General features: G+C 66.2%; 57 protein-coding genes, 1 tRNA gene and 1 pseudogene (1 of these 59 cut by a window edge). 25 read left to right on the forward strand and 34 right to left on the reverse strand.

All coding sequences use genetic code 11. The annotated features are described in order from the left end of the window. Nucleotides 1-252 (forward strand): annotated as a pseudogene (locus ASC75_RS22915) (aldehyde dehydrogenase); the annotation flags it as partial. Between the two features lie 106 nt (nt 253-358). Here the strand turns inward: ASC75_RS22915 and ASC75_RS22920 are convergent. From ASC75_RS22920 to ASC75_RS22945, 6 genes are read right to left on the reverse strand one after another with little or no spacing between them, the layout of a single operon-like run. Beyond that, nucleotides 359-787, reverse strand: a complete 429-nt coding sequence (locus tag ASC75_RS22920) for a MarR family transcriptional regulator (protein ID WP_055981062.1) — start codon at nt 785-787, stop codon at nt 359-361. Then, nucleotides 784-1365, reverse strand: coding sequence for an amino acid synthesis family protein (locus ASC75_RS22925; RefSeq protein WP_055981064.1), 582 nt, complete (start codon nt 1363-1365; stop codon nt 784-786). The genes ASC75_RS22920 and ASC75_RS22925 overlap by 4 nt, the downstream gene beginning before the upstream one ends. Beyond that, nucleotides 1358-2227, reverse strand: a complete 870-nt coding sequence (locus ASC75_RS22930; RefSeq protein WP_055981067.1) for a thiamine biosynthesis protein ApbE — start codon at nt 2225-2227, stop codon at nt 1358-1360. The genes ASC75_RS22925 and ASC75_RS22930 overlap by 8 nt, the downstream gene beginning before the upstream one ends. Beyond that, entirely contained in the window at nt 2224-3759 is a 1536-nt protein-coding gene (locus ASC75_RS22935) for a hypothetical protein (RefSeq protein ID WP_055981070.1), read from the reverse strand. The genes ASC75_RS22930 and ASC75_RS22935 overlap by 4 nt, the downstream gene beginning before the upstream one ends. Continuing rightward, entirely contained in the window at nt 3756-6515 is a 2760-nt protein-coding gene (locus tag ASC75_RS22940; protein ID WP_055981073.1) for a molybdopterin cofactor-binding domain-containing protein, read from the reverse strand. Before ASC75_RS22940 ends, ASC75_RS22935 begins: the two co-directional genes overlap by 4 nt. Then, nucleotides 6512-7369, reverse strand: coding sequence for a xanthine dehydrogenase family protein subunit M (locus ASC75_RS22945; protein WP_055981076.1), 858 nt, complete (start codon nt 7367-7369; stop codon nt 6512-6514). The genes ASC75_RS22940 and ASC75_RS22945 overlap by 4 nt, the downstream gene beginning before the upstream one ends. A gap of 210 nt (nt 7370-7579) precedes the next feature. On the opposite strand from ASC75_RS22945, the gene pncA reads away from it, so the two are divergent. Together pncA and ASC75_RS22955 are read left to right on the forward strand one after the other, a co-directional pair. Further along, the gene (gene pncA / locus ASC75_RS22950; RefSeq protein WP_055981079.1) at nt 7580-8179 is read left to right on the forward strand and encodes a bifunctional nicotinamidase/pyrazinamidase; all 600 of its coding nucleotides are present in this window, start codon (nt 7580-7582) and stop codon (nt 8177-8179) included. Between the two features lie 56 nt (nt 8180-8235). Then, nucleotides 8236-9660 (forward strand): sodium:proton antiporter, encoded by a 1425-nt coding sequence (locus ASC75_RS22955; protein WP_082496724.1) that lies wholly within the window; start codon nt 8236-8238, stop codon nt 9658-9660. A gap of 131 nt (nt 9661-9791) precedes the next feature. On the opposite strand, the gene ASC75_RS22960 is transcribed toward ASC75_RS22955, so the two are convergent. From ASC75_RS22960 to gcvA (ASC75_RS22995), 8 genes are all read right to left on the reverse strand, one after another. Further along, nucleotides 9792-10499: an ABC transporter ATP-binding protein gene (locus tag ASC75_RS22960; protein ID WP_055981085.1), complete on the reverse strand. Its 708-nt coding sequence runs from the start codon at nt 10497-10499 to the stop codon at nt 9792-9794. Then, nucleotides 10496-11233 (reverse strand): ABC transporter ATP-binding protein, encoded by a 738-nt coding sequence (locus ASC75_RS22965; protein ID WP_055981662.1) that lies wholly within the window; start codon nt 11231-11233, stop codon nt 10496-10498. Before ASC75_RS22965 ends, ASC75_RS22960 begins: the two co-directional genes overlap by 4 nt. After that, nucleotides 11230-12195, reverse strand: a complete 966-nt coding sequence (locus tag ASC75_RS22970) for a branched-chain amino acid ABC transporter permease (protein ID WP_055981088.1) — start codon at nt 12193-12195, stop codon at nt 11230-11232. Before ASC75_RS22970 ends, ASC75_RS22965 begins: the two co-directional genes overlap by 4 nt. Then, nucleotides 12192-13073 carry a branched-chain amino acid ABC transporter permease gene (locus ASC75_RS22975; protein ID WP_055981091.1) on the reverse strand — a complete coding sequence of 294 codons (882 nt, stop codon included), beginning with the start codon at nt 13071-13073 and terminating at the stop codon, nt 12192-12194. The genes ASC75_RS22970 and ASC75_RS22975 overlap by 4 nt, the downstream gene beginning before the upstream one ends. A gap of 168 nt (nt 13074-13241) precedes the next feature. After that, entirely contained in the window at nt 13242-14546 is a 1305-nt protein-coding gene (locus tag ASC75_RS22980) for an ABC transporter substrate-binding protein (protein ID WP_055981094.1), read from the reverse strand. A 165-nt stretch (nt 14547-14711) separates the two neighbouring features. Further along, nucleotides 14712-16151 carry a hypothetical protein gene (locus tag ASC75_RS22985; RefSeq protein WP_055981097.1) on the reverse strand — a complete coding sequence of 480 codons (1440 nt, stop codon included), beginning with the start codon at nt 16149-16151 and terminating at the stop codon, nt 14712-14714. 376 nt (nt 16152-16527) lie between these two features. Further along, complete coding sequence (pncB, locus tag ASC75_RS22990) at nt 16528-17832, reverse strand: nicotinate phosphoribosyltransferase (protein WP_055981101.1); 1305 nt, start codon at nt 17830-17832, stop codon at nt 16528-16530. A gap of 167 nt (nt 17833-17999) precedes the next feature. Beyond that, on the reverse strand, nt 18000-18962 hold the full coding sequence (gcvA, locus tag ASC75_RS22995) for a transcriptional regulator GcvA (protein WP_055981104.1): 963 nt from the start codon (nt 18960-18962) through the stop codon (nt 18000-18002). A gap of 208 nt (nt 18963-19170) precedes the next feature. Here gcvA (ASC75_RS22995) and speB point away from each other — a divergent pair, with 208 nt between their 5' ends. The 9 genes from speB to asnB all read left to right on the forward strand — a co-directional run bounded on the left by speB (nt 19171) and on the right by asnB (nt 28131). Next, nucleotides 19171-20232, forward strand: a complete 1062-nt coding sequence (gene speB / locus ASC75_RS23000; RefSeq protein ID WP_055981107.1) for an agmatinase — start codon at nt 19171-19173, stop codon at nt 20230-20232. Between the two features lie 92 nt (nt 20233-20324). Continuing rightward, a complete protein-coding gene (locus ASC75_RS23005) occupies nt 20325-21128 on the forward strand; it encodes a transporter substrate-binding domain-containing protein (protein WP_055981110.1) in 804 nt (267 codons plus the stop codon). A gap of 2 nt (nt 21129-21130) precedes the next feature. Further along, nucleotides 21131-21799 carry an amino acid ABC transporter permease gene (locus ASC75_RS23010; protein WP_055981113.1) on the forward strand — a complete coding sequence of 223 codons (669 nt, stop codon included), beginning with the start codon at nt 21131-21133 and terminating at the stop codon, nt 21797-21799. Continuing rightward, the gene (locus tag ASC75_RS23015; protein ID WP_055981115.1) at nt 21796-22443 is read left to right on the forward strand and encodes an amino acid ABC transporter permease; all 648 of its coding nucleotides are present in this window, start codon (nt 21796-21798) and stop codon (nt 22441-22443) included. Before ASC75_RS23010 ends, ASC75_RS23015 begins: the two co-directional genes overlap by 4 nt. Nucleotides 22444-22518: 75 nt before the next feature. Beyond that, a complete protein-coding gene (locus tag ASC75_RS23020; protein WP_156381378.1) occupies nt 22519-23598 on the forward strand; it encodes an ABC transporter substrate-binding protein in 1080 nt (359 codons plus the stop codon). 176 nt (nt 23599-23774) lie between these two features. Further along, nucleotides 23775-24812: an ABC transporter ATP-binding protein gene (locus ASC75_RS23025; protein ID WP_055981124.1), complete on the forward strand. Its 1038-nt coding sequence runs from the start codon at nt 23775-23777 to the stop codon at nt 24810-24812. Beyond that, nucleotides 24809-25663 carry an ABC transporter permease gene (locus tag ASC75_RS23030; RefSeq protein ID WP_055981127.1) on the forward strand — a complete coding sequence of 285 codons (855 nt, stop codon included), beginning with the start codon at nt 24809-24811 and terminating at the stop codon, nt 25661-25663. Before ASC75_RS23025 ends, ASC75_RS23030 begins: the two co-directional genes overlap by 4 nt. Beyond that, nucleotides 25660-26460, forward strand: a complete 801-nt coding sequence (locus tag ASC75_RS23035) for an ABC transporter permease (RefSeq protein ID WP_055981130.1) — start codon at nt 25660-25662, stop codon at nt 26458-26460. Before ASC75_RS23030 ends, ASC75_RS23035 begins: the two co-directional genes overlap by 4 nt. 150 nt (nt 26461-26610) lie before the next feature. Continuing rightward, entirely contained in the window at nt 26611-28131 is a 1521-nt protein-coding gene (asnB, locus tag ASC75_RS23040) for an asparagine synthase (glutamine-hydrolyzing) (RefSeq protein WP_082496725.1), read from the forward strand. A 35-nt stretch (nt 28132-28166) separates the two neighbouring features. Here the strand turns inward: asnB and ASC75_RS23045 are convergent, their stop codons facing one another. Next, entirely contained in the window at nt 28167-29570 is a 1404-nt protein-coding gene (locus tag ASC75_RS23045) for an MATE family efflux transporter (RefSeq protein WP_055981133.1), read from the reverse strand. A 184-nt stretch (nt 29571-29754) separates the two neighbouring features. Next, nucleotides 29755-30648 (reverse strand): transcriptional regulator GcvA, encoded by an 894-nt coding sequence (gene gcvA / locus ASC75_RS23050; protein WP_055981136.1) that lies wholly within the window; start codon nt 30646-30648, stop codon nt 29755-29757. Nucleotides 30649-30780: 132 nt separating this feature from the next. Between gcvA (ASC75_RS23050) and ASC75_RS23055 the strand changes: the two genes are divergently transcribed. Both ASC75_RS23055 and ASC75_RS23060 read left to right on the forward strand, forming a co-directional pair. After that, nucleotides 30781-30960 carry a hypothetical protein gene (locus ASC75_RS23055; protein ID WP_244487921.1) on the forward strand — a complete coding sequence of 60 codons (180 nt, stop codon included), beginning with the start codon at nt 30781-30783 and terminating at the stop codon, nt 30958-30960. Between the two features lie 99 nt (nt 30961-31059). Then, on the forward strand, nt 31060-31695 hold the full coding sequence (locus tag ASC75_RS23060) for an HAD family phosphatase (RefSeq protein WP_055981141.1): 636 nt from the start codon (nt 31060-31062) through the stop codon (nt 31693-31695). Nucleotides 31696-32034: 339 nt separating this feature from the next. Here ASC75_RS23060 and ASC75_RS23065 read toward each other — a convergent pair whose 3' ends face one another. From ASC75_RS23065 to ASC75_RS23115, 11 genes are all read right to left on the reverse strand, one after another. Continuing rightward, the gene (locus ASC75_RS23065; protein ID WP_055981144.1) at nt 32035-32793 is read right to left on the reverse strand and encodes a class II aldolase and adducin N-terminal domain-containing protein; all 759 of its coding nucleotides are present in this window, start codon (nt 32791-32793) and stop codon (nt 32035-32037) included. Nucleotides 32794-32865: 72 nt separating this feature from the next. After that, nucleotides 32866-33492 carry an urease accessory protein UreG gene (gene ureG, locus ASC75_RS23070; RefSeq protein WP_055981147.1) on the reverse strand — a complete coding sequence of 209 codons (627 nt, stop codon included), beginning with the start codon at nt 33490-33492 and terminating at the stop codon, nt 32866-32868. After that, nucleotides 33489-33929 carry a DUF3995 domain-containing protein gene (locus ASC75_RS23075; protein ID WP_055981150.1) on the reverse strand — a complete coding sequence of 147 codons (441 nt, stop codon included), beginning with the start codon at nt 33927-33929 and terminating at the stop codon, nt 33489-33491. Before ASC75_RS23075 ends, ureG begins: the two co-directional genes overlap by 4 nt. Then, a complete protein-coding gene (locus ASC75_RS23080) occupies nt 33926-34621 on the reverse strand; it encodes an urease accessory protein UreF (protein WP_184117417.1) in 696 nt (231 codons plus the stop codon). Before ASC75_RS23080 ends, ASC75_RS23075 begins: the two co-directional genes overlap by 4 nt. After that, nucleotides 34590-35156, reverse strand: coding sequence for an urease accessory protein UreE (locus tag ASC75_RS23085; protein ID WP_055981153.1), 567 nt, complete (start codon nt 35154-35156; stop codon nt 34590-34592). The genes ASC75_RS23080 and ASC75_RS23085 overlap by 32 nt, the downstream gene beginning before the upstream one ends. A 260-nt stretch (nt 35157-35416) precedes the next feature. After that, nucleotides 35417-35962 (reverse strand): peroxiredoxin, encoded by a 546-nt coding sequence (locus ASC75_RS23090; protein ID WP_055981674.1) that lies wholly within the window; start codon nt 35960-35962, stop codon nt 35417-35419. A 161-nt stretch (nt 35963-36123) separates the two neighbouring features. Further along, nucleotides 36124-37836, reverse strand: coding sequence for an urease subunit alpha (gene ureC / locus ASC75_RS23095; protein ID WP_055981156.1), 1713 nt, complete (start codon nt 37834-37836; stop codon nt 36124-36126). Continuing rightward, nucleotides 37836-38141 (reverse strand): urease subunit beta, encoded by a 306-nt coding sequence (locus ASC75_RS23100; RefSeq protein WP_055981158.1) that lies wholly within the window; start codon nt 38139-38141, stop codon nt 37836-37838. Before ASC75_RS23100 ends, ureC begins: the two co-directional genes overlap by 1 nt. Before the next feature lie 11 nt (nt 38142-38152). After that, complete coding sequence (locus ASC75_RS23105; protein ID WP_055981161.1) at nt 38153-38413, reverse strand: DUF1272 domain-containing protein; 261 nt, start codon at nt 38411-38413, stop codon at nt 38153-38155. Nucleotides 38414-38420: 7 nt separating this feature from the next. After that, a complete protein-coding gene (locus ASC75_RS23110) occupies nt 38421-38723 on the reverse strand; it encodes an urease subunit gamma (RefSeq protein ID WP_055981164.1) in 303 nt (100 codons plus the stop codon). Nucleotides 38724-38738: 15 nt separating this feature from the next. Next, entirely contained in the window at nt 38739-39593 is an 855-nt protein-coding gene (locus tag ASC75_RS23115) for an urease accessory protein UreD (protein ID WP_055981166.1), read from the reverse strand. A gap of 199 nt (nt 39594-39792) precedes the next feature. On the opposite strand from ASC75_RS23115, the gene ASC75_RS23120 reads away from it, so the two are divergent. The 3 genes from ASC75_RS23120 (at nt 39793) to ASC75_RS23130 (ending at nt 42104) form a co-directional block, all read left to right on the forward strand. Next, nucleotides 39793-40047 carry an acyl carrier protein gene (locus tag ASC75_RS23120; RefSeq protein ID WP_055981169.1) on the forward strand — a complete coding sequence of 85 codons (255 nt, stop codon included), beginning with the start codon at nt 39793-39795 and terminating at the stop codon, nt 40045-40047. A 1-nt stretch (nt 40048) separates the two neighbouring features. Continuing rightward, on the forward strand, nt 40049-41260 hold the full coding sequence (locus ASC75_RS23125; protein WP_055981172.1) for a beta-ketoacyl-[acyl-carrier-protein] synthase family protein: 1212 nt from the start codon (nt 40049-40051) through the stop codon (nt 41258-41260). A gap of 139 nt (nt 41261-41399) precedes the next feature. After that, nucleotides 41400-42104 carry a glutathione S-transferase N-terminal domain-containing protein gene (locus ASC75_RS23130; RefSeq protein ID WP_055981176.1) on the forward strand — a complete coding sequence of 235 codons (705 nt, stop codon included), beginning with the start codon at nt 41400-41402 and terminating at the stop codon, nt 42102-42104. A gap of 24 nt (nt 42105-42128) precedes the next feature. Here ASC75_RS23130 and ASC75_RS23135 read toward each other — a convergent pair whose 3' ends face one another. The 3 genes from ASC75_RS23135 to ASC75_RS23145 all read right to left on the reverse strand — a co-directional run bounded on the left by ASC75_RS23135 (nt 42129) and on the right by ASC75_RS23145 (nt 44305). Then, nucleotides 42129-42446, reverse strand: a complete 318-nt coding sequence (locus ASC75_RS23135; protein ID WP_055981677.1) for a hypothetical protein — start codon at nt 42444-42446, stop codon at nt 42129-42131. A 92-nt stretch (nt 42447-42538) separates the two neighbouring features. Continuing rightward, entirely contained in the window at nt 42539-43147 is a 609-nt protein-coding gene (locus ASC75_RS23140; RefSeq protein ID WP_055981179.1) for a nucleoside triphosphate hydrolase, read from the reverse strand. A gap of 72 nt (nt 43148-43219) precedes the next feature. Then, nucleotides 43220-44305 (reverse strand): hypothetical protein, encoded by a 1086-nt coding sequence (locus tag ASC75_RS23145; RefSeq protein WP_055981182.1) that lies wholly within the window; start codon nt 44303-44305, stop codon nt 43220-43222. A 311-nt stretch (nt 44306-44616) separates the two neighbouring features. On the opposite strand from ASC75_RS23145, the gene ASC75_RS23150 reads away from it, so the two are divergent. Beyond that, entirely contained in the window at nt 44617-45570 is a 954-nt protein-coding gene (locus tag ASC75_RS23150; RefSeq protein WP_055981185.1) for a D-alanyl-D-alanine carboxypeptidase family protein, read from the forward strand. A 46-nt stretch (nt 45571-45616) separates the two neighbouring features. Here the strand turns inward: ASC75_RS23150 and ASC75_RS23155 are convergent, their stop codons facing one another. Together ASC75_RS23155 and ASC75_RS23160 are read right to left on the reverse strand one after the other, a co-directional pair. Continuing rightward, nucleotides 45617-46018, reverse strand: a complete 402-nt coding sequence (locus ASC75_RS23155; RefSeq protein ID WP_055981190.1) for a cupin domain-containing protein — start codon at nt 46016-46018, stop codon at nt 45617-45619. 147 nt (nt 46019-46165) lie between these two features. Beyond that, on the reverse strand, nt 46166-46753 hold the full coding sequence (locus tag ASC75_RS23160; protein WP_055981193.1) for a YigZ family protein: 588 nt from the start codon (nt 46751-46753) through the stop codon (nt 46166-46168). Between the two features lie 263 nt (nt 46754-47016). Here ASC75_RS23160 and ASC75_RS23165 point away from each other — a divergent pair. Together ASC75_RS23165 and ASC75_RS23170 are read left to right on the forward strand one after the other, a co-directional pair. Continuing rightward, nucleotides 47017-47093: transfer RNA gene (locus tag ASC75_RS23165), tRNA-Arg, on the forward strand. A 409-nt stretch (nt 47094-47502) separates the two neighbouring features. After that, a complete protein-coding gene (locus ASC75_RS23170) occupies nt 47503-49188 on the forward strand; it encodes an amidohydrolase (RefSeq protein WP_055981196.1) in 1686 nt (561 codons plus the stop codon). A 98-nt stretch (nt 49189-49286) separates the two neighbouring features. Here the strand turns inward: ASC75_RS23170 and nhaA are convergent, their stop codons facing one another. Further along, entirely contained in the window at nt 49287-50462 is a 1176-nt protein-coding gene (gene nhaA / locus ASC75_RS23175) for a Na+/H+ antiporter NhaA (protein ID WP_055981198.1), read from the reverse strand. Between the two features lie 254 nt (nt 50463-50716). On the opposite strand from nhaA, the gene ASC75_RS23180 reads away from it, so the two are divergent. The 3 genes from ASC75_RS23180 to ASC75_RS23190 are packed head-to-tail and all read left to right on the forward strand — an operon-like array spanning nt 50717 to nt 53447. Beyond that, on the forward strand, nt 50717-51289 hold the full coding sequence (locus ASC75_RS23180) for a sigma-70 family RNA polymerase sigma factor (RefSeq protein ID WP_055981680.1): 573 nt from the start codon (nt 50717-50719) through the stop codon (nt 51287-51289). Next, entirely contained in the window at nt 51286-51948 is a 663-nt protein-coding gene (locus tag ASC75_RS23185; protein ID WP_156381369.1) for an anti-sigma factor, read from the forward strand. The genes ASC75_RS23180 and ASC75_RS23185 overlap by 4 nt, the downstream gene beginning before the upstream one ends. After that, on the forward strand, nt 51945-53447 hold the full coding sequence (locus ASC75_RS23190) for a S8 family serine peptidase (protein ID WP_055981201.1): 1503 nt from the start codon (nt 51945-51947) through the stop codon (nt 53445-53447). The genes ASC75_RS23185 and ASC75_RS23190 overlap by 4 nt, the downstream gene beginning before the upstream one ends. 9 nt (nt 53448-53456) lie before the next feature. On the opposite strand, the gene ASC75_RS23195 is transcribed toward ASC75_RS23190, so the two are convergent. Continuing rightward, nucleotides 53457-53708: a DUF2171 domain-containing protein gene (locus tag ASC75_RS23195; protein ID WP_184117410.1), complete on the reverse strand. Its 252-nt coding sequence runs from the start codon at nt 53706-53708 to the stop codon at nt 53457-53459. A 234-nt stretch (nt 53709-53942) separates the two neighbouring features. Between ASC75_RS23195 and ASC75_RS23200 the strand changes: the two genes are divergently transcribed. After that, entirely contained in the window at nt 53943-54815 is an 873-nt protein-coding gene (locus ASC75_RS23200; protein ID WP_055981686.1) for a metal ABC transporter substrate-binding protein, read from the forward strand. Next, nucleotides 54812-54883 carry the beginning of a manganese/iron ABC transporter ATP-binding protein gene (locus ASC75_RS23205; protein ID WP_055981207.1) on the forward strand. The gene runs 840 nt beyond the window's last position, so the window shows 72 of its 912 coding nt (coding positions 1-72); the start codon lies at nt 54812-54814; the stop codon falls past the right edge of the window. Before ASC75_RS23200 ends, ASC75_RS23205 begins: the two co-directional genes overlap by 4 nt.

A 54883-nucleotide genomic window follows, 5' to 3' on the forward strand; every position in this document is an offset into this window, starting at 1 on the left:
GGCGCGATCAACATCGTCACCGGCCACACCGCCGAACTGACCACCGTGCTCGCCAGGCACGACGACGTCGACGGCCTCTGGGTCATCGCCGAAGCCGACATCTGCGCCAGGGCGGAGGCGGAATCCACCGGCAATCTCAAGCGCGTCTGGACCGGCCACGGCCGCAGCCTCGACTGGCCAACCGCACAAGGCAACGCCTTCCTCCGCCGTGCCGTCGAAGTGAAGAACGTCTGGGTGCCGTACGGAGACTGAGGGGGAAAATGAGGGAATAGGGAATAGGGAATAGAGAATAGAGAATAGAGAACAAGGCAGTAAGTTCTCCCTACTCCCTACTCCCTACTCCCTACTCCCTACTCCCTCAGCTTATCTTCGAAAGCAGTGCCACCAGTGTCGCCGCATCCTTGGCGGACAGTGGCGACAGCGTTTCTTCGGTGATCGTGCGCGCCACCGGCACGAGCTGGTCGATCATCTGGCGGCCTTCGCCGGTCAGGCGCACCATCAGCCGCCGCTTATCGACCTCGTGCTTGGCCAGTTGCACTAGGCCGCGCGCGGCGAGCCGGTCGATCACGCCCTTGACGGTCGCCGCATCCATGGCGATCAGCCCGCCGAGCTGGTTCTGCGAGGTCTCGCCGACGTCGCGCAGCTTGGCCAGCGCCGCGAATTGCGGCGGCGTCAGGTCGACGATATGCGAGGAAAAGATCGCCAGGTGGCGCTGGTTCGCCTTGCGAAGGATGAAGCCGATCTGCCCCTGCAGATGATAGTCGTTCTCGACCGCTTCCGGGCTCATCTCAGCCCATCCCAGGCCTTGATGTCGGAGGCCTTCAATCCACCCATGCGGTCGTGGATGCGCGGACCGCAGGTCATGACCAGTGCGAAGACGATCTCGTCTGGGCGCGGGCCGTCGGGCACGCCGACTTCCATGGCGTCGAAATGGCTGCGCACATAGGCGGCGTTGATGTGCCCGACCGGCACGTCCATGCGCGCGCCGAAACCGCCGAGCTTCTTCGCCGAAGGCACGATCGCCTTGGCCTCGCCCAGCCTTTCGCGCATGGCGTAGCCGCCGGGCACATGCCACAGCGCGCCATGTTCCAGCTCGCCGGCGCTGCCGACGATGGCACCCTTGCCATAGCCGTCGATGGCCCTGGCGTCGCCGAGCGCCGAGATCAGCCGGTCGGTCAGCATCAGCCCGAGCGGCTTGAGGTCGTCCATGGCGCTCTGCAGCTCCTCGACATGGCGACCGGCAAACGGGTTCCTCACCACCGCAAGGGCCGCAGCGCGGCGGCGCGGCTGCTGGGCGGGCGGGCCGCCATCGTGGAATATCTCTTCGACGGTGACCGTGATCTTGCGGATCGGAAACTCATGCATGGCTCAGTACCCCCCTCGTGAACCGCTCAGCCGGCATGCCGCTGACACGATGTTCGCCTGCAAGGAATAATACGGCAGTCTGGATCGACCCTTGCCGCCGCATCCGGTCGGCGACCGCAAGCCCGGCGTCGAGCGCCCGGTCGATCTCCGGCAGCGTCAGCAAACCGACACCGGTGGTCACCGGCCTGTCGCCGAGATCGCTGTCGGGAGCCAGATCGCGCGCCGGCCGCCGCGCGATCGCCGGGTGACCCGGCAGGTCGACGGCATTGGCGATCAGCGTTGCCGCCGCGTCGGCCGCTGCCGCGCTCGCCGCAAGGACAGTGACCGCGTCGGCGATGCCGAGCGAAAAGCTGCGCCCGCGCCAGCCGCTGGTGGCGATGCCGCGCACGGGATCCTGCCAACGGATCGTCAGCCGGTCGGCGAGGCCATGGCCGGTGCCGGCGATGGCCGCCGACATCTGCGCGCCCGGCGCGATATGCAGCGCGACGTCGCCGCCATTGTTGACATAGGCCCGGTCGAGCCGGCGCCCGGCGACCATCGCCGCCAGCATCTCGTCGGCGACCGAGCCGGCGACGGCGGCCATCGGCGTGATGAACCGTTGCGCCAGCGGCGCGACCGCCGCTTCCATGCGCCGTGCCGTCGGGCTGGCGAAGTGCCGGGGGCTGGTCGAAGCCGGGCGGCGCAGCTCGTCCAGCTCTGCGACCAGCGCGGGCAATATGGCCGGGAAGCGCTCGACCGCCTGGCCATAGGCGGCGCGCAGCTCGTCGCTCGCGCCGAAACCCTCGACGATCAGGTCGATCGGCCCGTGGTTGAGATGCAGCCGGCGCCCGTCCGACAGCCAGTGTGCCTGCGCGCCGGTCATGGCGAACCGCCCGGCTTAGCCCGGCGCAGTTGCGCCAACGGCGGCCAGGCATTGCCTGCCCCGGCAGGTGCCACGGCCCGCTCGTTGAAGTATTCGCCCCCGCGCGCGAGCACGTCGCCGATGCTGCGGATATCGGCCTCGTAGCCGCCGAGCGCCAGGTAGTCGTCCTTGCGCAGCGTGAATTCGACCGGCGCCACCAGCGCCGGCGTCGGCACGTAGCCGAAGGCGCCATCGGGCACGCGGGTGACGTCGACCATCAGCGTGATGCCGCCTCCCGGCCAGACATAGACCGGCGCCCCGCCGACGGTGACGTAGGTTTTCAGCCCATGGACGGAGCGGGTCAGGTTGACCGGGTTTTCGGTGACCCCGGCGCGTAGCGACCCGCCTGCGCCGCCGACGAACAGAACGGTGCACAAAGCCGGCTCACAATTGTCCTCGATCAGCCCCACGGACTTGCGCAGCCGTTCGGGAAACGGCTTTTCGACTGGCTTGAGCGCCTCGTCCAGCTCGTAATAGGCAAACTGCTCGCCCGTCGTCGACACCATCAGCAGCGACAGGCCGGGCCGTGCGCCCTTCTTGGCGTTCCAGTCGCCGAGGATGGCGAGGGGATCGGAGATCGACGTGCCGCCCCAGCCGAGACCGGGCTCCGATACCTTGAAATAGCGCCCCGGCGTCGATTTCCGCCCGAGGATCCGGATCCCCGTGTCTTCCCAGCCCAGCACCTTGCCGGCCTGGTGCTCGGACACGACGCCAGTGATGTGATCGTCGACCACCACCACCTCGTCGACCAGGCCACGCCATTGCGTGGCGAACATGCCGATGGTCGCCGAGCCGCAGCCGACCCGCATGCGGTGTTCGGCCTGGCCGTCGATGACCGGGGGCTTGCCGGCTTCGACGACCACGGTCGCGCCGCCGTCGATGGTCAGCTCGACCGGCTTCTTGTTGCAGAGGTCGAGCAGGGTGTCGCAGGTCACTCGCCCCTCGGATTTCGAGCCGCCGGTCAGGTGGTGCACGCCGCCGAGCGACAGCATCTGCGAGCCGTATTCGCCCGTCGTCACATGGCCGACCGCCTCGCCTTGCGCGCGCACGGTCGCCGTCTCGGGGCCGAGATGGCGGTCGGTGTCGATCTTCACCTTGACGCCGCAATAGGAGAAGATGCCCTCGGTGACGACGGTCACCAGGTCGACGCCCTCGACCTCCTGGCTGACGATGAATGGTGCTGGCTTGTAATCGGGATAGGTCGTGCCGGAACCGATGGCGGTGACGAAACGCCGGCCGTTATTGACCAGTTCGCCGTCCCAGGGCTCGTCGCCGAACGGCACCAGCGGGGCGCCGCGCTCGACGGCATAGTCGAGCACGCGCACGGGATCGCAGCGCACGATGCGGTTGCCGAAATTGCCGTAGCGGTCGCAGGCGCCGGTGCGGCCCTCGGCGATGTAGCACATGACCGGGCAGGCATCGCAGCGCAGCTTCTCGCCTGCCTGCCTGTCGCCGGCCTCATGCGTTTCGAAGCGCTCGGACAATTCGTTCATCGCGATCGGGCCCGATTTATTGCCTCCACGATACGCGTCGGGCTTGCCGGAAGCTTGCGGACCGAAGCGCCGGTGGCGTGGCGGATGGCGTTGAGGATCGCCGGTGCCGTCGGGATCAGCACGTGCTCGCCCAAGCCCTTGGCGCCGAACGGTCCTTCCGGGTCCGGAACTTCCACCAGAACGGTCTCGATCGGCGGCACATCGCCGATCGTCGGAATCAGGTAGTCATGCAGGTTCTCGGTGCGGCCGGGGATGTATTCCTCCATCAGCGCCATGCCGATGCCCTGGGCGATGCCACCTTCGATCTGGCCTTCGGCGAGCAGCGGGTTGATCGCTTTGCCGACATCGTGCGCGGCGGTGATTTTGATCAGCTTCACCGTTCCCAGCGCCATGTCGACCTCGAGCTCGGCGATCTGCGCGCCATAGCCATAGACCGCGTAGGGCTTGCCCTGGCCTCTGGCGTCGAGCGGCGTGGTCGGCGGGTCGTAGCTCTCCTCGGCGGCGAAGACGAGGCCGTCGCCATCGGGCGCAAGCAGCGCCAGGTCGATGCGCCGCCGTTCTCCGCCCTCATGCACCAGAAGCAGCCCGCCGGACAGCAATTGCAGCGATGCATCCGCGGAGACGTTGGCGTAGCGCAGGATGCGTTCGCGCAAGGTGCGTGCGGCCTTTTCCGCTGCCTTGCCCGAGACATAGGTCTGGCGCGACGCCGAGGTCTTGCCGGCATCGGGCGTGATTGCGGTGTCGGCGCTGCGCAGCGTGAAATCGCCAAGCGGCAGGCCGAGCGCGTCGGCGGCGATCTGGGCAACCACCGTGTTCGAGCCCTGGCCGATGTCGACCGCGCCCTGGTGCAGCGCCACCTTGCCATCGGGCGTGATGCCGAGCTTGATGGTCGAGGGGTTGGGCAGTGAGGTGTTGCCGCAGCCATACCAGCACGAGGCGATGCCGACGCCGCGCCGGACGACGCTCTGCGAAGCATTGAAGATGTCCGCGTCCGTCAGTGCGCGCGTCCAGTGTGGCGCGAGAGCAGTGAGGCAGTCGGCGATGCCGACGCCGGCTTCGAGCCGCTGGCCAGTTACCGTTTCGGAGCCGTTTCGAAGGGCATTCTGCAAGCGGATTTGCAGGCGGTCGATGCCGAGGCGATAGGCAAGCGCGTCGAACAGCGTTTCCTGCATCAGCGTCGCCTGCGGCACGCCGAAACCGCGGAACGCGCCCGACACCGGGCCGTTGGTGTGGATGGCGCGGGCGACGGCGCGGTAGTTGGGCGTGGCGTAGGGGCCCGATGCATGCACCGGCACGCGGTTGGCGACCGTGGGTCCGAAACTGGCATAGGCGCCGGTGTTGAAGTCGCCGGAAAAGAGCATGCCGCGGATCCTGCCGTCGGCATCGGCGCCGATCGTCGCCTGCATGGCGGCGGGATGGCGCTTGGTGGTCGAGGCCATCGAGTCCGTGCGCGAATAGGCAAGGGCCGCCGGCCGGCCGGTCTTCAGCGCAACGAGGCCGATCAGCGGCTGCAGCGAGACATCGATCTTCGAGCCGAAGCCGCCGCCGGTCGCCGTCGGCACGACGCGGACCCTGTCCGGCTCGAGACCGAGGACGCGCGCCGTGTCGTCGCGGTCCATGTGCGGCGCCTGCGTGCAGGCGACGATGGTGAGCACGCCGTCGTCGACGAATGCATAGCCGGCTTCCGGCTCGATATAGGCGTGTTCGACATAGCAGGTTTCGATCTCGCTCGAGACGATGACAGCGGCATTGGCAAGCGCCGTCTCAGGATCGCCGCGCTCGGCCACGCCCTGCACCAGGATATTGTCCGGCCGGTGGGCATGGACCAGCGCGGCGCCCGCCGCCTGTGCCGTGGCGGGCTCCATCGCTGCCGGCAGCTCGTGCCATTGTATCGGGAATTCGGCGAGGTCGAGTTCGCGGGCGACCCAGCCTTCGCAGGCCACCAGCGCCACCGCCTCGCCGCGGAACCGGGCCTCGCTATCGGCCAGCGCCGGCTGGTCGGCGAAGGGCGGGATGACGCCGAAGCAGTTGACGCCGGGAATGTCGGCGGCGGTGAAGACGGCCGCGACACCGGCATTGCCGGCGATATAGGCGTCGAGATCGCCGAAGCTGAACGCGGCGCGGTGGTGCGGCGAGCGGACGACCAGCACCGACAGCGCATCCGCGGGGAACGAATCGCCGCCGAATTTTTCGGCACCCGTCACCTTCGCCACGCCGTCGAGCCTGACCGGCGAGGCGCCGACCGCCTGGCCTGCGGGCGGCAGGCGCAAATCCGGATCGCCGCCCGGCAGGTGCCGATGCGCATCCAGGACCGCTGCCACGATCTTGCGATAGCCGGTGCAGCGGCAGAGCACACCGCCCAGCGCATCCTGCACCTCGGCTTCGCTGGGAGACGCGTTGCGTTCGAGCAGCGCGGTCGCCGCCACGAGGATTCCCGGCGTGCAGATGCCGCATTGTGCTGCGCCATGGGCCAGCAGCGAGGCCTGGAGGGCAGACAGCCCGCCGCCGCCGAGACCTTCGACGGTTCGCACCGCAGCACCTTCCACCGAAGCCATCGGCAACAGGCAGGCGCAGACCGGCTCGCCGTCGAGCATCACCGTGCAGGCGCCGCAATCGCCGGCATCGCAGCCGACCTTGGTGCCGGTGAGCCCGAGGTCGTCGCGCAGCACCGACGACAGCCGCCGCAGCGGCGCTGTCGACACCGACGCCGGCGCGCCGTTGACGATGAAGCCGATCGGCGCGCGCTCGGTTTTCATGCCGCCGCCCGTTTGTCGCTCGCGCCTGCCGCCTGCACCAGCGCGCGCGCCACGATTTCCCGCGCCGCCGCCCGCCGGTAGCCGGCAGTGGCGCGCACGTCGTCGATCGGCGACAATTCGACGAAGGCAGCACTGCCGACGATCCGTTCGATGAGCTCCGGAGGCTGGCCGGCCAGTTCGCGCTCCAGCCCGTGCAGCCGCTGCGCCACCGCCGAGCACGAACCCACCGCGACCGCTGCCGTGGTCATGCGTCCTTCGCCGTCGAGGACGACGCGCGCTGCCGCCATGGCGATGGAGATGACGAGGTAGCGCCGCGCCCCAAGCTTGTAAAAGGCCGAATTGCCGGCAGTCGTCGCCCTGGGGACCCGCACCGCGGTCACCATCTCGTCGTCCCGCAGGATTGTCTTGCGGTTGCCGACGACGAACTGGTGCAGCGCAACGATCCGCGTGGCGTGCCGCGATCGCAGCTCAAGCTCGGCATCAAGCACCAGCAGCGCCGGAACGCCGTCCGCCGCCGGCGAGGCGTTGCAGATGTTGCCGGCGACCGACGCCACGTTCTGGATCTGGACCGAGCCGATTTCGCGCGCCGCCTGCTTCAGGGTGTCGAAGGCCGGCGGCAGCGGCGTATGCAGCAACTCCGTCCAGCTTGTGCGGGCGCCGATGACGAGATGGCTGTCGGTCCAGGCGATGCCGCGCAGCGCGGCGATGCCGTTGATGTCGATGACATCCTGTTGCAGCGGGCGGCTGCCGAGGGCGGGGTAGAAGTCGGTCGCTCCGGCCAGGATGCGCCACGACCCTTCGCTGAGCAGCGCGAGCGCTTCATCGAGCGTCTTGGGTTTCGCGTAACGGGTCACGCAATGCCTCCCGGCATGCCGCCGGACAAAACTCATTCGCATGCAAATGATAGCTCGCTGCGACCTTTTGTCAAAGCCGTTACGTCGCGTGAGGGCCGGCCCCTTGGACCGCCGCGGCCAGTTTGGCGGTTGACGCGGGCGGCCATCTGGTCGAGTTTCAGCGGCCGCCGGGACGGCGGCTCCACTCGACGCAGGTTTGATGGAGGCTCCATGGCTGGTGATGCGCTCATCGTCATCGACATACAGAACGATTTTTGCCCCGGCGGCGCGCTAGCCGTCGCTGGCGGCGACGAGATCATGCCGCTGGTCAACGATCTCATCCGCAACACCGAGCATGTGCTGTTGACCCAGGACTGGCACCCGGCCGGCCATTCCAGCTTTGCCTCCAGCCATCAAGGCAAGCAGCCCTTCGAGACCATCGACATGCCCTATGGTGCGCAGACGCTGTGGCCCGACCATTGCATCCAGGGCAGCAAGGGCGCCGATTTCCATTCCGGCCTCGCCTGGGCAAAGTCCGAGCTGGTCATCCGCAAGGGCTTTCGTGGCGGCATCGACAGCTATTCGGCCTTCTTCGAGAACGATCACCTGACGCCGACCGGCCTTGCCGGCTATCTCGACGAACGCGGCATCGATTCGATCACCCTGGTCGGCCTCGCGACCGATTTTTGCGTCGCCTATTCGGCACTCGATGCGGTCAGGCAGGGTTTCTCCACCACGGTGCGGCTCGATGCCTGCCGGGCCATCGATCTCGGCGGCTCGCTCGACATCATGATCGGCAAGATGCGCGACGCCGGCGTCAGGCTCGTTTGAGCATCCGTTCTGGGGTAAGGGTGAACCGGCGTTTCGCGCCGGCTTGAGGGGACGACATGAAATTCGTGCATATTGCGGCAGCTCCCTTGGCGCTGTCCGGGCTGCTCCTGACCGCTGGTTCGGCCTTGGCAGCGGAAGGGCTGCCCGGTGCGGCCATGTCGTTGTGGTGGACACTGCCTTTTGCCGGCCTGCTGCTCAGCATTGCCACCGGGCCGCTGCTCTATCATCACGTCTGGGAGCATCACTACGGCAAGATCACCGCCGGCTGGGCGGCACTGGCCGTCCTGCCGATGGTGTGGTTCCACGGTCTCGGCGTATCGTCGGAAGCGGTGCTGCATGCGCTGCTGCTCGAATACATGTCCTTCATCATCCTGCTGTTCGGGCTGTTCACCATCGCCGGCGGCATCCTGGTTGCCGGCAATATCCACGGCACGCCGATGGTCAATGGCGCGCTGCTGCTGATCGGTGCAGCGCTCGCCTCGGTGGTCGGCACCACCGGTGCGTCGATGATCCTGATCCGCCCGATCATCCGCGCCAATGACAACCGGCCGTTCAACGCCCATGTCATCGTCTTCTTCATCTTCCTGGTGTCGAACATCGGCGGATCGCTGACGCCGCTCGGTGACCCGCCGCTGTTCGTCGGCTTCCTCCGCGGCGTCGATTTCTTCTGGACGACGGCCAATCTGTGGCGCGAGACGCTGCTGGTCGGCGGCATCGTGCTCGGCGTCTTCCTCGCCCTCGACTGGTTCCTGCACAGCCGCGAGAAGGGCCAGCCCAAGATCAAGGACCCGACGCCGGACTCCAGGGTCCGCATCCGCGGCCGCGCCAACATCGTCCTGCTCGCCGGCGTCGTCGGCGCCATCCTGCTGTCGGCGTCGTGGAAGCCGGGCACGGCCTTCACCATCCAGGGCGTGCACGTCGAGCTGCAAAATCTCGTCCGCGACGCCATCATCGTGGTGCTTGCGCTGGTTTCGCTGCGCATCACCCGCAAGGAGTATCGCGCCGCCAACGGCTTCAACTGGGGCCCGATCCTCGAGGTGGCCAAGCTGTTTGCCGGCATCTTCATCTGCATCGTGCCGGTCATCGCCATCCTGCGGGCGGGCCTGGACGGGGCCTTCGCTCCATTGGTGGCGATGGTCACCGAGCCGACCGGCGCACCGAACGACCTCGCCTATTTCTGGCTGACCGGCGCATTGTCGTCGTTTCTCGACAATGCGCCAACCTACCTCGTGTTCTTCGAACTCGCCGGCGGCGATCCCAAGGTGCTGATGACCACGTTTGCCAGCACCCTGGCGGCGATCTCGGCGGGTGCGGTGTTCATGGGCGCCAACACCTACATCGGCAACGCGCCCAATTTCATGGTCTATGCCATCGCCCGCGAGAGCGGGATCAGGATGCCGGGCTTTTTCGGCTACATGCTCTGGTCGGGGCTTGTGCTGATCCCGACCTTCCTGATCGCGGGCTTCGTGTTCTTCGGCTGAGGGCGAGATTGCCCCTCACCCTTACCCTCTCCCCGTGAAGGACGGGGCGAGGGGGCATCACCGTTGCGGCCGGCATCCTTCTCCCCGTCATGACGGGGAGAAGGTCCGGCAGGGGATGAGGGGCAATCCGATTACCCTACGCCGACATAGCGGCGCACCAGCGCCGGGTCGTCGCGTAACTGCGCGACGTCCACTGTCTCGCGGTTGCGGCCGTTCTCGATGAAGGCGACACGGTCGGCAACCGACAGCACCGCGTCCACCCGCTGCTCGACCAGGATGGTCGAGACCCCGCGATCGCGCAGCCCGGCCACGGTCTCGCGTATCCTGGCGATCATCGACGGCATCAGCCCTTCGGTCGGCTCGTCGAGCAGCAGCACATCGGGTTCGAGACACAAAGCACGCGCCATCGCCAGCATCTGCTGTTCGCCGCCCGACAGCGTGCCGGAGCGCTGCCTGAGCCGGTCGCGCAGCAGCGGAAACAGGTCGAGGACGCTTTCCCGCACGGACTTGCCCTTGTTGCGCGTCATCAGGCCGATTTCGATGTTCTCGGCCACCGTCAGTTCGGCAAACAGGCGGCGGCCCTGCGGCACGTAGGCGACGCCCGCCTTAGGCACCTCATGCGTCGCAAGTTCGGTCAGTTCGCGCGCGGCCAGTTTGATCGAGCCGGCGCGCGCCGGCACCAGCCCCATGATCGTCTTCAGCGTCGTCGTCTTGCCGGCGCCGTTGCGGCCGAGCAGGCACAACACCTCGCCCTTACGCAACTCGAGCTCGAGGCCGTGCAGCACCTGCACCTCGCCGTAGAAGCAGTCGAGGCCGCCGATCGTCAGCGCCGCGGTCATGCGCCTGCCTCCCGCACGGTGCCGAGATAGGCCTGCTGAACGGCGCTGTTGGCGCGGATTTCCGCCGGGCTGCCCTCGGCCAGGATCCTGCCGGCGTTGAACACGGTGATGCGCCGGGCCAGTTCCATCACCACCTGCATGTTGTGCTCGATCAGGAGCACGGTGGCATCCCTGGCGATCTCGCGCACCAGGGCGATGAAGCTTTCGATCTCGCCGTCCGACAGGCCCTGCGTCGGCTCGTCGAGGATGAGCAGCCGCGGCTTGAGCGCCAGGCCCATCGCCACCTCGAGCAGGCGCTGGTGGCCGTAGGCCAGCGCACCTGCCGGCTCGTGCGCGCGGTTTGCGAGCCCCACGCGCTCCAGCGCCTCCATCGCGCCCTGCCGCACGGCGCCGCGCGACCTGCCGTCGGTCAGCGTCCGCTGCACCGGCAGGGCCACGTTCTCGTAGGCGCTGAGATTGGCAAAGACGCTGGTGATCTGGAACGTGTAGGCGATGCCGCGCCGGACCCTCATATGCGCCGGCATGTCGGTGATGTCCTCTCCGTCGAAGACGATGCTGCCGGAGGTCGGCGCGTAGCGGCCACAGACGAGGCTGACGAAGGTCGTCTTGCCGGCGCCGTTGGGGCCGATCACCGCCCGAATCTCGCCCGGCTCGAGCGAGAAATCGACGTCGTCGACGGCGCGGAGGCCGCCGAAATGGCGCGACAGCCCTGTCGTGGTCAGCAGCGCCGTCATGGCAGCCACCCGAGCCAGCGCTCGCGCAAGGTGCCGAGAATGCCCTTGCGGAACCATAACACCAGCAGGATCAGCATCGCGCCGACAACCAGCATGTAGGCCGAGGTGAAGCCGCTGGCGATGTCGATGACGTAGTACATGAACAGCGTGCCGATCAGCGGCCCGAGCGTCGTCGCAGCGCCCCCGAGCAGCACCCAGAGCAGCGGCAGGATCGAATATTGCACCGAGGCGAAGGTCGAGCCGACATAGCCGAACAAAAGCGCGTAGGCGGCACCCGCTGCGGCGCAGATGATGCCCGAAATCACCACCGCCGCCAGCTTGTTGGCGAAGGTGTCGTAGCCGAGCATCCTCGTTCGCTCCTCGTTCTCGCGGATGGCAACGAGCACACGGCCGTGGCGCGAGCGCACGATGGCGAGCGTGGCGAACAGGGCTGCCGCAAACAGCGCCACCGCCGTGAGATAGCGCGTTGCCGGATTGGTCAGGTCAAGCGTCCCGCTGCCGAGCGTGATCCGCCGCGCCTGCTGCTGCAGCACCAGCCCTTCGTCGCCGCGCGTCCATTCGCCGAAATAGAGCGTGGTGAGATAGAACACCTGGGCGAACATCATCGTCACGATCATGAAGGCGACGCCCGACGTACGAAGCGCCAGCAGCCCGACGGCCAGTGCGACGACGAAACCTGTCCCAATGCCGCCGGCAAAGGCAGGCACGACCCCCCAACCGAGGTGATAGAGCGGCAGGCCGGCGCCATAGAGCCCGGCGGCAAAGAACATCGCGTGGCCGAGGCTGAGCAGGCCGACATAACCGAACAAGAGGTTGTAGCCCATGGCGAAGACGGCGAGCACCAGCACCCGCGCCAGGACGCCATGATGATATTCGGGCAGCACGAAGTTCAGCGCGACGAGCAGGGCAATGACCGCCACATGCAACGCGCAGACCCTTGCCGTTTCTCCCTCTCCGGTCATTTCGTTGCCGTTCCGAACAGGCCCTGTGGGCGGAACACCAGCACCATGGCGACGACGAGCGTGGCAATGATCTTGGCCAGCGTCGGCGAGAAGAACATCGAGATGATGCCGTCGGACACGCCGATCAGAAGCGCCGCGATGACCGTGCCGCGCAGCGAGCTGAGCCCGCCGATGATGACGACGATGAACGAGAGCAGCAGCGGGTCGAGCCCCATCAGGTAATGCGCCTGCTGGATCGGCACGATCAGCACGGCGGCGATCGCCGCCAGCATGGCGCCGAGCGCGAACACCGCGCCATAGACGCGCCCGACCGGGATGCCGAAGGCCTGCGCCGTTTCGCGGTCATACTGCGTCGCCCGCATCACCAGCCCGATGCGGGTGCGGGTCAGCACCAGCCAGGTGGCAAGCAGCAGCAGCGCCGAGGCCGCGATGATCGACAGCTTGTAGCCGGAATAGCCGAACCAGGGCAGCTGGATGCGGACGTTGAAGGGCGGCGCCACCGGCCGCGCCTCGGGGCCATAGAAGGTCAGCGCCAGCTGCTGGATAATGTAGAGCAGGCCGATGGTGGCAACGATCGTCGCCTCCGGGTTGTATTCGACCCGCCGCAGCACGAGCCGCTCCGACACCCAGGCTATGGCGCCGACGATCAGCGGCGACAGCACCAGGGCGGCGGCGAAGCCGAGCGCCGGGTGGCCGCTCACGGCAGTGGTGATCGCCCAGGCAAGCACCGCGCCGAGCATGAAGAACTCGCCATGGGCGACGTTGACGATGCGCATCACCCCGAACACCAGCGACAGGCCGAGCGCCGTCAGCGCCAGCACCGCCGAGGTGACCAGCCCTTCGAGCGTGGCAAGCAGGAGATGCGGGAAGAAGGCCATTCAGGTGTCGATTATCCGGCAAGGACAGCGCTGCCCCTCACCCTTACCCTCTCCCCGTAAACGGGGCGAGGGGGGCGTCGGCGTTGCGGCCGTCTTCCTTCTCCCCGTTCCACGGGGAGAAGGTCCCGGCAGGGGGATGAGGGGCAGCACCGGCATTGGGCCTTCAGCTCACAGCGGCTGCGTCGTGTAGTCGCCTTCCGGCTCGTACATGCCGTCCTCGATCGAGGTCCGGTGGACGACGTTGAGCTTGCCGCCCTCGACCTTGGAGATGTTCTGGTGGCCGAAGACCTGGTGGATCTTGCCGTTGAACGTCTTGTCGCCCTGGGGATGCTCGGGGCCGTCCTTGAACTCGGTCAGCGCCTCGGTCGCCTCGACCAGCTTGGCGCGGTCCTCCGGTCCCTTGTAGCCGGAATCCTCCATCGCCTTCTTGATGACGTAGAGCGTCTCCCAGCAGCCGAACATGTGGGCGGCGGTCGAGACGTCCTTGGCGTCCGTCGTCGAAGCGCCGTTGTCGTCGATGCCGACGGCTGCGCGGTAGGCCTTCATCGCTTCGCTGTCATTGGCCTGGGCGTAGCGCGGCGAGCCTTCCCAGAAATGGCTGCCATCGAGGAATTCGAGGCCCGGGCTGTTGATGTCGACGGCTTCGAGCGAATCGATGAAGCCGAACAGCTGCGGCTTGTTCGAGCCGTAGAACTCGCCGAGTTCCTTGACGAAGGTCAAAACGCCGGGGCCGACCATGACGTGGTACAGGACCTCGGTGTCGGCGGGGATCTGCGGCAGGTACTTGGTGAACGAGCTTTCGGTCGGCGGGATCGGGATCTGCGCCACCACCTCGCCGCCCTGTGCCTTGATGGCGGGCGCGAAATAGTCGCGGTGGTCGTAGCCGAAGGCATAATCCGGATAGATCATCGTCACCTTCTTGCCCAGGTTGGCCGCGACCCAGGGCGCGACCGAGGTGACCTGCGAGCGCACGTCGGTGATGCCGGGCTGGAAGACCCAGCGGTTCAGCTTGCCCGAGGCGACGTGATAGCCCTCGCTGACCACGTAATAGGGGATCTTGAGCTCGCCGGCGGTCGGCGCCGAGCCGACGACGACATGGGAAAACAGCGTGCCGAAGACTATGTCGGTCTTGTGCTGGGACGCGAACTTGCCGACCACTTCGGCGCCGCGCTTGGGATCGGTGCCGTCGTCCTCGACGATGATCTCGACCGGGCGGCCATTGATGCCGCCGGCGTCGTTGATCAGCTTGACGGCGGCATTGGTGGTCTTTTCGTACCAGCGGCCGTAGGCGGCGCCGATGCCGGTGCGGTGGGCCTGGAAGCCGATCTTGATCGGCGCCGACGACTGCGCCTGCGAATAGCGCACGAAACCGGGTGCCGCCATCAGGCCGGCACCCGCGGCGAGGCCCTTGAGTGCGGTGCGGCGCGTCAGGCCCGATTTGCCGAGGTCGAAGAAGCGTTTGCTGTCAGTCATGCCCTATCCCCTTGCCGTGCGTTTTGACCAACGTTCGCGTGGATGTGAAATCGTTTCCCCCGGACCCTGTGCCGGGACGAAAAATTGCATGTATACAAACTAGATCACCAATCCCGGGAGGTGGCAATAGTTGCTTCCCCAAGGTCAAAACCAGCTGCATTTGCACTATCCGGCGGTGGCTGTCGAGAGCAGCCAGAGGCCGAAAACGGTGTAGCCGATCATCAGCAGGGTCAGCGGCAGCTGGCTGAGCGAGGCACGGGCGGCGGAGGGGTGCAGCCGCCAGGCGAGCAGGTGGGCGACGAGCACCGCCAGCACGTGTCCGCCGACGATGGCCGCCGCCTGCAGGTTCCACAGCATCCAGGCGGAATGCGCGCCCATGGCGATGCCGGCCTCTACCGGCATGTGCGCGGTGCCGAGCAGGTTCCAGCCGCGCGCGAACGGGTCCGACAGCGCCACCAGCGCGTATTGCCCATTGACCAAGAGCGCCGTCAGGTAATGCGAGAAATGGTAGGCCAGCGCGATCGGCACGATCGACCAGACGAACAGGCCGGCGGATTGCCGAAGCGGCTGTTTGCTGCGCACCAGCCTTTCGCCGACCAGGACGGCAAGCAGGCCGACAGCGGCGAGCAGGAAGAGCATGGCCGCGAGGCCCAGGCTGTTGGTGGCGACGAGTGCTGTGCGGCCGGGCAGTTCGAGCGGGTTGATGCCGTTGAGGCCGAGCCAGAAGAAGGTCTTGGAAAAGCCGTCGAAGGAGACCGAAGCCAATGTCGCCAGCAGAAACAGCGCGCCCGACGGGGGCAGCGCCTCGGCCTCGTTGAGCTTGGCGCCGGGCCAGCACAAGGCGAGGCGCAGCCGAGGCCCGTCCTGCTTGCCCTCGAAGATGCCGAAGCGCGAGATCATGGCGAAGAAGGCCGACAGGAACTCGCCCTGCCGGTACCAGCGCTCGAAGCCGAAGGTCAGCATGGCGGCGAATGAGAACAGCCAGTAGGTGCCGGCTGCGATGGCGAGCCGTGCCGGGTCGTCGGGCGCCGGGTCGATCAGCTCGAACCAGGCAAAGGCAAGAAACAGGGCAAAGGCTGGGAAGTAGCCGACCCATTCGGGCAGGCGCAGTGGGCTGTCTTCCTTCGCACCGAGCGCCTTCCAGGCCAGCCGATACGGCCCGTACCAGGGGTTGAGCCAGGCCCACAGATTGCCGAGCAGGCCCTGGGCCAGGGTCAGCCCGACCCAGAGCAGCGTCCAGACGGTCAGCGGCAGCGGGTTGGACAGCGGGTCGCGGCTGCCGGTGATCCCGGCGGCGACGAGCGTTGCGAAGAAGGCGAAGGACACGAGGCTGACCGGCAGCCGCAGGTCGGGGATCGAACCGAGCGGCAGACGCTTTCGCCAGAAGCTCGTCAGCCGTTCCGGTGGCAGCAGAGCCAGCACCAGGAAAGAGGCCGCCACCGCCAATGCTGCGCCGGCTATGTAGTGCCCGGTCGGCAGCAGCAGTACGTGGCCCCGGTCGGAGGCATGGGCGAGGGCAGGGGAGGTGTGCGATGCGAGCGCAGCGCAGGCAGCAAGCGCTGCGGCCGTGCGTTGGATGGTTCTCGTTGTCGTGGTTCCCCGCATCACGCTCCCGATGTGCCATATGGCGGGAGGCGCGGGAAGAGTGCCCGAGACTGTCAATGGGCCGGTGACAGCGACGCTGCCGGTGTTGCGTAGCTCTACAAAGCAAACGTTCAGCGTCGTGATCCTTCGCACCCCCCTCTGGCCTGCCGGCCATCTCCCCCGCAAGGGGGGAGATTAGTCTCGTCGCCGGCGGCGCCCATTCTACGAGTTCACAAGGATCAATGCTGCAAAGTGGTGATTGGCCGGCAGCGCAGAGGGGCGTGCGAAGGATCGCGGCTGAGGCGACCTGCGGCAGCTTGCACGGGGTGGTTGTCGTTCAGAAAAGCGCGAACCCATGGATGCGCCTCCCGAACTTGCTGGGCACAGGGCTACCACCCTAAACCTTCACCAACTGCTCCACCCGGTCCTTCTCACCAAAGATGCGCAAGTAACGCGCGATTTCCTTTTTGTCGCCGGTGGCCTTGGCCGGGTTGTCCGACAGCTTGACCGCCGGGCGGCCATTGGTTTCGGTGACCTTGCAGACCAGCGAAATGGCGTTGAGCCTGTCGGTTTCCTTCGGCGCGCAGCCTTCGAAGTCGTTGGTCAGGTTGGTGCCCCAGCCGAACGACATGCGCACCTTGCCCTCGAAATGGCGGTAGGTCTCGATGATGGTGTCGACATCGAGGCCGTCGGAGAAAATCAAGAGCTTCGAGCGCGGGTCCTGGCCCTTCTTGCGCCACCAGTCGATGATGCGCTCGCCGCCTTCGATGGGCGGGGCGCTGTCGGGGCGGAAGCCGGTCCAGTCGGCGACCCAGTCGGGCGCGTCGCGCAGGAAAGCAGCGGTGCCGAAGGCGTCGGGAAGTACGATCAGGAGGTTGCCGCCATAATAGCGCTGCCAGTCGCGCAGCACCGTGTAGGGCGACTGCTTGAGCTCGTCCTCGCTGTTGGCGAGCGCGGCATAGACCATCGGCAGCTCGTGCGCGTTGGTGCCGAGCGCCTCTAGGTCGGTGTCCATAGCAAGCAGCACGTTGGAGGTGCCGGTGAAGGCGTCGCCGATGCCCTCCTTGAGCGCCTCGACGCACCAGCGCTGCCACAGGAAGGAGTGGCGGCGGCGGGTGCCGAAGTCGGAGATCTTGATCTCGGGCAGCATCTTCAGCCGCTCGGTCTTGTCCCACATCTTGGCCTTGGCGCGGGCATAGAGCACATCGAGCGCGAACGGCCCGAACGCCTTCATCGCCGAGCGCGAGCGCAGCTCGTTGATGATGGCGAGCGCCGGAATCTCCCACATCGAGGTGAGCACCCAGGGGCCGGCGAAGGTCAGCTCATATTGGCCGTCGCGCTTTTCCAGATGGTAGGGCGGCAGCTGGAAGTTCTCGAGCCAGGCCAAGAACTCCGGCTCGAAGATCTGCTTGCGGCCGTAGAAATTATTGCCGCCGAGCCAGATCATTTCCTTCTTGGAAAAGCGCAGGGTGCGCGCATGGTCGAGCTGCTCGCGCAACTCGCCCTCGTCGATTTCCTCGGCGAGCTTGACCGACGTGGCGCGGTTGATCAGCGAAAAGGTGGCGTCGACCTTGGGGTGCATGCCCCAGATCATCTGCAGCATCAGCAGCTTGTAGAAGTCCGTGTCGAGCAGCGAGCGGACGATCGGATCGAGCTTCCAGGTGTGGTTGTACACCCGCCGTGCAATATCGGTCCTGGCCATGCCGCTTCATTCCTCCTTGGCGATCCCCCGCCGCAGGGGTCTGGACCGCATCCTCGCTGATAGCATTGGGATATAGCGCCGGAGCGATCAAGCTGCCGACGAGAAAAAAGCAACCGTGGCCCTATCGTTGCATCGGCAGCACAAGAAAGACGAGGCGGCCCCAATGCTTAGCCTGTCGCCGTTGCTTTCTGTCCGCGCCGCTTGCGGATGCTGATCTGGCCGGTGACGGCCTGTTCGGTGCGCGCCGGCAATTCCTCGCGCTGGGCGAACAGCCAGTCGATGAAGACCTGGGCGATGGGTGCCGATTTCACCTCGTTGCGGCAGACGACGTAGAAGGCGTCGACCGCCGGCACCGACAGGTTGAACGGCGTCACCAGCTGTCCCCTGGCCAGCATGCTCGATGCGGTGACGCTGTCGCCCAGTGCCAGGCCGTGGCCGTGGACAGCGGCTTCGGTGGTCAGGCTGGCGCCCGACATGTGATGCTGCTGCACCGGCCGGAGGTCGAGCGCGTCGGCGGCCGCAAGCCAGGTGTGCCATTCGCGGCCGTCGTCGGCATGCAGGAGCACGTGGTCGGCAAGGTCGCGGACGCTGCGGATCGGCCGGTTGTTGATCAGCGTCGGGCTGACGACCGGGAACAGCTCCAGCGTCGACCATTTCTTCAGCCAGCAATCGGTCCAGCTGCCGTCGCCATAGAGGACGCAGACGTCGACGTCGGGCGCATGGATGTCACGTGGATCGTTGGAGGCGTTCAGGCGCAGGCTGATGCCGGGATATTGCGAGGTGAAGCCGCCGACCCGGGGCACCAGCCAGAGCGACAGCAGCGCCGGCACGCAGCTGACCGTCAGCTTGCCCGAACTCGTCGGCCGCGTCATGCGCGCAGTGGCCGAGGCGATGCTTTCGAAGGCGCCGGTCACCGCAGGCAGCAGCTCGGCGCCTTGCGGGGTCAGCTTGAGCCGCGATCCGGCGCGCTCCAGCAACTTGACCTTGAGCGTCGCCTCCAGCGCCCGGATCTGGTGGCTGATGGCGCCATGGGTGACGTTGAGTTCGCCCGCCGCCTTGGTCAGCGAGCCATGACGCGCAGTCGCCTCGAAGGCGCGCAGCGGGTTGAGCGGGGGCAGGCGCCGGGACATGAAATCTCCGCCTGGGAGGGACGGTCCATTGTGAGAAATTCTCACACGATAGACCTTAACATTATCAATTGCTATTTCAACGGCGCTGCCGGAAACTCGCTGCAATAACAACCAAAAAGCATGCGGGGAACACGAGGTACAGGCTGGCCGCCGGGAGCGGACGGCCGCAGGCGATCATTCCCGCATTGCGACTTACGAGGAGGCAATCATGGGTTTCGACGTCAACAAGCTTGCCGAGCTGCGCCAGAAATACGGCGAAGGCCATGGCGGCGATCTGTTCGACCCGAAGTTTCGCCGTGTCGCCGACAAGATCTTCAACAAGGCGGGCACGCGGCTGGCGCCCTATTCGGGCGTGCCGACCTTCCTGACCGCACCCTATCTCCAGGTCGACAACGACAATCCCGATTTCGGCGACCTGCAGGTGGCGATGATCGGCGTGCCGATGGATCTCGGCGTCACCAACCGTCCGGGCTCGCGCTTCGGCCCGCGCGCCCTGCGCACCATCGAGCGTATCGGTCCCTACAACCATGTGCTCGACTGCGCCCCGGTGCAGGAGCTGCGTGTCGCCGACATCGGCGACGTGCCGTTCCGCAGCCGCTATCGCCTCGAGCTCAGCCATGAGGACATCGAGCGCCGCATCGGCCAGATCGTCGATGCCGGCGTGGTGCCGCTGTCGGTCGGCGGCGACCATTCGATCACCCATCCGATCCTCAAGGCGGTGGGCAAGAAGCGCCCGGTCGGCATGATCCACATCGATGCCCATTGCGACACCGGCGGCGCTTACGACCTGACCAAGTTCCACCATGGCGGCCCGTTCCGCAACGCGGTGCTCGACGGCGTGCTCGACCCCACCCGCGTCATCCAGATCGGCATCCGCGGTTCGGCCGAATATCTGTGGGAGTTCTCCTACGAGTCCGGCATGACCGTCATCCATGCCGAGGAGATCAGCGGCATGGGCATCCCGGCCGTCATCGAGAAGGCCAAGAAGATCGTCGGCGACGGCCCGACCTATCTCTCCTTCGACATCGACAGCCTGGACCCGGCCTTTGCGCCGGGCACCGGAACGCCCGAAGTGGGCGGGCTGACGACGCGCGAAGTGTTGGAGATCGTCCGCGGCCTCAAGGGCCTCAACCTTGTCGGCGGCGACGTCGTCGAGGTGGCGCCGCAATACGACTCGACCACCAACACCGCGCATGCCGGCGCCCAGGTGCTGTTCGAGATACTCAGCCTGATGCTGTTCAGCCCCTTCGTCACCGGCAAGGGTGCCTGACCACAGCAATTTCGATTGGCCGCTGTTCTGGAAGCGGCGGCCAGGTGCTATCGCGACACTTCAACAACCAGACATTCCGAGGGATTCACGACATGAACATCAAGACGACACTCAGATCGACTGCCGCCGCCTTGCTTGTCGCCGTAACCGCGGCCCTCGCCGCCCAGCCGGCCCATGCCGACGCGCTCGAGGACATCGCCAAGGCCGGCCAGATCAATGTCGGTGTCTTTGCCGATTTTCCGCCCTTCTCCTCGGCCAGCGCCGACATGAGCCTCAAGGGCTATGACATGGACGTGGCGCAGGCAATCGCCGACGCGCTGAAGGTCAAGCTCAATCCGGTGCCGGTGACCGGCCAGAACCGCATTCCCTACCTGACCGACAAGCGCGTCGACCTTTTGATGAGCGTCGGCTATTCCAAGGAGCGCGAGCAGGTCATCGACTTCGCAGCGGCCTACGCGCCCTACTACATCGCCGTGATCGGCCCTGCCGAGCTCAAGGTTGCCGGCAAGGACGACCTCGCCGAGAAGTCGATCGCCGTCAACCGCGGCACGCTCGAGGACACCTCGCTGACCGAGGCGGCACCCGCCGGCGCCGACATCAAGCGCTTCGACAATTACAACGCCGTCATCCAGGCCTTCATTTCCGGCCAGACCCAGCTGATGGTGGTCGGCAACGACGTCGGCGCCCAGGTGCTGGCGCGCCAGGAGGCGCTGAAGCCGGAGCAGAAGTTCCAGCTTCTCACCTCGCCGTCGCATATCGGTCTCAACAAGAGCGAGGAAGGCCTGAAGAAGGTCATCAACGACACGGTGGCTGCGATGCTCGCCGACGGCCGTCTCAACACCGCGTCGGAAGCCTGGCTCAAGACCCCGCTCAACCCCGAGAACCTCAAGGATTGATCGTGGGCTACAGCCTCGACTTCGGCTGGCTTGAAGGGGCCGTGGGCGCAATCGCCCGCGGCGCCGCCATGACGGTCTTCCTGATCGTGGTGACGACGATTGCCGGGACGCTGATCAGCGTGCTGGCGGCCGCCGGGCGGCGCAGCGGGCCGACATGGCTGAAGCGCGCCATCACGGTCTATGTCGAGGTGATCAGGAACACGCCGTTCCTGGTGCAATTGTTCTTCATCTTCTTCGGCCTGCCGGCGATCGGCATCCGGCTCGATCCGATCGTCGCCGCCATCCTGGCAATGACGCTGAACATGGCGGCCTACACCACAGAAATCGTCGGCGCCGGCCTCGACGCTGTGCCGAAAGGCCAGCGCGAAGCCGCCCTGGCTTTGGGCTTGCGGCCGCGCCAGGTCTTCGTAAAGATCGTCTTGCCGCAGGCGCTCAAGGTCATCTTCCCTGCGCTGACGAGCCAGATCGTGATCATGATGCTCGAGTCTTCGGTGGTGTCGCAGATCGCAGTCAGTGAACTCACCTACGAAGCCGACATGCTGCAGGCACGGACCTTCCGCCCCTTCGAGACCTACTTCGTCGTCGCGATGATCTATCTCGGCCTGTCGATCGCACTGCGCCGTTTCCTCGTCGGCATCGGCCGGCGCACGCTCTCGGCGGGTGTGTCATGATCGAGTTCACCTTCTGGGACATACTTCGCAACCTGCTCTTCGCCACCCGCTGGACCGTGCTGCTGTCGATCGTGGCCTTTGTCGGCGGCGGCATCGTCGGCGTCCTCATCCTGTTCCTGCGCATCTCCAAGGCCAGGTGGGCGCGCCGCTTCGCCAGCGGCTACATCGCGCTGTTCCAGGGCACGCCCTTGCTGATGCAGCTGTTTTTGATGTTCTTCGGCCTGCCGATGCTCGGATTCCGCATCGAGCCGTGGACGGCCGCCGTGCTCGGCCTGACCTTCTTTGCCAGCGCCTACCTCGCCGAGATCTGGCGCAGCGGCGTCGACGCCCTGCCGCGCGGCCAGTGGGATGCCGGTGCCAGCCTCGGCCTGCACTATGTCCAGGAGCTGCGCCTGGTGATCCTGCCGCAGGCCTTTGCCATCACCCGCGCCCCGGTCGTCGGCTTTCTGGTCCAGTTGATCAAGGCGACGGCGCTGACCTCGATCATCGGTTTCGAGGAACTGCTCAGGACCTCGAACGCCATCAACAACGCGACGTTCGAACCATTCACCGTCTACGGGCTAGTAGCGCTGATCTTCTTTGTGCTCTGCTACCCGCTGACCCAGTATACCCGTTCATTGGAGGCCCGCGCCGCAGCACGCTGAACGACACTCCATCATAACAATTGGGAACAGCCGGCACAAAGCCGGCAATAAATGAGGAGAATGAAGATGACCAAGATACTGAACCATCCGATCAGCCGCCGCGCCGTGCTCGGTGCCGGCGTCGCGTCGGCAAGCCTGCTTGCCATGCCCTCGGTCCTGCGCGCCCAGGACAAGTCGATCAAGATCGGCGTCTATGGCGGCTACTTCAAGAAGTCCTTCGACGAGCACATCTTCCCCGAATTCACCAAGGCGACCGGCATCGCCGTCGAGTCGATCGCCGAGCCGACCGGCGAGGCCTGGCTGGTGCAGCTCGAACAGGCGGCCAAAGCCGGCCAGGCGCCCGCCGACATTTCGATGATGTCGCAGACCTCGACGCTGAAGGGGCAGGCGACCGAACTGTGGACGCCGATCGATGCGGCCAAGATCAAGAACCACGGCAATCTGCTCGATCACTTCGTCAACAAATATCCAGACGGCCGCATCGCCGGCATCGGCGCCGTGGCGTGGTACATCACACTGGTGACCAACACGGATGTGTTCAAGGAGGCGCCGACCTCCTGGGCCGCCCTTTGGGATCCGGCAAACGCAGACAAGCTCGGGCTTCTGGCGCTGGCTTCCAACTCCTTCCTGCTCGAGGTCACGGCCTCCACCTTCATGGGCGGCACCAAGGCGCTCGACACCGAGGAAGGCATCCTCAAGGCGTTCGAGAAGCTTGCCGAGGTCAAGCCGAATGTCCGGCTGTGGTATCGCGACGAGGCGCAGTTCGAACAGGCGCTGAAGTCGGGCGAAATCCCGATGGGCCAGTATTACCACGACGTCACCGGCCTGGCCGCGGCTGACGGCCAGCCGGTGCGCTCGACGTTCCCCAAGGAAGGCGGCATCCAGGATTCCGGCAACTGGGTCATCTCGCGCGCCTCGACCAAGGTCGATGAAGCGCATGTCTTCATCGACCATATGAGCCAGCCGGCGGTGCAGGCGCTGATGTCGCGCAAGGTTGGCACCGCGCCGACGCTCAAGAAAGAGGTTCTCGACCTCAAGCCGGAAGAGTTCGCCGCCGTCTCGTCGGACATTCCGCCGATCATCCCGCGCTACGACCTCTACACCACCAAGGCCGACTGGATTAACCAGAAGTGGACCGAGCTGATCGTCGGCTGAGCGCCTTTCCCTTCTCCCCGTTCACGGGGAGAAGGTGGCCCATAGGGCCGGATGAGGGGCAGAGCCAGCGCGGCAAGGCTCGCACCGCCCCTCATCTGCCTGCCGGCATCTTCTCCCCGTGAACGGGGAGAAGAGACGCTTTCCGCAACGCCGCTCCAACGTTTTAAGGCCCCCTCATGTCCGGACTCGTGCTTAAGGACATCACCAAGTCATTCGGCAACTTCAAGGCCGTCGACACGGCCAACCTGTCGGTGCCGCATGGCAAGTTCGTCTGCCTGCTTGGCCCGTCCGGCTGCGGCAAGACCACGCTGCTGCGCATGATCGCCGGCCTCGAGGATCCGTCCAGCGGCGAGATCCTGCTCGACGGCACCGACATCACGCCGGTGCCGACGCACAAGCGCAATCTCGGCATGGTGTTCCAGTCGCTGGCGCTGTTTCCGCATTTGTCGGTCGGCGACAACATCGCCTATCCCTTGCGTATTCGCGGTGCCTCGCGCGACGAGCAGAAGAAGCGCTCGGACGAGCTGTTGAAGCTCATCCATCTGCCCGGCTTCGCCGACCGCCCAGTGGCCAAGCTGTCCGGCGGCCAGCGCCAGCGCGTCGCCATTGCGCGTGCGCTTGCGCTGTCGCCGAAGCTGTTCTTGCTCGATGAGCCGCTGTCGGCGCTCGACGCCAAGCTGCGCGAGGCGATGCAGGTCGAGCTGCGCCAGCTGCAGCAGCGGCTCGGCATCACCACCTTCGTCGTCACCCACGACCAGCGCGAGGCGATGACCATGGCCGACCTCGTGGTCGTCATGGGCAACGGGAAGATCCTGCAGGCGGCACCGCCGATCGAGATCTACCGCAAGCCGGCCGATGCCTTCGTCGCCGACTTCATCGGCATGACCAACCTGCTCGACGCGGAAGTTGACCGCGCCGGCCGCGTCTCGGTGCTCGGTCAGGCGATTCCTGGTTTGACGATGCCCGAAGGCCTCACAAAGGCGTCCGTGTCGATCCGCCCCGAGGACGTTCATCTCGGCCCGGTCGGTGGCGATACGATCGCCGGCACCGTCACCTTCGTGCGCGATCTCGGCGGCACCATCGAGACCTTTGTCGAGGCCGGCGGCAAGACAATCATCGCCGTTGCCACGCCGCGCGAGCGGCCTGACGTAGTGGCGGGCCAGCAGGTCGGCGTGACCTTGCCGGCCGAAGCCTGCGTGGTGCTCAAGTCATGAAACGCGAGGCGCCGAAATCGCTTGCCGATTACAGCCCGCTGTTCTTTCCCGGGCTGATGCTGATCGTCTTCTTCGTCGTGCCGTTCTCGACGATGATCGCCGTCAGCTTCTTCCAGCGCGATCCTTCGGGCTTCTACACGCCCGATTTCGTCTTCACCAACTATGCCCGCTTCCTCAGCCTGTTCTTCGCCAAGGTGCTGGGCTTCTCGCTGATGCTGGCGGTGATGGTGGCGATCTGCTGCGTCGTCATCGCCTTCCCCTTCACCTTTCTTCTGACCAGGCGGCCGCGCAAGGTCCAGACGGTCTGGCTCGTCTGCCTGCTGTCGGTGCTGTCGCTGTCGGAGGTCATCATCGGCTTTGCGTGGTCGACGCTGTTTTCGCGCACTGCCGGCATCACCAATCTGTTCGTCGCCATCGGCCTGATGAAGGAGCCGGTGGCGCTGCTGCCAAGCTTCTGGGCGGTGCTGACCGGCATGGTCTACCAGGCGCTGCCTTACACCATCCTGGTGCTCTATCCCGCCCTCGTAAGGCTCGACCCGACCTTGCTTGAAGCCGCGCGCACGCTCGGCGCCTCGCCGGTCAGGGCATTCATGAACGTCGTCGTGCCAGCGCTGCGCAACACCATCGTCGCCACGCTGATCATGGTTTTCGTCTTCGCGCTCGGCTCGTACCTCCTGCCGCAGATCCTTGGCCGGCCGTCGCACTGGACGCTGTCGGTGCTGATCACCGACCAGGCCATTTACCAGTCCAACATGCCCTTTGCCGCTGCAATGGCGGTGTTCCTGGTGCTGATGTCGCTGGCGCTGGTGGGGCTGACGCTGCTCGTCGGACGCAGGGAGAACGCGCTGTGAGACAGACATTCCTTCGCCGGCTGTATTTCGTCGCCATTGCCCTGTTCCTGGCAGCGCCGCTGATCGTCGTCGCCGGCGTCTCGGTCAACGAGAAGCAGGACCTGGCCTTCCCGCCGAAAGGTTTTTCGCTGGCCTGGTACGCGCAGATCTTCGCCGATCCGGAGTGGCGCAAGGCACTGATCGCCTCGCTGTCGCTGGCGGTGACCGCAGCCGCCCTCGCGGTCGCCATCGCCTTGCCGCTGGCCTGGTTCCTGTGGCGGCGCATCGCGCCATGGGCCAACGTGTTCCAGATCCTGGGGCTCGCCCCCTTTATCCTGCCGCCGGTCATCACTGCGCTTGGCATGCTGACCTTCTGGGCGACGACGGGCTTCTACGGCCAGCCCTGGACGGCGGTCATCAGCCACGCGATCTTCTTCGTCACGCTGCCGCTGGTGACGCTGTCGCTCGGCTTCGCCTCCATCGACCGCTCGCTGGTCGAGGCGGCGGCGACGATGGGCGCCGACGACCGCACCGTGCTGAAGACGGTGGTGCTGCCGCTGATCCGGCCCTACCTCGTCTCGGGCTATGCCTTCGCCTTCGTGCTGTCGCTCAACGAATACATCGTCGCCTACATGACCATCGGCTTCACGCTCGAAACCCTGCCGATCAAGATATTCAACGCCCTGCGCTACGGCTACACGCCGACCATGGCGTCGGTGTCGGTGTTCTTCGTCGCGGTGGCGGCGCTGGTGTTCGGCCTGATCGCCAAGTTCGGCGACATCAGGCGGCTCTTGGGCGCGATGTCGTCGGAGACCTGACGGGCATTCAACGGTCGGGCGGCACCCTTTCGAAGGGTGTCGCCTGAGTGACAATTGCCAGTCGCCTGGTTGTCGCGCCAGGCGGCTGCCGCTCCTAGCATCGCTTACATGCCGACCAGACACCCGGCGGCCATGCGGGAGCGAAGCGCCATGTGCGGATTTGTGTGCCTCTGGAACCTCGACGACGAGGCGCTGGCGTCGCGGATGATCCGCAAGATGGAGCACCGCGGGCCCGACGCGCTGGAGGTGGTGCGACCCAGGAATATCCCTGTCGTGATGGCGCATGCCCGGCTTGCCATCATCGGTCCCGAAAACGGTGCCCAGCCGATCTACCAGGGCGACAACATCCTGGTCGTCAACGGCGAGATCTACAATCACACCGACCTCAGGGCGATCCTCGGCGAGAGCGCCTTCCAGACCCGCAGCGACAGCGAGACGGTGCTGCATCTTTTCCGTAGGAACGCGCTGCGCTGGGTGTCGCGGCTCGACGGCATGTTCGCCTTCGTGCTGGCGACGCCGGATCGCATCGTCGCCGCCCGCGACCCGCTCGGCATCAAGCCGCTTTATGTCGCCCATATCGGCGAAGGGCTTGCCTTCGCCTCAGAGCTCAAGGCCTTCGATGGTGTCGATGTCGCCAGGATCGAGGCGCTCGAACCCGGCGCCATGTTCGACAGCCAGGGCGGCATGCGGCGCTGGTATCGCATGCCGCACGGCGCGGCGGATGCCGAACCCGGAATCAGCGAGGAACTGACCTGGCGCGAGCTGCGGCTGGTGCTGGAAGAAGCGGTGGCCAAGTGGATGGTGGCGGACGTCGAGGTCGGTTCGTTCCTGTCGGGCGGGCTGGACAGCTCGATCATCGCGGCGATCGCCGCCCGGCAGTTGCCGAAACGGCTGAAGACGTTTTCCGTCGGCCTGGCCGGCAGCCCCGATCTCATCGCCGCGCGCCGCGTCGCCGACCACCTCGGCACCGAGCATTTCGAGCATGCGTTTACGCCGGAACAGGTCGCGGCTGTGCTGCCGCATGTCATCTACCATCTCGAAAGCGCCGACATCGATCTGGTGCGCTCGGCGGTGCCGACCCATTTCGCCGCCCGGCTGGCGCGGCGCCATGTCAAGGCGGTGCTGACCGGCGAGGGCGCCGACGAGCTGTTTGCCGGCTACACCTACCACCACGCCTATGTCGACCGGCCGCGCGAGCTGGCCGACGAGCTGACGCGGTCGCTGGGCACCATGCACAACATCAACCTCCAGCGCGTCGATCGCGTCACCATGGCCGAGAGCCTGGAGGCGCGCACGCCCTTCCTCGACCGCGAGCTGATCGACTTCGCCCAGAGCATTCCGGCGACGCTGAAGCTGAGGCGCACCGACCCGGCCTCGCCAGAGAGCACAGGGCCGACGACGGAAAAATGGATCCTGCGCAAGGCCTGCGCCGATCTGCTGCCGCATGACCTGGTCTGGCGCAAGAAGGCGCAGTTCGATGAAGGCTCCGGCGCAGTGGCGGCGCTGGGCGAGGCGTTGCAGGCGATGACCGGCGCGGCCGGGCCGCTAGACCGCGCCGCCGAGGGCGCGGTCTATGAAAGCCTGCTGCGGCAAAGCTATGTCGATCCCGACCGCATCATGATGGCGGCGGGCAAGTGGGAATCGAACCGCGTCGCGATGGCGGTGGCCTAGCCGGCAGGCGCGGCGCCTGCCGGATCACTCGTCCGTCAGATTACCTGCTTGTCCATCAGGCCGAGTTTCTCGCGCCTGAGCCAGCGCCACAACAGCAGCACCGAAACCACGGCGAGGCCGGAGAAAAGGCCGATCCAGATGCCGCGGCCCTCGAAGCCGAAATGGAAAGCAAGGACGATGCCAAGCGGCAGGCCCACGCCCCAATAGCCGATGGCGGCGAGGATCATCGGCACCGTCGTGTCCTGCAGCCCGCGCAACTGGCCCGCCGACACCGCCTGGGCGCCGTCGACCACCTGGAACAGCGCCGCGAACACCAGGAAGCTGACCGCCAGGCCGATGACCTGGGCGTTGGCCGGGTCACTGATGTCGATGAAGGCCGAAATCAGCAGGTGCGGCCAGAACACCATCACCATCGCCATCAACGCCATGAAGCCGACGCCGAGCACATAGGCCGTCCAGCCGGCACGGGTGATGCCGTCATGGTCCCTGGCGCCGAAGGCCAGCCCGACGCGCACGGTGACGGCCTGGCCGAGCCCGAGCGGGATCATGAAGGTCACCGCACAGATCTGGATGGCGATGGCGTGCGCCGCGAGCGAAGCCGAGTTGATCAGCCCCATCAGGAAGGCGGCGGCATTGAAGATGGTGACCTCGAAGGCGAGGATGCCGGAGATCGGCGCGCCGAGCTTGAGCAAGGCCATGAAACGCGGCCAGTCGGCCCGCCAGAAGCGCCCGAACAGCCGGTAGCGGCGGAATTTCTTCTCGGTCATCACCACCACGGCCATGCCGACGAACATCATGGCACTGGCAATGCTGGTGGCAAGACCGGAGCCGGCGATGCCCATCTCGGGGAAGCCCCATTTGCCGAACACCAGCAGCCAGTTGCCGAGCGCGTTGGCTGCGACCGCCACCGCCATGATGACCAGCGCCCAGCCGGGACGCTCGAGCGCCGAGATGAACGAGCGCAGGACGATGTAGCCGAAGAACGGCAGCGCCGCCCATTGCAGGTGGTGGACATAGATGCCGGCCTGTTCGGCGAGCTTGGGGTCCTGGCCCATGACGAGCAGGATCGCCTCGGTGTACCACAGCAGGGCCCAGATGGGGATCGAGATCAGGACCGCCAGCCACAGGCCCTGGCGAACGGTGCGGCGGACATCGCGCACCGAATGGGCCTTGCGGCCGAGTTCGGCCGCCATCATCGGCGATGTCGCGTACATCAGGCCGAGCCCGAAGATCAGCGGCGCGAAATAGAGGTTCGAGCCGAGCGCGCCAGCGGCAAGCGCATCAGGCCCCAGCCGGCCGAGCATCATCACGTCGGTGGCGGTCATGGCGGTTTGCGCCAGGTTGGTGAGGATCATCGGCCAGGCCAGCGCCAGCATTGCGCGGAGCTCGCCACGCCAAGGACTGGCCGGTGATTGCGCGCCGGTTTCGATCGCAGACATGTTTTCCGTCTTTCGTGCCGATATCGCGAGAAATGCCGCAGATATCGTGCGATTCGGCCTCAAAACACCCGATTTTGCCTCGCCGTGGTCCGCTTTTGAAGCAAACCGCCCGGTGTGGCAAGCCGTCAGGGCGGCCAAGCATTGAGCCAGCAGGACGTCGAGTGGCGGCGCACGGCGCTGCCGTTCAGCCGCCGAAGTCGGCGATTTCGGGCAGGATCCACTCGCGGAAGGCGCGGATCTTGGGCACGTTGCGGCGCGCTTCGGGATAGACCAGCCAGTAGGCATGGCCGTCGTCGCCGACGATGTCGAAGGGCTGGATGAGCCGGCCCTCGGCGATTTCGTTGGTGAAGAATTTCTGCGTCAGGATCGCAACGCCCTGGCCGGCCATCGCCGCGTTCGCCTCATAGGCCTGCGAGCCCATCGAGGTGTCGGGTCGCCCTTCGAGACTGTCGATCGGCACGTTCGCCAGTTCGAACCAGCGCTTCCACCAGACATCCGTCGGATCGAGGATGCGGAGCTTGAGCAGGTCGGCCGGCTCCTTCACCCCGCCGATGCTGTCGGCGAGGCGTGGGCTGAGCATCGGCGTGTACTGGGCGCGGAAAAGCAGGTGGGCGACAAGGCCCGGCCATGCGCCGTCTCCCGAGCGGATGCCGATGTCGACCTCCTCGCGCGCGAAATCGACCATATGGCTGGAGGTGTCGAGCCGCACGGCAATGGCGGGGTGGCGCATCTGGAACGAGCCGATATGCCGCGCCAGCCAGTTGGAGGCGAAGGTCAGCACGGTGGAGATGCACAATGTGCCGCCCGATCCGGCGCGCGCCGCGGCATAGGCTTCGCCCAGTATGTCGAAGGCGTCGCTGACGGCCGGCGCAAGGCGGCTGCCGGTTTCGGTCAGCACCACCTGCCTGGGTTTCCTCAGGAACAGCGGCGTGCCGACCCGCTCCTCCAGCAGCTTGATCTGGTAGCTCACCGCCGCCTGGGTCATGCCGAGTTCGGCCGCGGCCTTGGTGAAGCTGCCATGGCGCGCGGCAGCCTCGAAGACCCGTAGCGCCGTCAGCGGCGGCAGTTGCAGGCTCATGCCCAGGGCATCCTATGCATAAGGGCTCTTAATGGGTCGTGATCGACGTTCGATTGGAAATGCCAATCATTACAAACCAATATGTAGGCCAACGCATCAGCAATCTTCAAGCATCTCATAAGGATGACGATCATGGCCACGCTACAGGCAAGTCTTGTCCATTGCGAGCAGATCAGCTGGACGGCAAGGCTGGCTGCCGCCTTCGGCGTGCGTTCCCGGCGCCGTGTCCTCGATGCCAGGGACCTTTCCGACCACCTCAAGCGCGACGTCGGCTTTCTCGACGGCAACAACCCCTGCGGCCGGCGCCTCTGAAGCCCGGACGCATGCGCATGTGTCCTCGAAGGTCATATGAACGGTTCATTTCCGCCGCCAAAGCTCCTATGAGCAAGGGGGTGAACGAGGACCGGTCAGATGACACCGAAGGCAGTGTACTGGGATATGGACGGCACGCTGATCGACAGCGAGCCGCTGCATGAGCAATCGCTGGTCGCCGCACTGCGCAGCGCCGGCGTCGAGCCGCCGGTCGACCTGCACGCTCGTGTCGTCGGTCAGGCGGCGCGGCCGGTCTATGAGGTGCTGCGCGAGCAGTTCGGCCTCGGCCTCGAATTCGACGACTGGATCAACCTGAAATACGCCCACTATATGGGGCACGCGCCGGGCCTCCTGCCGCGCGAGGGCGCGATGGAGATTTTCCGCGATCTCAAGGCCAGGGGCGTGACCCAGGCGATCGTCTCGAATTCCGACCGTATGGTGGTCGACGTCAACCTGCGGGCCGTCGGCCTTCACGAGCCGGTGATGAAGACCATCAGCCGCAATGACGTGCGCAACGGCAAGCCCGATCCCGAGCCCTATCTGCGCGCCGCCTGGCTGACCGGCATCGACCCGGCAGATACCGCGGTGATGGAAGACAGCGTCACCGGCGCCATCGCCGGCGTCGCCGCCGGCATGCGCACCATCTTCTGGCCGCAGGACAGGATCGACGGCCCGCCCGGCGCGCTGGTGGCGCACAGCGCCGAGGAAGTGCGGGCGCTGCTCGGGTTGGGGTGACTGGCTTTCGAACCTGCCTGGGGCGGTTGTCTTGGTGGAGATGTCACGGCATGGGTCCCCGGGTCTGCGCAGTTCGCTTCGCTCCTGCTCCGCCCGAGGATGACGAAGGGAGGGAGCCCCTCGCACATCGTGAACGTCGCTCCCGAAAATACGAGAACTGTCAGCCAACGAACCCGTCAGCCGTTGAACCGTCCGCGCATGCACGACCGTTCGCGATTGGCGGTGACGCCACCCAAACTCGTCATCCTCGGGCGGAGCAGGAGCGAAGCGACTGCGTAGACCCGGGGATCCATGCCGTTACGTTGCAGATGATGCGCACTACGCGAGGCCGCCCGCCTTTCAGTTCCGGTAGACCGGTTCCTGCTCGTCGAGGATGGCCTTGAGCTCGGCGAGGTGGCGTTCGGCCTGGCCGGGGTAGTCTTCCTGTTCCAGCGCCGCCTTTTCGGCGATCTCGTCGGACAGCGTCCGCAGCGGCCGGCCGGTCCACAAGGCCTTGATGTAGGTCTCGCAGGCGCGCTCGAAATAATAGAGCCGGTTGAAGGTGTCGGCGACGCTGTCGCCGATGACCAGCCCGCCGTGATTGCCCATGATCATCACCTTGACCTTGGGGTCGGCGAGCAGGCTGGAACAGCGCTCGCCCTCCTCTTCGAAGGCGAGCCCGCCATAGTGCCCGTCGACGACATGGCGGCGGAAGAAGATCGCCGTGTTCTGGTCGATCGGCGGCAGGGTGGAATCGGCGAGCGAGGCGAGCACGGTGGCGTGGATCGAATGCACATGCATGACGCAGCGCGCGTGCGCACAGTTGCGGTGGACGGCGCCATGCAGGCCCCAGGCGGTCGGGTCCGGCGCGTTCGGCCCGGTCATGGTCTCGGGGTCGTTGGCGTCGATCAGAAGCAGGTCGCTCGCCTTGATGCGTGAGAAATGAACCTGGTTGGGGTTCATCAGGAACTTTGAGCCATCGTCGTTGACGGCGAGAGAGAAGTGGTTGGCCACCGCCTCGTGCATGTTGAGCCTGGCCGTCCAGCGGAAGGCGCAGGCAAGGTCGACGCGCTCCTCGTAGAACGGCAGGTTGGTCTGCTTGAGCTGGGTGACGGCCATCTCTTCCTCCCTCGCTGGCTGGAGGAAGAATGCCGTGTCATGACCAGTGCGGCAACCGCCGCTCAGGCCGATTTATGCTTGGTCCAGCCCAAGCCCGCCATTGTCGACGATGAAGTCGATGACTGCCTCCAGCCCCTTGCCGCGCGAGAGGTCGGTGAAGCCGAACGGGCGCTTGCCGCGCTGGCGGACGGCGTCACCTTCCATCACCTCGAGATTGACGTTCACATAAGGAGCGAGGTCGCTCTTGTTAATGACCAGGAAATCGGAGCGGGTGATGCCGGGGCCGCCCTTGCGCGGGATCTCCTCGCCCTGGCAGACCGAAATGACGTAGAGCGTGATGTCGGCGAGGTCGGGCGAGAAGGTCGCGGCCAGATTGTCGCCGCCCGATTCGATGAAGACGATGTCGAGGTCGGGGAACTTTCGGTTCATCTCGGCGATGGCCTGGAGATTGATCGAGGCATCTTCGCGGATGGCGGTGTGCGGGCAGCCGCCGGTCTCCACGCCCATGATGCGCTCTTCCGGCAGCGCCTGCAGGCGCGCCAGCATCAGCGCGTCTTCCTTGGTGTAGATGTCGTTGGTGACCACCGCGATGGAGAATTCGTCGCGCAGGGCCTTGCACAGTTTTTCGGTCAGCGTCGTCTTGCCCGAGCCGACGGGGCCGCCGATGCCGATGCGAAGCGGGCCGTTTTTCGAGGTCATGGCTGGAATCCCTTGATGGCGAGGAAGGCGAAGCCTGCGCCGATGAACAGGCACAGCGGCGAATAATACAGCCGGTCGAGCCGGGCGAAGGGCATTTCCGGCGTCAGTCGACGCCATGCCGGGGTGAAGCCGGCGATGCCGCGGCCGAGAAAGACCAGCGCGATCATCAGCGCCGAGGCAGCCAGGCCTTCCCTTGGAAAGGGCGTGGCGAACACGCCGACCAGCGCCAGCGGCCACAGCGTCGCCAGCAGCAGGCAGGCGGCAACCGTAAAGCAGGCGAAGGGCGTGGGCATGGCGTCGATGCCGCGGAAGCCGGCGATGGCCCGGGCGCAGGAGGCCTGGTCGGTGCCGGGCCAGACGCCGCCGAGGCCCCAATAGACGTGCAGCGAGGTGAGCAGGTAGAGCACCGCGGCGAGCGCGAAGGCGACGTTTGTCATGAGCGGAAAAGCCTTGAGTGCTGGGTTTCGTGGCGCATGGCCACGATGTCGGAGGCGATGGCGGCCGAGCCGAGGTCGTCGAGGCTCGAGCGCGCGGCACGGGAAGCGACCGTCAGGGCCGTCGGTTCGAACCCGGCAATGATGCCCGTCGCTGCGACCTGGCCGACGACGCCGAGGCGGATCGCCGCCTGGACGAGATTGGTCGAAAACGCCTGCAACCAGGCCGCAAGCCCATCCTCGAGGGCAACGCCATGGGCCCCTGCAACCGCGCCTACGGCAACGCAATAGGCGCACTCTGCCGGCAGTCTTTCGAGCACCGGATGCGGCCAGGCCGAGGCGGCGGCGAGGAAGGCCTGTCCCTGCAGCATCGTTTCCATGTGTCGTTCGCGCGACCCGGCCAGCGCTTCGGCGAGTTCGGCAATTTCGACAAGGTTTCCGTCGGTGCCGGCGCGGCGCCAGCTTTCCGCGAATAGCACCGTGTCGTTCCAGCCGGAGCCGAGTTCGGCGAGCGCGGTCAGCCATACGGCCAGGTCGTCGCGGCTGGCAACAAGCCCGTCATTCACGGCGCGTTCGAGGCCATGGCTGTAGGAGAAGCCGCCGACCGGGAATGCCGGCGACAGCCACGCCATCAGCCGCAGCAGCGCGGCACCCTTGGCGGGCTCAGTCATGATGGTGATGGTGGCGGCCGCCATGATGATCGTGATGGTCGCCGTGATCGTGGTGGTGATCCCCGTGGTCGTGTGAATGACCGTGGGCATGGCCGTGTCCGTGATCGTGGCCCTGGCCGGAATAGGCGCCGCGCACCGTCTCGAACGGCTCCAGGACATCGCTGACCCTGGCACCCAGGCCTTCGAGCATCGCCTTGATGACGTGGTCGCGCAGGATCAGGATGCGGTCGGCCTCGATCGCCGCCGCGAGGTGGCGGTTGCCGATATGCCACGCGAGCTGCGTCAGGTGCACCGCATCGCGGGCGCGGATTTCGTAGAGCTCTTCTTGGGCGGCGAAGATCTCGGCGTGGCGCCCGTCGTCGAGCACCAGCACATCGCCGGTTTCGAGCACCACTGGCTCGGGCAGGTCGACCAGCACGCGGTCGCCATGGACCAGTTCGATGGCGCGGCGGCGGATGTGGCGTTCGTCATGGGCAAGCACGGCAAGGTCGAAAGGCAGCGGGCGCTGCGCATCGGCACGGATGGTCTCGGCGCGAATGAAACGGGAGGCGCGCAGCATTGAAGCTCTGTTCCTTTCACATGAAGTCGAGGTTTTGACGCTTCGGGCGATGGTGTCGAACAGGCGCCGGAACCGCAATATCTGATGGACTACAGTAGCCGTGATGACGACGCTATGGAATCTCCCGCTGCGGCTGGCGACGGCGACAAAGTGCCTCCATCCGAAATGCGCCAATTGTCCAACCAAGCGTGGCTTTCGCCATGAAAAAACCCCGGCGCGCGGGTGCGGCCGGGGTTCGATCTTGGCAAAAGCGCTGGAGCTTACGCGGCTTCGGCGATGTCGTCGTTCTTCAGAGCTTCAAGAATGTTCTGCGGCGAGGAAACGCCGTAGGGATCGCTGTCGCAATTGTCGGAGAAGCCTTCTTCCTCGAACCACTTCTCGATGCGGCCGTTGTTGATGACGGCGGCATAGCGCCACGAGCGCATGCCGAAGCCGACATTATCCTTGGCAACCAGCATGCCCATCTTGCGGGTGAATTCGCCCGAGCCGTCCGGGATCAGCTTCACCTTGTCGAGGTTCTGCGACTTGCCCCAAGCGTTCATGACGAAGGCGTCGTTGACCGACACGCAGTAGATCTCGTCGACGCCCTGGGCCTTGAATTCGCCGAACAGCTTCTCGAAGTCGGGCAGCTGGTAGGTCGAGCAGGTCGGGGTGAAGGCGCCCGGCAGCGAGAACAGCACGACGCGCTTGCCGTCGAAATAGTCGGCCGAGGTCTTGTCTTCCCAGCGGAAGGGATTGGGGCCGCCGACGGCCTCGTCGCGCACGCGGGTGCGGAAGGTGACGGAAGGAACTTTCTTCCCGAACATGTATGTCTCCATTTCCAAGATGGCAGGAGCCCCCCGATCTTGGGGCTCGGTGGTCCTGCCGAATTTTTGCTAGCGGAGGCTAGATAACAATTGGCCGGAGGCTGTTCCAGCATTGCCGCCGTGGCATCAGGTCGCGGGCCTGCCCCACGGGCAGGAATCCGTCAGAACAGGAAGTAGCGCTGCGCCATCGGCAGCACCGTCGCCGGCTCGCAGGTGAGCAGTTCGCCGTCGGCGCGCACCTCGTAGGTCTCCGGATCGACTTCCATCACGGGCATCGCGTCGTTGAGGATCATCGAGCGCTTGCCGATGCCGCCGCGGGTGTTTTCGACGGCCACCATCTGCTTTTCCACGCCGATGCGCTGGCGCAGGCCGCCCTCCAGCCCGGCCTTCGACACGAAGGTGATCGAGCTGTTGGTCAGCGCCTTGCCATAGGCGCCGAACATCGGGCGGAAATGGCTCGGCTGCGGCGTGGGAATCGAGCCGTTGGGGTCGCCCATCGGCGCCGTAGCGATCCAGCCGCCGAGCAGCACCATATCGGGCTTCACGCCGAAGAAGGCCGGGTTCCACAGCACGAGATCGGCGCGCTTGCCGACCTCGATCGAGCCGATCTCGCGCGACATGCCATGCGCGATGGCCGGGTTGATGGTGTATTTGGCGATGTAGCGGCGGGCGCGGAAATTGTCGTTGTCGCCTTTTTCGCCCGGCAATGCGCCGCGCTGGCGCTTCATCTTGTCGGCGGTCTGCCATGTCCGGATGATCATCTCGCCGACGCGGCCCATGGCCTGGCTGTCCGACGAGATGACGGAGAAGGCGCCGAGGTCGTGCAGGATGTCTTCCGCCGCGATCGTCTCCTTGCGGATGCGGCTCTCGGCGAAGGCGATATCCTCGGGGATCGACGGCGACAAATGATGGCAGACCATCAGCATGTCGAGATGCTCGGCGATGGTGTTGACCGTGTACGGCCGCGTCGGGTTGGTCGAGGCCGGGATGACGTTGGGATACTGGCACACCTTGATGATGTCGGGCGCATGGCCGCCGCCGGCACCTTCGGTGTGGAAGGAGTGGATGGTGCGGCCCTTGAAGGCTGCGACCGTGTCTTCGACGAAGCCGCCTTCGTTCAGCGTGTCGGAGTGGATCGCCACCTGGATGTCGTAGGCGTCGGCGACCGAAAGACAGGTGTCGATGGCCGCCGGCGTCGAGCCCCAGTCCTCGTGCAGCTTGAGGCCGCAGGCACCGGCCAGCACCATCTCTTCCAGTGCGCCCGGCAGCGAGGCATTGCCCTTGCCGAACACGCCGATGTTCATCGGCAGGCCGTCGAAGGCCTGGATGATGCGGGCGATGTTCCATGGGCCGGGCGAACAGGTGGTGGCGAGCGTGCCGTGCGCCGGGCCGGTGCCGCCGCCGACCATGCAGGTGACGCCCGAATTCAACGCCTCGTCCACCTGCTGCGGCGAAATGAAGTGGATGTGGGTGTCGATGCCGCCAGCCGTCAGGATCTTGCCTTCGCCGGCGATGATCTCGGTGCCCGGACCGATGATGATGGTGACGCCGGGCTGGGTGTCGGGGTTGCCGGCCTTGCCGATGGCGGCGATGCGCCCGTCCCTGAGGCCCACATCGGCCTTGTAGATGCCGGTGTGGTCGAGGATCAGCGCATTGGTGATGACGCAGTCCATCGCCCCGTGGGCGCGGCTGAGCTGGCTCTGGCCCATGCCGTCGCGGATGACCTTGCCGCCGCCGAACTTCACCTCCTCGCCATAGACGGTGAAGTCGTTCTCGACTTCGATGAACAGCTCGGTGTCGGCAAGCCGCACCTTGTCGCCCACCGTCGGGCCGAACATCCGGGCATAGTCGGGACGGGAGATCTTCGCTGGCATCAGAGTTTTCCCATCACCTTCTTCTGGAAGCCGTAGACCTCGCGCTTGCCGCCGAGCGGCACCAGCGTGACGTCACGTTCCTGGCCGGGCTCGAAGCGCACGGCGGTGCCGGCGGCGATGTCGAGCCGCATGCCCCGCGCCTGTTCGCGGTCGAATTTCAGGCCGTTGTTGGTCTCGTAGAAATGATAGTGGCTGCCGACCTGGATCGGCCGGTCGCCCGTGTTGGCGACCTTGAGCGTGACCGTCGGCTGGCCCTTGTTGAGCTCGATCGAGCCGGGGGCGGGAATGATTTCGCCGGGGATCATGTGGGAGCTCCTCAAGCCGCATTTCTTGGCAATGGCGCGCAGCCTTCGGCTTTCAGCACGCGCTTGGTCGAGGCGGGGTATTTCGCAAGCATGGCAGTGGGCCGGATCGGCCGGGCGGAGAAATTGCCGCCGCAATTGGGGCAGGTGCCGCCCAGCACACCTTTCGCGCAGTCGCTGCAGAAGGTGCATTCGAAGGTGCAGATCACCGCGTCGGCGGCTTCGGGCGGCAGGTCGCGGTCGCAGCATTCGCAGTTGGGACGCAGTTCGAGCATGGCGGCCTCAGCGAATGGGTTCGTGCACGGTGACCAGCTTGGTGCCGTCGGGGAAGGTGGCTTCCACCTGGACGTCGTGGATCATCTCGGCGATGCCGTCCATGACCTGGGCACGGGTGATGACATGGGCGCCGGCTTCCATCAGCTCGGCGACGGGGCGGCCGTCGCGCGCGCCCTCGACGATGAAGTCGGAGATCAGCGCCACCGCCTCGGGATGGTTGAGCTTGACGCCACGTTCGAGCCGCTTGCGCGCCACCATCGCCGCCATGGCGATCAAGAGCTTGTCCTTTTCCCTTGGCGTCAGGTTCATTCGGGCACCGAAATCCTAGAGTGACCACAGTCTGGGCAAGCCTGCCTGTGCGTTGAGCAGGGCGGCCAGGGGCATGAGTCGTTTACGTAGCTGGTAGCCGTCCTCGGCGTAAAGCCTCGCAAGAAGCTTGCCAGTTCCAGCCACGTTCCAAGCGCTGATGCCGCCATCGTCGCCGATGATTCGCCGCGCCGGCTCCACCAAGACCTCGGTTTCGCCGGAGATCAAGAGCAGCGTTGCCATGGCGATGCGCCCACCGGCCGATGCCGGTTTGGCGAGCGTCGTTTCCATCTCGGGGCCGACCGAAAATTCTTCGGCGTGGACGAGTTTTCCCTCGCAGCGGATGCGCCAGCGGTCGCGGAACAGGCCGCTCCTGGCGCGCTCGCCCATGGCGCTGCGGCCGAAGACCGTCGCCTCGACGACCAGCGCCTCGGCGCCTGCGGCGAGGTCGACGTCGAGCGAACGCGAGAAGGCCGAGCGGTCGAAGACGATCGTCTCCTGCGGCAGCCATGCAAGCCGGCCGCCTTGGCCGACCGTCAGCCGTACGTCCACTTCGGCCCGGCCGGCCAGAGCGCGGTAGACCTTTTCGCACGCCTGGGTGGTGATCGACGCCCGTGCGCCGGCACCGACGGCGACCTCCCATCCGATACGGTCGCCGCCGGTCAGTCCGCCGGCCATGTTGATCAGCACCGCCTCCAGCGGCTCAACCCCGGTGTCGGGCAGCCTGATCTTGGCCGCGCCGTCCTGGTAGAGGCGGGCGAGGCGGCTGCGCCCGGCGCGATGCTCGATCTCGATGCGGGCGCGTGCGGCCACGCGTTGCGAGGAAATCGCTGCTGCGTCCGCCGCCGCGGATAGGGATGCGTTGAAGGTCATGACGCCCTGAGGTTTAGCCGAGACGACGCGTTTGTCGACATATAGCTTGTTGCCTCACGGCGTTTCCGTTTCTATAGAGGGATGCCTTTTTGGCTCATTTCGGGGGCGAACAGTGCAATTCGGGCTTGCAACCAGCCCGGCGCGACAATCGCGTGACGCATGCCCGGCAAGTGTAAGAGAGTTCTGGGGAAGGGTACTGATGGCTGACAAGCTGGCAACGGAAATCATCGACAAGATCAAGGCGCATGCAGAGACCGGCGGCGAAGAGATCACGCTTGATACCGAATTGACCGCGCTCGGCATCCATTCTCTCGAGTTGACCGAGATCATCTTCGATCTCGAAGAGGAATACGGCATCGAGATCGAGATGAACACGGCCGATGCCTGGAGCAGCCTCAAGAATGTTGGCGACATGGTTGAGGCCGTACGCGGCCTGATTGCACAAAAAGCCTGACATGGATCGCAAGCGCATCGTCATCACCGGCCTCGGCGGGCTGTGCGGACTCGGCACCGACGCGGCTGCCATCTGGGACGGGCTGCGCAATGGCCGCTCTGCCATCGGCACGATTGTGCAATCGCCATTGCACGATCTCAAGACCCGTACCGGCGCCGAGATCAAGGAACTGCCCGACCACGGCATCGACCGCAAGCAGCTGGTGTCGATGGACCGCTTCAGCCTGCTTGCCGTGATCGCGGCGCGCGAGGCGATGCGCCATGCCGGCCTGACCTCCGACGAGACCAACACCTACCGGATGGGCACCGTCGTCGGCGTCGGCGTCTGCGGCTGGGAAGCGATCGAGGAAAACTACCGCGCCATCCTGCTCGAGGGCAGGAACCGCGCTGGCATCTTCACCGTGCCCAAGGTCATGCCGGGTGCCGCAGCCGGCCAGGTCAGCATGAATCTCGGTCTGCGCGGCCCGGTCTTTGGCGCCACCTCCGCCTGTTCGTCCTCCAACCACGCATTCGCCACCGCCATGGATCAATTGCGCGCCGGCCGTGCCGACGTGATGGTCGCCGGCGGCACCGATGCGCCGCTGGTCTGGGGCATCGTCAAGGCCTGGGAAGCGCTGCGCGTGCTCTCGCCCGACACCTGCCGTCCGTTCTCGGCCGACCGCCAGGGCTTGGTGCTTGGCGAAGGCGCGGGCATGGCCGTGCTCGAGACTTACGAACATGCCGTTGCCCGCGGCGCCACCATCCTGGCCGAGCTCGCCGGAGCCGGCATGTCGGGCGACGCCTCCGACATCGTTGCGCCGACGGTCGAAGGCCCGGCCGCCGCCATGCGCGCCTGCCTGCACGATGCCGGCCTGGCGCCCGAAGAGGTCGACTACATCAACGCCCATGGCACCGGCACCAAGGCCAACGACCAGATCGAGACCGCGGCCATCAAGCGCGTGTTCGGCGCGCATGCGCACAAGCTGTCGGTGTCGTCGACCAAGTCGATGCACGCCCACTGCCTCGGCGCCTCGGGTGCGCTCGAAATGATAGCCTGCGTCATGGCGGTGCGCGAAGGGCTGGTGCCGCCGACTGCCAACTATCGCGAGGCGGATGCCGACTGCGACCTCGACGTGACGCCCAATGTCGCCAAGGCACGCCCGGTGCGGGTGGCGATCAGCAACGGCTTTGCCTTCGGCGGCACCAACGCCGTCGTGGCGGTGAAGGCGGCCTGAGAGCGGCCTTCGTCCACGTTGCGTAGGGACAAATCAGCGCGCTTGCATATTGATGCAGCGCGCCTGCATGCCTAACTCTTGCGTGCCCCACCATTCCGGTCAGCGCTCTGCGCCGGCCCACCCCCACGAGGAACCGTCGATGAGCGATCTCACTCCATTTCCGATTGCCGCGCGTTGGCCGGCGCAGCACCCCGACCGCATCCAGCTCTATTCGTTCCCGACGCCGAACGGCGTCAAGGTGTCGATCGCGCTGGAAGAGCTCGACCTGCCCTATGAGGCCCACGCCATCAACATCGGAAAGAACGAGAGCTGGACGCCCGAGTTCCTGGCGCTGAACCCCAACGGGAAGATCCCGGCGATCATCGATCCCAACGGCCCCGGCGGCAAGCCGCTGGCGCTGTTCGAATCGGGCGCGATCCTGCTCTATCTCGCCGAGAAGACCGGCCGCCTGATCCCCGCCGATCGCGCTCGCCATTACGAGACGATCCAGTGGGTGTTCTTCCAGATGGCCTCCGTCGGTCCGATGTTCGGCCAGCTCGGCTTCTTCCACAAGTTCGCCGGCCGCGAGATCGCCGACAAGCGTCCGCTGGAGCGCTACCGCGACGAGTCGCGGCGGCTTCTCGGCGTGCTCGACCAGCGCCTTGCCGGTCGCAAGTGGATCATGGACGACGACTACACCATTGCCGACATCTCGCTGCTCGGCTGGGTGCGCAACCTGATCGGCTTCTACGAAGCGGGCGACATCGTCGGCTTCAAGAGCTTCGAGAATGTCGCGGCATGGCTGGAACGCGGACTGGCGCGGCCGGCGGTGCAGGCCGGGCTGAACATCCCCGCGCGTTCCTGAAAATCGCGCTGGCCGGGGCTTGGTCTACTTGGCCTTGGCTTTCGCCTTGCCGCCGTCGCGGGTGATCACCGAGGCGGCGATGCCGGCCACGCCGGTTGCCACGCCCTTGACCTTGCGCATCATCCGGGCGGCCACCGATGGCCGCTTGTCGGCGGCGGGCGTCTTCGGGCTGCCAGCCTTCGCCGGCTTCTCGGCCGCAGGCGTCACCTTTCTTGGCGCGGCCTTGCCGAACGCCGGCTTGGCCGCGTCTTTCGACCGTTCGGCCATTGCCGGCCCTGCGCCCACCTTCGACTGAAGGGCCTTGCCCGACCTGGGGGCAGCTTTCTTCGCCTTGGTAACCATGGCCATCACCTCGCTGTTCCGAATGTCTGGACCCGCATCTGCAGGTCGTACCCATCAGACAACGGGCAATCCGGGCTTCGGTTCCGGCTGGCTCAGATGACCAGGTCGGCCTTGCGCCGCGCCGCGAGCACGCGGTCGATGTTGGGCATGTCGTTGGTATCGATCCAGTTGCGGGCGTCGGCGTCGGACCGGCCATGCTCGCGCCAGCGTTCGACCAGGCGCCGTTCGAGTTCCTCGCGTGGCGCGTCGACGAAGATGGTGAAGTCGAACAGGGATTCGAGCCGCTGCCAGGGCTCCTCGTCGAGCAGCAGGTAATTGCCTTCGACGAGGATGAACTTGACGTCGGCGCCGACGATCTCGGCCGCGGCGCGCGACAGCTCGATGCTGCGGTCGAACACCGGAATGGCAATGTCGGGTTCGGCGGCGCGCAGCCGCTTGAGCAGCACTTCGAAGCCGGCAAAGTCGAAGGTTTCCGGTGCGCCCTTGCGCGCGCTCAGTCCACGCGTCTCGAGCACCTTGTCGTCGAAGTGGAAGCCGTCCATCGGCACTACGGCAGCCGAACCTTCGGGCAGCACGTCGCGCAGCGCCGCCGACAGCGTCGACTTGCCCGAACCGGGCGGCCCGGCGATGCCGATGACGAAGCGCTCGGCGTGATGGGCGCGCTTGAAAAGGGTGGCTGCGATATGGGCTATCTCTGACATGGGCCTTCCCGATGGTCTCGTTTGGCATCCTGCTGGAGCATCAGACAAAATTGAGGCGGCGAAGGTTCCAGTTCAAGTGCGTTTTGCAATTCGCAGGAACTGATCGTCGAAGGCGGTGTCGCGGGTGCTGCCGTCCGCGAATGCCAGCCGCAGCGTTCCCGCGCCGGGAGTGATCGAAACCGGCGCCTGGCCGCCCACCAGCGGCAGGGCACCGACGACCTGGCGGAAGGCAACATGGCCGCCGAGCGCAAAGGCGGTCTTCACGCCGTCGCGCCGCAGCCAGTTGTCGCCGAGCGAGGCGGCATGGCCGATCGCCGTGCGGCCGTCCTCGATGCCGAGGACACCGGCCCGGCCGTTCCACGGCGCGTAGTAGCGGCCGCCATTGCTGATCCACAGCATGGTGACGGGCAGCTCGTCCGGGTTCTTCAGCACCAGCACGACGTCGCCCTCGGCCTTGCGGGCCACCGCCGTCCAGCCCATGCCGCCGTGGTCGGCTTCGACAAGCGTGACGAAATCCTCGTGCCGGCGGCTGGCGCTGTAGTCGGCGAGGTCGACCTCGCCGCCCGAAGCGGCGGGAAAGCGCGCCAGATCGGTGCTGCGGGCGGGGTAGGCAAGCAGATGGCTGCCGCGTGCCGGGTCGGGTTCGGTCGCATCCGGCGGCGTCACCGCCAGCCGCTTCGGCGAGAACGCCAGCCGCCCGCCGGTCTGCATCCCGGTCATCGGGTGATGTGCGACGGAGATCGCGCCCGAACCGCCGGTGAAGCTGTGTTCCTGGTAAAGGAAGGGATGGCCGTCGCGCAGGGTGAGCGTCTTGTCGACCGTCGCGCCCATCACCTTGTGCTGCAGCCGGAAGCCGGCGCGGCGGCCGCCCGGAATGGCTTCATCGAAGACGAGGTCCCATGCGCTGTTGGCCGGCCAGCCATGGAGCGGTGCTGCCTCGACGTCGCTGCGCGAAAACGGCGCGCAGAGAAAATCGCCAGACAGCCTGGCGACACCCGCCGGCAGCCCTTCCGGCAGGTCCGGCCTGTCGATCCACGGCGCGCGATGCAGCGGCCTGATGCTGCGCCCGCCGGCGTCGATGGCCAGATCGGCGAGGTGGCCGACCGAGAGGTCCAGTGCGACGGAAATGCCCCCGGCCTGCAATCGATGCACGTTCATCTGCCAAATCACCCGCTGTTGCTGCACCAGACAAGCCGCTTTTTCACGGCTGGCGCAAGCTTGCAGGTGTAACCAATAGTCAACACCGTCGGCGCAACATGTGCCTGGCGCGTCGAGCCAAATGGACGGCCTGGCGTACATTCTGTAGTTTCCGGCTGTTGTTGCCGGCCGGCATCTCACTCAGCCAGAGTTTTTGGCGACCACCGACAGGTTTTTCGTTGCTAGCCCAAGTTTTCCTGCTTCCGCGCTTCCCCGGGTCGTTCCAGCAGCCAGTGCCCCGGCTTCTCCGCCAGGTCACAGCGCTGTTTGCCATGGCCGTGCTGCTCGCCGGCTGCGCCACATCGGAGGCGCTTGATGTCGCGCCGCCGGCCGCGCCGGAAAAATATGCCGCCATCGTCGTCGACGCCTCCAACGGGCGCACGCTGTTCCAGGCCTATTCGACGGCGCCGCGCTATCCCGCCTCGCTGACCAAGATGATGACGCTGTACCTGACCTTCGAGGCGATGCAGCAGGGTCGGGTCGCCAAGACGACGCTGATCCCGGTGTCGGCCAACGCGGCGGCGCAGCCGCCGTCCAAGCTCGGCTTCAAGCGTGGCGAGCAGATCGAGCTGGAAGCGGCGATCCGCGCGCTCGCCACCAAGTCGGCCAATGACGTGGCGGTGGCCGTCGGCGAATATCTCGGCGGTTCGGAGGAGGGATTTGCCCGCCAGATGACGTCGAAGGCGCGCCAGCTCGGCATGACCTCGACGGTGTTCCGCAATGCGTCGGGCCTGCCCGATGCCGCCCAGCGCACCACCGCGCGCGACATGGCCGTGCTCGGCATGGCGCTGCGCAAGCATTTCCCGCAGCAGTATTACTATTTCTCGGCCACCGATTTCAATTTCCGCGGCAAGCGGGTGCGCGGCCATAACGACCTGCTCGGCCGGGTCAATGGCGTCGACGGCATCAAGACCGGCTACATCAGGGCGTCGGGCTTCAACATCGTCACTTCGGTCAATGCCGGCGGCCGCAAGCTGGTGATCGTGGTGATGGGCGGCGACAGCGCGCGCAAGCGCAACGCCCATGTCGAGGAACTGATCGTGCGCTACATGCCGCAGGCTTCGGGTGGCAGCGTGGCGTCGTCGCTGTTCCAGCCGGCGCCCGCGGCCCAGCCGGTGCAGATGCCGACCGAGACGGCGGTTGCGATGCCCGCCGCGACGGCGATGCCGGCGCCTCCGGGCCTGCCGGCGGCCCCGGAACCGGTGCCGCCGGCCGGAATCTACTGACGCGCATCCCCCGGCGCTCGATCCGCCGGGGCTAGCATGGGTTGGCTCAGGCCGGCGCCTTGTATTGCGCGGCGCTGACATGCTCGAGCCAGTCGACGGCGCGGCCATCCTGCGCTTCCTGGATCGCGATGTGGGTCATGGCCGTGGTTGCCGTGGCGCCGTGCCAGTGCTTTTCGCCGGGCGCGAACCAGACGACGTCGCCGTTGTGGATTTCCTGGACCTCGCCGCCCCAGACCTGGACCCAGCCGCAGCCTGACGTCACGACCAGCGTCTGGCCGAGCGGATGGGTGTGCCACGCCGTGCGGGCACCGGGTTCGAAGGTGACGCTGACGGCGCGCACCATGGCCGGCGCCGGCGCCTCGATGAGCGGGTCCTGGCGCACGGCGCCGGTGAAGTAGTCGGGCGAGGGGGTTGCCGACGGCCGCGATCCGCAGCGTTTGATGTCCATTTCGGGATCTCCTTTCAGGCAGATGGTGGTGCAAGCGACGGCCGGCGGCGCGGGCTGGGGGTGTCTTGCCCGAGCTTATGGCCGTTTCCCGGCCAGCGCCATCCGTGCCGCGCCCAGGCTGGCATGCTGCAAGGCCCGCACCGGGAATCAGTCGGGCAATGCCACGGTTGCCCGCCCGCTGCTCAGGTTGACGACTATCCCTGCGATGGCCGCCGCATCGGCTTCGGGCAGGGCAAGGGTCAGCACAGCGCCGGTGGCGGTGAAGGTTTCGGCGACGGTGCGGACGCCAGGCAGGGCGGCTAACCTCGCCTGGACGATCGCCAGGTCGGCGAAGTCGAGGGTCACCACGGCGTCGACGGTGGTGACGAGCGGCACCTTGGCGGCCGCGCGCAGGCAGGCCGAAGCGGTGCCGCCATAGGCGCGGACCAGCCCGCCGGTGCCGAGCAGCACGCCGCCGAACCAGCGCGTGACCACGACCGCGACATTGTCGAGCGCCTGGCCGTCGAGCGCCTGGAGGATCGGCTTTCCCGCCGTGCCGCTGGGTTCGCCGTCGTCGCTGAAGCGGTACGCCTGGCCCGTGCGCCAGGCCCAGCAATTGTGGTTGGCCGACGCATCCGAATGGGCGGCGATGAACGCCTTGGCCGCAGCCTCGTCGGCCACCGGACCGGCGACCGCCAGGAAGCGGCTTTTCTTGACGTCCTGGGCGAAATTTTCGATTTGCGCGAGGGTGAACATGGCTGGGGGCGGTTAGACAATGCGCGGCGATGCCCGTCAATCTGCTCCGGCGCGCGCCGGCACCCCGCTTCTGTCTCTGTCTCGGCCAGGGACGAGGCAAGGCGCGGCACGCGCGTGCGTTGCTCGCAGCAACTGCCGCCTCGCGTGCGCGACTGCCGTGCGTGTCGCGCAACTCCATTTCCCCCGTTGAAGCCTGCCGCCGCATCGGCTATGAACGCGCGTCGTCCGGTGCGCCGGGCGTGTTCGGTGGTTGCCACCGACGAGCACCCGTAGCTCAGCTGGATAGAGCGCTGCCCTCCGAAGGCAGAGGTCACAGGTTCGAATCCTGTCGGGTGCGCCAGTTGGCAAAAGTTTTCCGTCCGTACGCTTTTTGAATTGAATGCATTCCACTGCGGGCAATCTGGACGCACTGGAACCCTGAAATGGCTTCAATTCGAAAGCGAAAAGGCACATGACTCGGCGCGAGCCCGTCATGTCGGATTTGCTTCCGGAACTCCCCGCAGGATCGCAACACAATATGATCGCATTGCCGTCGACTGTCTCGCGGCAGTCTGCATCGTGGCGAAAGTCGGGTTGCTGAGCCGTCCCGGCTGTCGGACGGCGACAAGGTCTCCAAGGATTTTGCCGCTCTGAAGAAATAGGGCCTTCCCGCCGGTCCGGGCCCGCCGGTCTGTAATCCGACGATCCGGCGCCATGGACGGCGTTCCCGTCGGCGCCTAGGTTGGGGCGCCCATCCAGGAGAACACCGAATGACCAGCAGCGGCATCAAGACGGCGGCGGCGATCCTTGCCGGGGGCTTGGCGACGGTTCCGGCCCTGGCAAAGCCGATGGTCCTGACCAACGCCAGGGTTCACACGGTCAATCCGGCCGCGCCGTCGGCGCAGGCGATTGCCATCGACGATGACGGCGTCATCCTGGCCGTGGGCACGAAGGAGGCGGCGCTGGCCGCAGCGGGCAAGGACGCCGATGTGATCGACCTCGACGGCATGTCGGTGCTGCCCGGTTTCCAGGACGCGCACATGCACCTGATCGAAGCCGGCGTGAACGAGATCCTGTGCGAGTTCGAACCCTTCGACACGCTCGACAACACCCTCGATACGGTTCGCGACTGCGTGAAGTCCAGCAAGACCGAATGGGTGCTGGGGTCGGGCGTCAGCATGACCAACCTGCTCGACCAGAGCGACAACCCAAGAGCCTTGCTCGACGAGATCTCTCCGGACAGGCCGGTGCTGATCCTCGACGACATCGGCCATGGCGCCTGGGCCAACTCGGCCGCGATGCAGGCCGCAGGCTATGACGCGATGGCCGCCGATCCGCCTGGAGGCATCATCCTGCGCGATGCCGGGACCGGCGAGCCCAACGGCGTCGTGCTGGAGAACGCGCAGCAGAAACTGCGCAACCTGGCCTTTCCCGACACGCCGGAGAACGTCGAATTCGCTTATGAAAGCCTGTTGCCGACGTTGCGGACCCTGGCCGAGAACGGCATCACCTCGGTCAGCGACGCCGGCGGGTTCTGGCCGCAGGGCCACCTCAAGGTCTGGCAGAAGGCGGTGGCCAACGACACGCTGACGGTGCGCGCGTCGAATGCGCTCTACGTCTATCCGGACCTGCCCTTCGACGAGCAGATGGCGGCGCTGAACAAGCTCTATTCCAACGACCCCGCCAGCCTGCTGCGCTTCAACCAGGCCAAGATTTATGTCGACGGCATTCTCGAGCAGCGCACCGGCGCCGTGCTGCAGCCCTATCTGAAGGGTGCCGGCATCGATCACGGCCATGACAGCGGCTTCCTCTATTTCGATGTCGACACGCTGGATCGCTATTCCCGGGATCTGTCGAAGTCGGGCTTCCAGCTGCACTACCATGTGACCGGAGATCGCGGCGCGCGCCTCGCCCTCGACGCCATCGAGCAGTCCGATCCCAAGCCCGGTCCGCATCGGCTGACCCACCTCTATCTGCTCGACAAGGCGGACTATCCCCGTTTCAAGCAACTCGGCGTGGTTGCCGATTTCCAGCTGGCGCCGAGTTCGATCGATCCGGAATACAACAAGTTCATCCGCCAGTTCATCGGCGACCGCGCCGACCGCATGCTGCCGGCGGCATCGCTGGCGGCGGCGGGCGCCGAAGTGGTGATGAGCAGCGATTTCGACGCCGACGAACTGTCGCCGCTGGTCAAGATCCAGGCGGCGCTCACGCGCAAGAGCGAATGCGCGCCCGACGTCGCCACCGCCATCGAATGGATGACCATCAACCCGGCGCGCCTGCTGCATCAGGACAGGACGACCGGTTCGCTCGAGGTCGGCAAGTTCGCTGACCTCGTGGTGATCGACCGCGACATCACGGCCATTCCGGTCGCGCAGATCGGCAAGGCGAGGATCGTGGCGACACTGCTGCAAGGCAAGCCGGTCTATGATCCCGACGAGATGTTCGAGGAATAGGTGCCTGGCGCAGGAGCGGATGTGCTGCATCCGCCCCCGGTTCGAACAAATCGTCGCCAAGCGCCCCGAAACTGCTTGAACCGAACGGGACGGTCAGATTATCGGGCCGCGTCCGGAGCTGCGACGCGGAGCAGCAGGTAGCCGACCAGCCCCGCGGCGAGCGAGCCCAGCAGGATGCCGATCTTCGCCTGTGCCTGAAGGTCGACGTCGCCTTCGAAGGCCAGCAGCGTGATGAACAGGCTCATGGTGAAGCCGATGCCGCACAGGAAGGCCGTGCCCGCAAGTTGCAGCCAGCTTGCATGGACCGGAAGATCCGCGACGCCAAGGCGTATCGCCAGCGTTGAAAGGCCGAACACGCCGACAAGCTTGCCGGCCAGAAGCCCGAGCCCGACGCCCATCGTCACGGGTGCGGCCAGGGCTTCCGCCGGCAGGCCGAGGAAAGGCACGCCGGCATTTGCCAGGCCGAAAATCGGCACGATCAGGAAGCCGACCGGCACATGCAGGCGGTGTTCGAGGTGGTGCAGCGGGCTCTTGCTCTCGTCGTCCGGGTGGCCGGGCGTGGGCCTGAGGGGAATGGTGAAGGCGAGGATCACGCCGGCCAGCGTGGCGTGGACGCCGGAGCGGAGCACGAACACCCACAGGACCAGCCCGAGCAGCAGATAGGGCGTCAGTCGTTTCACGCCGAACCGGTTCATCCCGAAAAGCACCGCGATCACGGCGGCTGCGCCCGCGAGGTCCGGGAGCGACAGGCCTGCCGTGTAGAACAGCGCGATGATGACCACCGCGCCGAGGTCGTCGATGATCGCCAGCGCGGCGAGGAAGACGCGCAGCGAGGCCGGAACCCGGTCGCCGAGCAGCGACATGACGCCGAGTGCGAAGGCGATGTCGGTGGCCGCGGGGATCGCCCAGCCGCGTGCACTCGGACCGGCGTTGAACGCCAGGTAGATCAAGGCAGGCACGACCATGCCGCCAAATGCGGCGATGCCCGGCAGCGCACGTCGTGACCAGGTGGACAACTGCCCGTCGAGAACCTCGCGCTTGATCTCCAGCCCGACCAGCAGGAAGAACACCGCCATCAGCCCGTCATTGATCCAGTGGGAGACGGACATCGGTCCGACATAGGTGCGGAGCAGGCCATCATAGGCGGGCCAAAGCGGCGAGTTCGCGGCGACCAGCGCCAGCGCCGCAGCCCCCATCAGGATCAGTCCGGCCGAGGACTGATTGTCGAGGAACCGGCGCAGGGCGCTTGGCTGGCGATTTACGGGATTGGTCATGGGCGTCTCCGGACAAAGGCTCTCGGCGCTGACGGCCCGACCAGCGCTGGAACCTGCCCGCACAAGGCGAACACCCAGCGTGGATATGGCATCTGGGGACGCCGATCGCAACCCGACCGGTGTTTGTCCTCGTCTCGCGCCCGCTGGCCATGCCGGCAAAGTTCGGCTAGCTTCGTTTCATCCGAAACATTCCGGTGAACCTTTTTGCGGCCAACGACGACCAAGCAGACAGGAGCCCGGCGGTTGCACCGGCCATGAACATCGCATCAGACCCTATGTCCGATCGTGATCTCGTGAGCCGCGTCGCGAACGGCGACCGCGCCGCCTTGCGGCTCCTGTTCACGCGCCACCACGCACGGGTCTACCGTTTCGTGGCGCGCCAGACGGGGTCGGAAGCCATGGCGGATGACGTTGCTAATGAAGTGTTCCTGGAGTTGTGGCGCAAGGCGCCGCAGTTCGAAGGCCGTTCGGAAGTCTCGACCTGGCTGCTCGGCATCGCCCGCTTCAAGGCGCTGTCGTCGCTGCGCAAGCGCAAGGAGGACTGGCTCGACGACGACGATGCCGCCGCCGTGCCCGACGGCTCGGACACCCCGGAAGTGGTGACGATGAAGCTGGACAAGGGCGCAGCCCTGCGCCGCTTCGTCGATGCGCTGGCCGAGGAGCATCGCACCGTCATCGACCTCGCTTATTATCACGGCAAGTCGGTGACCGAGATCGGCGAGGTGCTGGACATTCCGGTGGCGACGGTGAAGACGCGGATGTTCTATGCCCGCAAGAAGCTTGGCGAAGCCTTGAAGGCCGCCGGATACGACAGGGGCTGGCCATGAGCGCTGCCGAGAAGATGTCCCGCCGCGACGAGATCGAAACGCTGCTGCCGTTCTACCTGAACGGTACGCTGGAAGGCGCCGAACTGGCGACTGTCGAGGACTGGCTCGTCAGCGATCCGGCCGCACCCGCCGCTCTCGAGGCCGCCGAGGCCGAGTTCTCCGGCGCGATGGCGTCCAACGAGGCGATCCGCCCGCCGGCCGATGCGCTGAGCCGCTTCTCCAGGATGCTCGATGCCGAAGCCGGGCCGGTGCGCGAGCCGCAGGCGCAGTCGTTGCTGTCGCGTGTCTGGGAAAGGTTCATGGGCCTGCCTGTTGGCGTCGCCTGGGGTGCGGCTGCGACCCTTCTGGCGCTGGTCATGGTGCAGTCGGTGCTCGAACCCGGCGGCCGCGGCAACGATGTTCAGGTCGCCGGCACCGGCGAGGAGCAGTCGAAGCTGCCCTTCGCGCTGGTCACGTTCAAGCCGGATTCCAGGATGGCCGACATTGCCGCGCTGCTCGGCGACAACGGGGCTGCGATCATCGACGGCCCGACGGCAAGCGGCGTCTTCCGCGTCGCCATTCCCGCCGAGACGGTCGTCGACTACGACCGCATCGTCGGCCTGATCGCGGCGGCACCCTTCGCCGATACGGTAACGGCGGGAAGGAAGCCAGCGGGATGACACTGCCGGGGCAGGTTACAGGGTTGATGCTGGCGGCGACATTGTTTGCCGCCGCGCCTGCTCTTGCCCAGACCAACGATCCCAGCCTGACGCCGCAGCAGCTGGATTGCCTCAACCGAACGACTGCCGCAACAAGCGTCGATTGCCTGCAGCCCGGCGCCGGCCCGACGCCAGGCGGCCCGGCCGATGGTAGCGGAATCCCGCCCCGGGCGGTCGGCTTGCCCGAATTGCTCGTCGACCTCTTTCCCAATCCCGGCGACTTTCCCGGTGTCGCATCCGGCGGGCAGGCAGCTGTTCCGGTGCCGACGCCAAACCCGCTGCGCGACCCGGCCGCCGCAAGCCCCGATCCGTCTGGTGGCGGCACCCAGGCGGGCGGAACGCCGACACCGCCGCCACCTGATGTGCCTCCGCCCGGAACGGCGATCATCGCACCGCCGCGTGCCATAGCGGGCGCCTTCGTGCCCGACGAGGTGCTGGTCACCGTTGATGGCGGTGCGCCTGTCGCCCAGGCTGTCGCTGCCGCCTATGGCCTGGAAATCCGGTCGCAGCGACTGTCGGCCCTGCTCGGCACCAGTCTCGTCCGCTACGGCATCCCCGATGGCCGTCCGGTCGGCACGGTGCTTGCGCAGCTCGCCGGCGACGGCCGCACCACGACACGCGAGCCCAATCACATCTACGAGTTGCAGCAGGCGGCAGCGGTGCCCAATTTCGCCTTCCAGCGTATCGCGCTCGACGAGGCCGCCGCTAATGGCGAGAACGTCAGCGTCGCGGTCATCGACACCGCCATCGACGACACCCATCCGGCGCTGAAGGGCGTTGTCGCGGGGAGCTTCGACGCCATGCCGGGGGTGACCGTCACCGCCCGCGACCATGCCACCTCGGTCGCCGGCCTGATCGCCGGCACGGGGCCGTTCAAGGGCATGGCGCCGGGCTCGAAGATCTTCCATGCCCGCGCCTTCGAAGGCGGCAAGTCCAACATGGAGATCATTCTCAACGCGCTCGACTGGGCCGCCGAGCAGAACGTCCAGATCGTCAACATGAGCTTCGTCGGGCCCAAGAACGCGCTGCTGGAGCAGGCCAGCCGTGGCGCCCGCGCCCGCGGCATGATCTTGGTCGCTGCCGCTGGCAACAATGGTCCCGGCGCGCCCTATGGCTACCCTGCTGCCTACAAGGGTGTCATCGCGGTGACGGCGACCGACGCCAAGGACGCGCTGATGAAGCAGGCCAATCGCGGGCCTTATGTCTACATCTCGGCCCCCGGCGTCGATCTCATGGCGCCGGTCGGCGGCGGCACCGACCTGGTGACGGGCACCTCGTTTGCCGCAGCCGTGGTCAGCGGCGCGATCGCTAACCTGCTGCACAATGAGCCTGGGCGCTCGGCCGACTCGATCGAAAAGGCGCTCGCCGCCACGGCCACCGACCTTGGCGACAAGGGCCGCGACACCGATTTCGGTTTCGGCCTGATCAACACCAAGGCCGCCGAAGCCGCCCGGGAGTAGGGGCTCGCCTCAGTCCGGCTTGCTTTCCTCTTCGAAGGTCACCGCGACGTCGGCATTGGCCGACAGGCGCACCTTATTCCCCTCGGTCTCTGCAACGAGCGCCATGGAGATGTAGTGATGATGGCCGCGATGGCTGCCTTCGCCGCTGTCCCGTTTCGTGAGCTTGATGCGCCCGTCCTCGACCTTGTCGACGGTGCCGATGTGCACGCCGTCGGCGCCGATGACTTCCATGTGCTCGCGAATTGCTGTGCTGGCTGACACGACCGTTCTCCTTGTCTGGGATTGCAAACGAAAACGCGCTAGGTCCCGATTGGATGCACGGATCGAACTTGCCTTGGCCGAAATTCGCACTTCTTGTTGCAAACGATTTGCAATTGCATTGACAGGCAGGCCGGCTGCCATTAGGTAATGGCAACGTATCTGCCGCCTGAGCGGCGCGCATTCTCGAACGGGACCCCCATGACAGCGCTACGCACCACCCTTGCCGCCATCGCCATGCTCGCGGCCATGCTCGGGCTTTCGGCCTGCTCCCAGGACAGCGAAGCCGGCGGCAAGATGAAAGTGGTGACCACTTTCACCGTCATCGCCGACATCGCCCGCAACGTCGCCGGCGACGTTGCCGAGGTGGAATCGATTACCAAGCCCAATGCCGAGATCCACAACTATCAGCCGACGCCGGGCGACATCATGCGCGCCCAGAAGGCCGACCTGGTGCTGTGGAACGGGCTGAACCTCGAGCTGTGGTTCGAGAAGTTCTTCGAAAACCTCGATGGCGTCGCGCAGGCCGTCGTCTCCGACGGGGTGACGCCGATGGGCATTGCCGAGGGCCCCTATACCGGCAAGCCCAACCCGCATGCCTGGATGTCGCCCGAGGCGGCGCTGGTCTATGTCGAGAACATCCGCAAGGCCTTCGCCGAGAAGGACCCTGCCAATGCCGAGACCTATGCCAAGAACGCCGCCGCTTATGCGGAGAAGATCAAGGCAACGGTCGCGCCGATCCACACGGCCATCGAGACCATTCCCGAGCAGCGCCGCTGGCTCGCCACCAGCGAGGGCGCATTTTCCTACCTCGCCCGCGATTTCGGCTTGAAGGAGGTCTATCTTTGGCCGATCAATGCCGACCAGCAAGGTACGCCCCAGCAGGTGCGCAAGGTGATCGACCTCGTCAAGGCCAACGGCATCCCGGCGATGTTCAGCGAAAGCACGGTGTCGTCCAAGCCGGCCGAGCAGGTGGCGCGGGAAACCGGCGCCAAATATGGCGGCGTGCTCTATGTCGACTCGCTGAGCGACGAAGGCGGCCCGGTGCCGACCTATCTCGACCTGCTCAGCGTCACAACCCAGACCATCGTCAAGGGACTTGCCCAATGAACGTGCCGCTGAAGGGCCGCCCCGCGGCCCAGGTGCAGGCCGGCGACGGCCTGAGCGTCGACAACATC

Source organism: Aminobacter sp. DSM 101952 (assembly GCF_001424795.1).
Lineage (GTDB): Bacteria > Pseudomonadota > Alphaproteobacteria > Rhizobiales > Rhizobiaceae > Aminobacter > Aminobacter aganoensis.

Coding starts and splice junctions, on each gene's coding strand:
- ureC (WP_055981156.1), bottom strand. CDS start 37,836: ATGCCAGCGAAGATCTCCCGTCCCGACTATGCCCGGATGTTCGGCCCG.
- ASC75_RS22925 (WP_055981064.1), bottom strand. CDS start 1,365: ATGCATGAGTTTCCGATCCGCAAGATCACGGTCACCGTCGAAGAGATA.
- ASC75_RS23030 (WP_055981127.1), top strand. CDS start 24,809: ATGAAACGCGAGGCGCCGAAATCGCTTGCCGATTACAGCCCGCTGTTC.
- asnB (WP_082496725.1), top strand. CDS start 26,611: ATGTGCGGATTTGTGTGCCTCTGGAACCTCGACGACGAGGCGCTGGCG.
- ASC75_RS23185 (WP_156381369.1), top strand. CDS start 51,286: ATGAGCGCTGCCGAGAAGATGTCCCGCCGCGACGAGATCGAAACGCTG.
- ASC75_RS23170 (WP_055981196.1), top strand. CDS start 47,503: ATGACCAGCAGCGGCATCAAGACGGCGGCGGCGATCCTTGCCGGGGGC.
- ASC75_RS23180 (WP_055981680.1), top strand. CDS start 50,717: ATGAACATCGCATCAGACCCTATGTCCGATCGTGATCTCGTGAGCCGC.
- ASC75_RS23150 (WP_055981185.1), top strand. CDS start 44,617: ATGGCCGTGCTGCTCGCCGGCTGCGCCACATCGGAGGCGCTTGATGTC.
- ASC75_RS22930 (WP_055981067.1), bottom strand. CDS start 2,227: ATGACCGGCGCGCAGGCACACTGGCTGTCGGACGGGCGCCGGCTGCAT.
- ASC75_RS22985 (WP_055981097.1), bottom strand. CDS start 16,151: ATGCGGGGAACCACGACAACGAGAACCATCCAACGCACGGCCGCAGCG.
- pncA (WP_055981079.1), top strand. CDS start 7,580: ATGGCTGGTGATGCGCTCATCGTCATCGACATACAGAACGATTTTTGC.
- ASC75_RS23110 (WP_055981164.1), bottom strand. CDS start 38,723: ATGAACCTGACGCCAAGGGAAAAGGACAAGCTCTTGATCGCCATGGCG.
- ASC75_RS22970 (WP_055981088.1), bottom strand. CDS start 12,195: ATGACCGGAGAGGGAGAAACGGCAAGGGTCTGCGCGTTGCATGTGGCG.
- ASC75_RS23155 (WP_055981190.1), bottom strand. CDS start 46,018: ATGGACATCAAACGCTGCGGATCGCGGCCGTCGGCAACCCCCTCGCCC.
- ASC75_RS22940 (WP_055981073.1), bottom strand. CDS start 6,515: ATGAAAACCGAGCGCGCGCCGATCGGCTTCATCGTCAACGGCGCGCCG.
- ASC75_RS23090 (WP_055981674.1), bottom strand. CDS start 35,962: ATGTTCGGGAAGAAAGTTCCTTCCGTCACCTTCCGCACCCGCGTGCGC.
- ASC75_RS23080 (WP_184117417.1), bottom strand. CDS start 34,621: ATGGCGGCCGCCACCATCACCATCATGACTGAGCCCGCCAAGGGTGCC.
- ASC75_RS23100 (WP_055981158.1), bottom strand. CDS start 38,141: ATGATCCCCGGCGAAATCATTCCCGCCCCCGGCTCGATCGAGCTCAAC.
- ASC75_RS22965 (WP_055981662.1), bottom strand. CDS start 11,233: ATGACGGCGCTGCTGACCACGACAGGGCTGTCGCGCCATTTCGGCGGC.
- nhaA (WP_055981198.1), bottom strand. CDS start 50,462: ATGACCAATCCCGTAAATCGCCAGCCAAGCGCCCTGCGCCGGTTCCTC.
- speB (WP_055981107.1), top strand. CDS start 19,171: ATGGGTTTCGACGTCAACAAGCTTGCCGAGCTGCGCCAGAAATACGGC.
- gcvA (WP_055981136.1), bottom strand. CDS start 30,648: ATGAGCCTGCAACTGCCGCCGCTGACGGCGCTACGGGTCTTCGAGGCT.
- ASC75_RS22935 (WP_055981070.1), bottom strand. CDS start 3,759: ATGAACGAATTGTCCGAGCGCTTCGAAACGCATGAGGCCGGCGACAGG.
- ASC75_RS23135 (WP_055981677.1), bottom strand. CDS start 42,446: ATGGTTACCAAGGCGAAGAAAGCTGCCCCCAGGTCGGGCAAGGCCCTT.
- pncB (WP_055981101.1), bottom strand. CDS start 17,832: ATGGCCAGGACCGATATTGCACGGCGGGTGTACAACCACACCTGGAAG.
- ASC75_RS23055 (WP_244487921.1), top strand. CDS start 30,781: ATGGCCACGCTACAGGCAAGTCTTGTCCATTGCGAGCAGATCAGCTGG.
- ASC75_RS23130 (WP_055981176.1), top strand. CDS start 41,400: ATGAGCGATCTCACTCCATTTCCGATTGCCGCGCGTTGGCCGGCGCAG.
- ASC75_RS23060 (WP_055981141.1), top strand. CDS start 31,060: ATGACACCGAAGGCAGTGTACTGGGATATGGACGGCACGCTGATCGAC.
- ASC75_RS23065 (WP_055981144.1), bottom strand. CDS start 32,793: ATGGCCGTCACCCAGCTCAAGCAGACCAACCTGCCGTTCTACGAGGAG.
- ASC75_RS23045 (WP_055981133.1), bottom strand. CDS start 29,570: ATGTCTGCGATCGAAACCGGCGCGCAATCACCGGCCAGTCCTTGGCGT.
- ASC75_RS23160 (WP_055981193.1), bottom strand. CDS start 46,753: ATGTTCACCCTCGCGCAAATCGAAAATTTCGCCCAGGACGTCAAGAAA.
- ASC75_RS23145 (WP_055981182.1), bottom strand. CDS start 44,305: ATGAACGTGCATCGATTGCAGGCCGGGGGCATTTCCGTCGCACTGGAC.
- ASC75_RS23025 (WP_055981124.1), top strand. CDS start 23,775: ATGTCCGGACTCGTGCTTAAGGACATCACCAAGTCATTCGGCAACTTC.
- ASC75_RS23120 (WP_055981169.1), top strand. CDS start 39,793: ATGGCTGACAAGCTGGCAACGGAAATCATCGACAAGATCAAGGCGCAT.
- ASC75_RS23115 (WP_055981166.1), bottom strand. CDS start 39,593: ATGACCTTCAACGCATCCCTATCCGCGGCGGCGGACGCAGCAGCGATT.
- ASC75_RS22960 (WP_055981085.1), bottom strand. CDS start 10,499: ATGACCGCGGCGCTGACGATCGGCGGCCTCGACTGCTTCTACGGCGAG.
- ASC75_RS23075 (WP_055981150.1), bottom strand. CDS start 33,929: ATGACAAACGTCGCCTTCGCGCTCGCCGCGGTGCTCTACCTGCTCACC.
- ASC75_RS23140 (WP_055981179.1), bottom strand. CDS start 43,147: ATGTCAGAGATAGCCCATATCGCAGCCACCCTTTTCAAGCGCGCCCAT.
- ASC75_RS23085 (WP_055981153.1), bottom strand. CDS start 35,156: ATGCTGCGCGCCTCCCGTTTCATTCGCGCCGAGACCATCCGTGCCGAT.
- ASC75_RS23015 (WP_055981115.1), top strand. CDS start 21,796: ATGATCGAGTTCACCTTCTGGGACATACTTCGCAACCTGCTCTTCGCC.
- ASC75_RS23190 (WP_055981201.1), top strand. CDS start 51,945: ATGACACTGCCGGGGCAGGTTACAGGGTTGATGCTGGCGGCGACATTG.
- ASC75_RS22955 (WP_082496724.1), top strand. CDS start 8,236: ATGAAATTCGTGCATATTGCGGCAGCTCCCTTGGCGCTGTCCGGGCTG.
- ASC75_RS22975 (WP_055981091.1), bottom strand. CDS start 13,073: ATGGCCTTCTTCCCGCATCTCCTGCTTGCCACGCTCGAAGGGCTGGTC.
- ASC75_RS22980 (WP_055981094.1), bottom strand. CDS start 14,546: ATGACTGACAGCAAACGCTTCTTCGACCTCGGCAAATCGGGCCTGACG.
- gcvA (WP_055981104.1), bottom strand. CDS start 18,962: ATGTCCCGGCGCCTGCCCCCGCTCAACCCGCTGCGCGCCTTCGAGGCG.
- ASC75_RS23105 (WP_055981161.1), bottom strand. CDS start 38,413: ATGCTCGAACTGCGTCCCAACTGCGAATGCTGCGACCGCGACCTGCCG.
- ASC75_RS23125 (WP_055981172.1), top strand. CDS start 40,049: ATGGATCGCAAGCGCATCGTCATCACCGGCCTCGGCGGGCTGTGCGGA.
- ASC75_RS22920 (WP_055981062.1), bottom strand. CDS start 787: ATGAGCCCGGAAGCGGTCGAGAACGACTATCATCTGCAGGGGCAGATC.
- ureG (WP_055981147.1), bottom strand. CDS start 33,492: ATGACCTCGAAAAACGGCCCGCTTCGCATCGGCATCGGCGGCCCCGTC.
- ASC75_RS23005 (WP_055981110.1), top strand. CDS start 20,325: ATGAACATCAAGACGACACTCAGATCGACTGCCGCCGCCTTGCTTGTC.
- ASC75_RS23200 (WP_055981686.1), top strand. CDS start 53,943: ATGCTCGCGGCCATGCTCGGGCTTTCGGCCTGCTCCCAGGACAGCGAA.